Source organism: Vibrio sp. 1751, from assembly GCF_033339895.1.
Lineage (GTDB): Bacteria > Pseudomonadota > Gammaproteobacteria > Enterobacterales > Vibrionaceae > Vibrio > Vibrio alginolyticus.
In genome coordinates this window covers 1-57,671 of record NZ_JAWOVM010000005.1, presented here as the reverse complement: position 1 = coordinate 57,671, position 57,671 = coordinate 1, and the positions used below count along the sequence as shown (strand labels likewise).

Annotated in this window: 51 protein-coding genes and 1 pseudogene (1 of these 52 running past the window's edge); 28 read left to right on the top strand and 24 right to left on the bottom strand. The window is 44.7% G+C overall.

All coding sequences use genetic code 11. From position 1 onward, the window contains the following. From R7041_RS03490 to R7041_RS03425, 14 genes are all read left to right on the top strand, one after another. Positions 1-100 carry the 3' end of a polysaccharide biosynthesis/export family protein gene (locus R7041_RS03490; RefSeq protein WP_005375265.1) on the top strand. 434 nt of this gene lie to the left of the window's left edge, so 100 of the gene's 534 nt are visible here — the last part of the coding sequence; its start codon lies beyond the left edge, outside the window; the stop codon is at positions 98-100. 15 nt (positions 101-115) lie between these two features. Continuing rightward, positions 116-2,296 carry a GumC family protein gene (locus R7041_RS03485; protein ID WP_171342490.1) on the top strand — a complete coding sequence of 727 codons (2,181 nt, stop codon included), beginning with the start codon at positions 116-118 and terminating at the stop codon, positions 2,294-2,296. After that, positions 2,274-3,083 carry a putative capsular polysaccharide synthesis family protein gene (locus R7041_RS03480; protein WP_005375261.1) on the top strand — a complete coding sequence of 270 codons (810 nt, stop codon included), beginning with the start codon at positions 2,274-2,276 and terminating at the stop codon, positions 3,081-3,083. The genes R7041_RS03485 and R7041_RS03480 overlap by 23 nt, the downstream gene beginning before the upstream one ends. A gap of 2 nt (positions 3,084-3,085) precedes the next feature. Further along, positions 3,086-4,138, top strand: a complete 1,053-nt coding sequence (locus R7041_RS03475) for a glycosyltransferase (RefSeq protein WP_206949078.1) — start codon at positions 3,086-3,088, stop codon at positions 4,136-4,138. Further along, positions 4,104-5,351 carry an O-antigen ligase family protein gene (locus tag R7041_RS03470; RefSeq protein WP_206949079.1) on the top strand — a complete coding sequence of 416 codons (1,248 nt, stop codon included), beginning with the start codon at positions 4,104-4,106 and terminating at the stop codon, positions 5,349-5,351. Before R7041_RS03475 ends, R7041_RS03470 begins: the two co-directional genes overlap by 35 nt. Positions 5,352-5,366: 15 nt before the next feature. Beyond that, complete coding sequence (locus tag R7041_RS03465; RefSeq protein WP_005375258.1) at positions 5,367-6,200, top strand: putative capsular polysaccharide synthesis family protein; 834 nt, start codon at positions 5,367-5,369, stop codon at positions 6,198-6,200. Then, complete coding sequence (locus tag R7041_RS03460) at positions 6,197-7,228, top strand: glycosyltransferase family 4 protein (protein WP_206949080.1); 1,032 nt, start codon at positions 6,197-6,199, stop codon at positions 7,226-7,228. Before R7041_RS03465 ends, R7041_RS03460 begins: the two co-directional genes overlap by 4 nt. Before the next feature lie 8 nt (positions 7,229-7,236). Further along, positions 7,237-8,544, top strand: coding sequence for an oligosaccharide flippase family protein (locus tag R7041_RS03455; RefSeq protein WP_206949081.1), 1,308 nt, complete (start codon positions 7,237-7,239; stop codon positions 8,542-8,544). Between the two features lie 2 nt (positions 8,545-8,546). Next, a complete protein-coding gene (locus tag R7041_RS03450) occupies positions 8,547-8,942 on the top strand; it encodes a VanZ family protein (protein WP_206949082.1) in 396 nt (131 codons plus the stop codon). A gap of 67 nt (positions 8,943-9,009) precedes the next feature. Next, complete coding sequence (gene yqfB / locus R7041_RS03445) at positions 9,010-9,330, top strand: N(4)-acetylcytidine aminohydrolase (protein WP_005385855.1); 321 nt, start codon at positions 9,010-9,012, stop codon at positions 9,328-9,330. Between the two features lie 50 nt (positions 9,331-9,380). Beyond that, a complete protein-coding gene (locus tag R7041_RS03440; RefSeq protein ID WP_005385858.1) occupies positions 9,381-9,980 on the top strand; it encodes a TetR/AcrR family transcriptional regulator in 600 nt (199 codons plus the stop codon). A 151-nt stretch (positions 9,981-10,131) separates the two neighbouring features. Next, positions 10,132-11,166 (top strand): NADP-dependent oxidoreductase, encoded by a 1,035-nt coding sequence (locus R7041_RS03435; RefSeq protein ID WP_206949083.1) that lies wholly within the window; start codon positions 10,132-10,134, stop codon positions 11,164-11,166. Positions 11,167-11,180: 14 nt separating this feature from the next. Further along, positions 11,181-11,798 (top strand): glutathione S-transferase family protein, encoded by a 618-nt coding sequence (locus tag R7041_RS03430; protein WP_005375238.1) that lies wholly within the window; start codon positions 11,181-11,183, stop codon positions 11,796-11,798. Positions 11,799-12,079: 281 nt separating this feature from the next. Beyond that, entirely contained in the window at positions 12,080-13,519 is a 1,440-nt protein-coding gene (locus R7041_RS03425) for a catalase (RefSeq protein WP_017821260.1), read from the top strand. Between the two features lie 194 nt (positions 13,520-13,713). On the opposite strand, the gene R7041_RS03420 is transcribed toward R7041_RS03425, so the two are convergent. From R7041_RS03420 to norV, 4 genes are all read right to left on the bottom strand, one after another. After that, positions 13,714-14,592: an NAD(P)-dependent oxidoreductase gene (locus tag R7041_RS03420; RefSeq protein ID WP_005375233.1), complete on the bottom strand. Its 879-nt coding sequence runs from the start codon at positions 14,590-14,592 to the stop codon at positions 13,714-13,716. Positions 14,593-14,776: 184 nt separating this feature from the next. After that, positions 14,777-15,115 (bottom strand): DUF1971 domain-containing protein, encoded by a 339-nt coding sequence (locus R7041_RS03415; RefSeq protein WP_054701793.1) that lies wholly within the window; start codon positions 15,113-15,115, stop codon positions 14,777-14,779. Positions 15,116-15,157: 42 nt separating this feature from the next. Beyond that, positions 15,158-16,306: an NADH:flavorubredoxin reductase NorW gene (gene norW / locus R7041_RS03410; RefSeq protein WP_169628850.1), complete on the bottom strand. Its 1,149-nt coding sequence runs from the start codon at positions 16,304-16,306 to the stop codon at positions 15,158-15,160. Positions 16,307-16,316: 10 nt separating this feature from the next. Continuing rightward, positions 16,317-17,819 carry an anaerobic nitric oxide reductase flavorubredoxin gene (gene norV, locus R7041_RS03405; protein WP_169628849.1) on the bottom strand — a complete coding sequence of 501 codons (1,503 nt, stop codon included), beginning with the start codon at positions 17,817-17,819 and terminating at the stop codon, positions 16,317-16,319. A 190-nt stretch (positions 17,820-18,009) separates the two neighbouring features. On the opposite strand from norV, the gene norR reads away from it, so the two are divergent. The 4 genes from norR to azu all read left to right on the top strand — a co-directional run bounded on the left by norR (position 18,010) and on the right by azu (position 22,166). Next, positions 18,010-19,542, top strand: coding sequence for a nitric oxide reductase transcriptional regulator NorR (gene norR / locus R7041_RS03400; protein ID WP_206949084.1), 1,533 nt, complete (start codon positions 18,010-18,012; stop codon positions 19,540-19,542). A 397-nt stretch (positions 19,543-19,939) separates the two neighbouring features. After that, positions 19,940-20,458 (top strand): transcriptional regulator, encoded by a 519-nt coding sequence (locus tag R7041_RS03395; protein ID WP_206949085.1) that lies wholly within the window; start codon positions 19,940-19,942, stop codon positions 20,456-20,458. 269 nt (positions 20,459-20,727) lie between these two features. Then, positions 20,728-21,378: an HAD family hydrolase gene (locus R7041_RS03390; RefSeq protein ID WP_053307895.1), complete on the top strand. Its 651-nt coding sequence runs from the start codon at positions 20,728-20,730 to the stop codon at positions 21,376-21,378. Between the two features lie 335 nt (positions 21,379-21,713). Next, positions 21,714-22,166 (top strand): azurin, encoded by a 453-nt coding sequence (azu, locus tag R7041_RS03385; RefSeq protein WP_005375211.1) that lies wholly within the window; start codon positions 21,714-21,716, stop codon positions 22,164-22,166. A gap of 226 nt (positions 22,167-22,392) precedes the next feature. On the opposite strand, the gene R7041_RS03380 is transcribed toward azu, so the two are convergent. The 6 genes and pseudogenes from R7041_RS03380 to R7041_RS03355 all read right to left on the bottom strand — a co-directional run bounded on the left by R7041_RS03380 (position 22,393) and on the right by R7041_RS03355 (position 28,270). After that, positions 22,393-22,743, bottom strand: a complete 351-nt coding sequence (locus R7041_RS03380) for an ethanolamine utilization protein EutQ (RefSeq protein WP_025768531.1) — start codon at positions 22,741-22,743, stop codon at positions 22,393-22,395. After that, positions 22,740-24,056: an NAD(P)/FAD-dependent oxidoreductase gene (locus R7041_RS03375; RefSeq protein WP_005385877.1), complete on the bottom strand. Its 1,317-nt coding sequence runs from the start codon at positions 24,054-24,056 to the stop codon at positions 22,740-22,742. Before R7041_RS03375 ends, R7041_RS03380 begins: the two co-directional genes overlap by 4 nt. A 12-nt stretch (positions 24,057-24,068) precedes the next feature. Continuing rightward, positions 24,069-25,352, bottom strand: coding sequence for an NAD(P)/FAD-dependent oxidoreductase (locus R7041_RS03370; RefSeq protein WP_231972289.1), 1,284 nt, complete (start codon positions 25,350-25,352; stop codon positions 24,069-24,071). Next, positions 25,341-25,502: pseudogene (locus tag R7041_RS03365) on the bottom strand (rubredoxin); the annotation flags it as partial. The pseudogene R7041_RS03365 and the gene R7041_RS03370, both read right to left, overlap by 12 nt. A gap of 142 nt (positions 25,503-25,644) precedes the next feature. Next, positions 25,645-27,081: an aldehyde dehydrogenase family protein gene (locus R7041_RS03360; protein ID WP_206949086.1), complete on the bottom strand. Its 1,437-nt coding sequence runs from the start codon at positions 27,079-27,081 to the stop codon at positions 25,645-25,647. A gap of 1 nt (position 27,082) precedes the next feature. Next, positions 27,083-28,270, bottom strand: a complete 1,188-nt coding sequence (locus R7041_RS03355) for an aromatic ring-hydroxylating oxygenase subunit alpha (RefSeq protein WP_054574469.1) — start codon at positions 28,268-28,270, stop codon at positions 27,083-27,085. 319 nt (positions 28,271-28,589) lie between these two features. On the opposite strand from R7041_RS03355, the gene R7041_RS03350 reads away from it, so the two are divergent. Continuing rightward, positions 28,590-30,326: a BCCT family transporter gene (locus tag R7041_RS03350; protein ID WP_054574470.1), complete on the top strand. Its 1,737-nt coding sequence runs from the start codon at positions 28,590-28,592 to the stop codon at positions 30,324-30,326. Between the two features lie 94 nt (positions 30,327-30,420). Here R7041_RS03350 and gcvA read toward each other — a convergent pair whose 3' ends face one another. The 6 genes from gcvA to R7041_RS03320 form a co-directional block, all read right to left on the bottom strand. Then, entirely contained in the window at positions 30,421-31,347 is a 927-nt protein-coding gene (gene gcvA, locus R7041_RS03345; RefSeq protein WP_005375182.1) for a transcriptional regulator GcvA, read from the bottom strand. 247 nt (positions 31,348-31,594) lie between these two features. Beyond that, on the bottom strand, positions 31,595-32,959 hold the full coding sequence (locus R7041_RS03340) for a TrkH family potassium uptake protein (RefSeq protein WP_005375181.1): 1,365 nt from the start codon (positions 32,957-32,959) through the stop codon (positions 31,595-31,597). A gap of 1 nt (position 32,960) precedes the next feature. After that, entirely contained in the window at positions 32,961-33,614 is a 654-nt protein-coding gene (locus tag R7041_RS03335) for a potassium channel family protein (protein ID WP_005375180.1), read from the bottom strand. A gap of 151 nt (positions 33,615-33,765) precedes the next feature. Then, positions 33,766-34,464: a response regulator transcription factor gene (locus R7041_RS03330; RefSeq protein WP_054576620.1), complete on the bottom strand. Its 699-nt coding sequence runs from the start codon at positions 34,462-34,464 to the stop codon at positions 33,766-33,768. After that, a complete protein-coding gene (locus R7041_RS03325; protein WP_054576626.1) occupies positions 34,461-35,495 on the bottom strand; it encodes a DUF4118 domain-containing protein in 1,035 nt (344 codons plus the stop codon). Before R7041_RS03325 ends, R7041_RS03330 begins: the two co-directional genes overlap by 4 nt. A 237-nt stretch (positions 35,496-35,732) precedes the next feature. Continuing rightward, positions 35,733-37,586: an ABC transporter ATP-binding protein gene (locus R7041_RS03320; protein WP_042521744.1), complete on the bottom strand. Its 1,854-nt coding sequence runs from the start codon at positions 37,584-37,586 to the stop codon at positions 35,733-35,735. 145 nt (positions 37,587-37,731) lie between these two features. Between R7041_RS03320 and R7041_RS03315 the strand changes: the two genes are divergently transcribed. The 4 genes from R7041_RS03315 to fhuB are packed head-to-tail and all read left to right on the top strand — an operon-like array spanning position 37,732 to position 43,555. Next, positions 37,732-39,834 carry a TonB-dependent siderophore receptor gene (locus R7041_RS03315; RefSeq protein ID WP_132936302.1) on the top strand — a complete coding sequence of 701 codons (2,103 nt, stop codon included), beginning with the start codon at positions 37,732-37,734 and terminating at the stop codon, positions 39,832-39,834. A 51-nt stretch (positions 39,835-39,885) separates the two neighbouring features. Further along, positions 39,886-40,671 carry an ABC transporter ATP-binding protein gene (locus R7041_RS03310; RefSeq protein WP_005375174.1) on the top strand — a complete coding sequence of 262 codons (786 nt, stop codon included), beginning with the start codon at positions 39,886-39,888 and terminating at the stop codon, positions 40,669-40,671. Continuing rightward, on the top strand, positions 40,662-41,591 hold the full coding sequence (locus R7041_RS03305) for an iron-siderophore ABC transporter substrate-binding protein (RefSeq protein ID WP_206949087.1): 930 nt from the start codon (positions 40,662-40,664) through the stop codon (positions 41,589-41,591). The genes R7041_RS03310 and R7041_RS03305 overlap by 10 nt, the downstream gene beginning before the upstream one ends. Next, positions 41,588-43,555, top strand: a complete 1,968-nt coding sequence (gene fhuB, locus R7041_RS03300; RefSeq protein WP_065275454.1) for a Fe(3+)-hydroxamate ABC transporter permease FhuB — start codon at positions 41,588-41,590, stop codon at positions 43,553-43,555. The genes R7041_RS03305 and fhuB overlap by 4 nt, the downstream gene beginning before the upstream one ends. A 95-nt stretch (positions 43,556-43,650) precedes the next feature. On the opposite strand, the gene R7041_RS03295 is transcribed toward fhuB, so the two are convergent. The 8 genes from R7041_RS03295 to R7041_RS03260 all read right to left on the bottom strand — a co-directional run bounded on the left by R7041_RS03295 (position 43,651) and on the right by R7041_RS03260 (position 52,551). Next, positions 43,651-44,499, bottom strand: a complete 849-nt coding sequence (locus tag R7041_RS03295; protein ID WP_005375171.1) for a mechanosensitive ion channel family protein — start codon at positions 44,497-44,499, stop codon at positions 43,651-43,653. Positions 44,500-44,594: 95 nt separating this feature from the next. Beyond that, positions 44,595-45,935: an HlyD family type I secretion periplasmic adaptor subunit gene (locus tag R7041_RS03290; protein ID WP_065275455.1), complete on the bottom strand. Its 1,341-nt coding sequence runs from the start codon at positions 45,933-45,935 to the stop codon at positions 44,595-44,597. Beyond that, a complete protein-coding gene (locus R7041_RS03285; RefSeq protein WP_206949088.1) occupies positions 45,910-47,628 on the bottom strand; it encodes a type I secretion system permease/ATPase in 1,719 nt (572 codons plus the stop codon). The genes R7041_RS03290 and R7041_RS03285 overlap by 26 nt, the downstream gene beginning before the upstream one ends. A gap of 152 nt (positions 47,629-47,780) precedes the next feature. Next, on the bottom strand, positions 47,781-48,371 hold the full coding sequence (locus R7041_RS03280; protein WP_005375168.1) for a calcium-binding protein: 591 nt from the start codon (positions 48,369-48,371) through the stop codon (positions 47,781-47,783). Positions 48,372-48,577: 206 nt separating this feature from the next. Then, positions 48,578-49,234, bottom strand: coding sequence for a LuxR C-terminal-related transcriptional regulator (locus R7041_RS03275; RefSeq protein ID WP_031777174.1), 657 nt, complete (start codon positions 49,232-49,234; stop codon positions 48,578-48,580). A 228-nt stretch (positions 49,235-49,462) separates the two neighbouring features. Further along, positions 49,463-50,131 carry a LuxR C-terminal-related transcriptional regulator gene (locus tag R7041_RS03270; RefSeq protein ID WP_021707603.1) on the bottom strand — a complete coding sequence of 223 codons (669 nt, stop codon included), beginning with the start codon at positions 50,129-50,131 and terminating at the stop codon, positions 49,463-49,465. Between the two features lie 246 nt (positions 50,132-50,377). Beyond that, positions 50,378-50,578 carry a restriction endonuclease subunit S gene (locus tag R7041_RS03265; protein WP_005375165.1) on the bottom strand — a complete coding sequence of 67 codons (201 nt, stop codon included), beginning with the start codon at positions 50,576-50,578 and terminating at the stop codon, positions 50,378-50,380. A 56-nt stretch (positions 50,579-50,634) separates the two neighbouring features. Then, positions 50,635-52,551, bottom strand: coding sequence for a methyl-accepting chemotaxis protein (locus R7041_RS03260; protein WP_017821859.1), 1,917 nt, complete (start codon positions 52,549-52,551; stop codon positions 50,635-50,637). 310 nt (positions 52,552-52,861) lie between these two features. Here R7041_RS03260 and R7041_RS03255 point away from each other — a divergent pair, with 310 nt between their 5' ends. The 5 genes from R7041_RS03255 to R7041_RS03235 all read left to right on the top strand — a co-directional run. Beyond that, a complete protein-coding gene (locus R7041_RS03255; RefSeq protein WP_005383914.1) occupies positions 52,862-53,818 on the top strand; it encodes an AAA family ATPase in 957 nt (318 codons plus the stop codon). A gap of 13 nt (positions 53,819-53,831) precedes the next feature. After that, positions 53,832-54,758, top strand: coding sequence for a DUF58 domain-containing protein (locus tag R7041_RS03250; RefSeq protein WP_033906737.1), 927 nt, complete (start codon positions 53,832-53,834; stop codon positions 54,756-54,758). Between the two features lie 37 nt (positions 54,759-54,795). Beyond that, complete coding sequence (locus R7041_RS03245) at positions 54,796-55,272, top strand: DUF4381 domain-containing protein (protein WP_017821862.1); 477 nt, start codon at positions 54,796-54,798, stop codon at positions 55,270-55,272. Next, positions 55,265-56,269 (top strand): vWA domain-containing protein, encoded by a 1,005-nt coding sequence (locus R7041_RS03240; RefSeq protein ID WP_042521616.1) that lies wholly within the window; start codon positions 55,265-55,267, stop codon positions 56,267-56,269. Before R7041_RS03245 ends, R7041_RS03240 begins: the two co-directional genes overlap by 8 nt. Further along, positions 56,262-57,671, top strand: a 1,410-nt coding sequence (locus tag R7041_RS03235; protein ID WP_206949089.1) for a VWA domain-containing protein, incomplete at its 3' end; no start/stop codon positions are given. The genes R7041_RS03240 and R7041_RS03235, both read left to right, overlap by 8 nt.

Below are 57,671 nucleotides of genomic sequence, written 5' to 3'. Positions count from 1 at the left end.
CCTCACCAAGCATAAAACAGGTCAAACGATGGAGGGGGTCAGTATGCACCGCAACGTTGAACCTGGTGACATTGTATTTATTGACCAGAGCTTCTTTTAAGTGACAGGGAATCAAATGAACGGGACTCATCCAAATAATCTCCAGATGAACAAAGTAGAACTGATTCGTTTTGGCCATCACTTCAAAGCGATTAAAAAGAATTGGCTAAGCATCGCAGCATTCACGCTTCTGTTCTCATTAACTTGTACTTGGTATATCTACTCCAAAGCATCGATATACCAAGCTACAGCTACGCTACTCATCCAAGAGGAGCAAAAAAGCGCCCTTTCAATCGAGGAAGTATATGGCGTCGACACGACAAAAAAAGAGTACTTTCAAACGCAAATCGCCATTTTAAAATCGAATCATATTGCAGATAAGGTCATTAGGGAGCTGAACCTCACCCAATTACCTGAATTCACAAGCTCAGGGGGGTTAAATAAAAAAATCGACCAAATAAAGTCGATTCCTTTTGTTCAAGACCTACTGAATGTGGCACCAAGCCCAAAAGAAACCGCGCAGTTTTCAGAGTCCTATTATCAGGCACTTCAAGCTTTCAGAAGTAAACTCGATATTGAGCCAGTACGTAACACCCAATTAGTCAGAATTCGCTTTCGTTCTACCGATCCTAAGCTTGCTACGACAATCGCCAACGCGGTCGGCCAAGCCTATATTGACGCAAATTTTGAAGCCAAATTGGTCGTTACACAAAATGCGGCTACTTGGTTGACAAATAACTCTCAAAAATTGGAGGAGCGATTACGTAACTCGGAGCAAGCGCTGCAAGAATTCTTGTTAAAAGAAGGGTTGATCGATATAAACGGTATTGATGAAATTTACGCAAATGAGCTAGAAGAACTCACTCGTAAGCTGAATATCGCTGTTAATAAGCGTATTGAAGCGCAGACGTTAATCCAACTGTTACGACGTAAATCTTCGCAAAGTTTAGACAGCTTGTTGTCAATTGATGAATTCGCTAATCAAGCGCAAATCCGCGATCTAAAATTGTCGGAAGCACAGGCAGCCAAAAATCTCTCTGAACTGGCACAGCGCTACGGACCTAAGCATGATCGAATGATTCAGGCGAAAGCACAGCTTGCTGAAATTCAATCAAGAACCCAGCAACTCATCCGGGACATTTCCTTCAGTAAGCAACAAGACCTTCTTGCTGCAAAAGCGCAAGAGGACATGCTTCGAGCAGAACTCGATAACAAAAAGTCAGACTTCCAATCGTTAGGGTCACAAAAAGCGCGTTACGAACAGTTAAAACGCGAGGTTGAATCCAATAAGGCACTCTATGAAGCGTTCTTAAATCGTGAGAAAGAGACCAACGCCACCAGCGACTACAAGAATGTCACTGCTCGCTTTACTGATAAAGCCATCATTCCTCTATTCCCGGTGGCACCACAACGAATCAAACTAGTACTGATTGCCACCTTTTTTGGCTTTGCCATTGCTTGCGCTCTGGTCATCATCTTAGAAACGATGCGAGAAGTTATCCGAAGCACAGCCGATGTGCAGGAGAAACTTGGTGTTACGTGTTTAGGTGTGATTCCTATGGTCAAAAAACGCAATTTGCGTAAAAACGGCGTCAGTTATACCGCGTATTTAGATGATGAAGAAAAGCTATTTAGTGAAGCTTGCCGCTCCGTCAGAACCTCGCTTCTGCTCAGATTAACCAACACGAAGCAAAAGATATTGCCCTTTACCTCTGCTATTCCAGAAGAAGGAAAAACATCGACCAGTATCAATATGGCGGTGTCGTTTTCAAAAATGGAAAAGGTGTTGATCATCGACTGCGATTTACGTCGACCTTCCATCGCAAAACGATTCGGTATTGCTGAATCAAGCCCTGGCTTAACGCATATCCTGACGATGGATACGCCAATCAAAGATTGTGTTACACATATAAAAGAAGCCAACTTAGATGTATTACCGGCCGGCCTAATTCCGCCAAACCCACAGGAATTACTGGCTTCTGATCGCTTTAAAAAGTTGCTCGAACATTTTCAAAATAAGTATGACCGGATCATTATCGATACACCACCCCTACTGTCAGTGAGTGACGCACTTATTCTTGGTCAGTATGCCAATGGTCTGATCACCGTCATTCGCTCAGAATCAACAAAATCATCACTGGTTAACCTTGCGTTATCTAAACAAATACAACACTCAGTTCCATCTCTTGGCGTCTTAATCACACAAGCCAAGGCCAAGGAAGGAGAGACGCTTTATGTCCAGAAATACGCCTACTAACGTAAACCTATCTTGGTACCAAACGTTGAAAAGCCAAGAACAGCCGGTATTGATCTATCAAATGGGCAAAGTAGGTTCGAGTGCATTAGAGCATTCCATTCCTAACTCGATTCACTTGCACGACCTTATGACCGTCGATGCGCAAAAACAAATATCCCCCGTTAGAGCGCAATTGCATAAGCCTCAGATCAATGCGTTAAAGCGACGACTAAAGCGTATAACGATGAGCCATATGTTAAAGCGCAAGAAAAAAGTTCGAATTATCTCGCTGGTGCGTGAACCGATCGGACGAAATGTCTCAATGTTCTTTCAAGCACTTCCTTTTTGGATGGCGGACAAATATCTAAAGGATGACAGCGCAATACGTACCGAACGACCGCAATTACTCCAAGAAGCATTTGATAAGCACATGAATCATCAATATGCGCTGCAGTGGTTTGACAACGAGATCAAACAACTAACAGGGATTGATGTGTTTAACGAGTCTTTTAATCACGAAGTAGGCTATCAAACATACCATAACAATAACTTCTCACTGTTGGTCATTCGAAGTGACAAGCTAACGAAGGCTAACTCCGCAGTTGAAGACTTTTTAGGTTACCCCGTGGATGTTGTTTATGAAAATCAATCAGACAACAAATGGTACTCGCCACTAATGAAAGAATTCAAAACGCAATTTCAACCTACACCCGAGTACGTTGAAGAAATGCTGAATTCTAAATTGACGAAGCACTTTTTCTCAAATGCAGAAATCACCGACCTTAAACAGCAATATCTGACCAATTAATCATGAAAACCAAGATTCTACATATTATTAATGATCTTTCTCAGAACGGCGGTGCTCAGAAGTTCTTAGTCGACCTTGTTTTAGAACATAAGCCTGAATACGAAATCAAAATTTTGGTCTTGTGTGATGAAAATGATTACTTACCAATGCTATCCGCCCAAGGGGTAGAGTGTTTTAACTGGCGCACTTTGTCATTGAGTGAGAAATTCTCTTTGCTGCGTTGGCCGGATGTCGTTCACGGGCACCTCTATCCTTCCATTTACCTAGCGCTATTGGCGGTAGGTAAAAAACGAATCCAGACTGAGCACTGTTCTTATAACCGTCGACGTGACTATCCGCTGTTTAAGTTCATGGAATACGTCTTATATTGGGGCCACGACTTGACGGTCAGTATTAGTGAAAAAGTACAAGATGAACTGGTGAAGTTCATGCCTCGCTACCAACACAAATATCACGTGGTGCACAATGGCGTTGATTTAAAAAGGTTTTCTATGACGCCAAGATGCGCCAGCCACCTAATCGACAAACCAGTTATCAAGATTGGAATGGTGGGCCGACTTCACCAACATAAAGATCATGAAACGCTTATCCAAGCACTTATCCATTTACCAAGACGATACGAACTCCACCTTGCGGGAGATGGAGAAAAAAAATCGTCACTGCAAGCATTGGCAACAAAAATCAACGTCGCGCAACGTGTTCACTTTCATGGCGTAGTTTCTGACATTCCAGCCTTTTTGAACGACATGGATATTTACGTGCAATCGTCGCACGTCGAAGGCTTTGGTTTGGCGGCGGTTGAGGCGATGGCAGCAGGCTTACCCGTACTATCGTCGGACGTACCTGGTTTGGATGAAGTCACCGGACGTGCCGAATATTTATTTCAAATTGGTAACGCCACTGAACTGAGCCAAAAAGTTCTCCAGCTGTGTGAAAGTGTTGAGCGGTACGACGCTGCAAGTCAATACTCCGTCAATAGGGCCTCTCTCTACACCATCGATAAATTTCGTGAAGGTTACTATGGAATCTACCAGCAGCTTTGCGCCAACAAATAGTTCCGCGCCATCGAGCCATCGCGCCTCATTGCTTGCAGCATGCCTATTAGCATTGTTCTTTATTCCTATGAAGTTTCGTGCTGGAGGAATAGCGCTAGCCCCATCTGACATCGCAAGCCTTTTGTCTATTGGTTTTACTGCATTAGTGGTATTGGAAGGAAAAGCTGAAAAACTCATGCATCCCTGTATAGGGTTCCTCGTATTGTTCACTGGGTATGTGTTCATAAATGGTCTGCTAAATCGCGTCCCTTTAATGCCGCTAGTTATAGAAACTGTGCAATGGTTAGCGATTTTGTGCCTACTGAGCCTAATGTACGCCTATGGCGTGTTTGATGACGAACGGGTAATGGTTTATTTCACGTATCTGTTGTTTTTCATCTGTACGCTCGTTGCCTTATGGCACTTTGCTCAGGGTTATCAAAGCGGGTTTAAGTTACTCGGGGTAAGTAAATACGGGTTCGGTGTACTGTGCTCACTACTGTACCTTTATCGAGATAAAATTCGCGCTTTTCACCTTTTGATGCTCGTAGCTTTAGTATTACTGGTGTTGTCACAAGAAAGAAAAGCGCTACTTGGTTTTTGTCTGCTTTTCTTCTTTGACCAACTGCTCGTAAAAAACTTAATGAGAAAATCGCTCAGCGAAACGTACACGTGGGCGATTTTATTAGCCTTGAGCTTCATTGTGTTTACTGCCGTCACAACCACACTCTACGTTGGGTTTGAAACGCTAGCAGACACATTGGAAATAACCCAAGAAGACGTCTTATTTGCCAACCAAAGTGAAGCCCGCTGGGTATCGAATCTTCATAGAAAACTTTTACTTGCCAATGGGCTAGATATTTTACTTCAACACCCAGTGCTAGGTGTCGGCGCGAAAATGTTACCCAACTTTATGATCAGTTACTTTAACTATGATGAGCTGGCGATCTACACCCACAACTTTGTGTTAGATACCGCAATTGAATACGGATTGCTTGGTATCGGTCTGCTGTTTGGTGGTTATTTTCTTTTTATTCGCTTTTGCTTCCGTAGTCTTAATGAAAACAGAAAAAGCCTATTACTTGCGATATACGCCCTCATCATGGTGTTTTTCGTTGCGGTAAACACCACCATAATTTTAATACTCTTATTACCCGTCATGATCAGCATGAGCAACGACTCAAGGGCCATTGCTCATACTTTTCCGGTAAACCATCACCACGAATATGAATAATCAAGGATAGGATAGATGAAGTATTCAATCTCTCGACAATTTGAAAAGAACCGAGAACTCCAAGCTGATAATTTTGTTTTAGTTTACCAAATGGGCAAAGTTGGCTCCTCATCAATTGAGCACACGCTAGGGGAGAAAAATATCCCGAGCTATCACATCCACACCTTTGATGATCACGAAGAATTTCACATGTATCACAATAAAAAAGACGTGAGTAAATTCTTCGACTTCCGAAACCGCGCACTCTATCGCTTAGTGCTCAAGCAGCGAAAACGTATCTTACAAAAACGCGAGCAGATTAAAATCGTTACGCTGGTCCGCGATCCAATCGCAACTGTCTTTTCTCGTTTCTTTCAAGACCTCCATTTGCAATTTATCGAAGGCAAAAAGAATGATGCAATTCACCGAGATATGGAAGTCACGTATCAGCACCTCGAGCATTGCTTTGATAACTATATCAATCTCAACTATTTTGCGGACTGGTTCGACAACGAGTTAAAGCGTAATTTCAATATCGATGTGATGCGCCAAGAGCTGGACAACACTCAACCTTTCTTCACATTCCAGAACGATCAGGCCAACGTCATGCTAATCAAGTGCGAACAGCTCAGTTCTCTTGATAAAGAAATCGGTGAGTTTCTTGAGTTGCAAGACTTCGTGCTGAAAAACAGCAACGAAGCGAAAAACAAGTGGTACTCCAATATCCACCAACACTTTAAGAATCACTACGACTTCTCAAAACTGTTCTATATGTACGATCTTCCCTTGTATCGCCACGTTTATTCAGAGCAAGAGCGTGATGCTTTTAAACACAAATGGATGCAAACACCAGGGACAAAATCATCATGAAGAAAGTACTCCATGTTACAGAAGCGTTTGGAGGTGGCGTTCAAACCGCCCTCTATAGTTATGTTCACTCATCCAGAGACGAGCCTTACCAGCATTTCTTGCTAGCCAGAGCCCGAGAAAACGACTTGACCAATGAGAACAGCCACCACATTTTCGTACAGACAAAGTGGGTAGAAGGCGGCTTGCTTCAATTTATTCGCGATGCAAACCACATGATTGCATCACTTGGTCCCGACGTCGTGCATTTGCACTCGAGTAAAGCAGGATTTCTCGGCCGATTTCTAAAGCTTGGCAAGGCACGCTTGGTTTACACACCGCACTGTTATGCCTTCGAACGTGAAGATATCTCAGAGCTTGCACGCCAGATCTATAAAGCACTAGAGAAAGTAAAACTGAGCAAAATTGATGTGGTTGCAGGCTGTAGCCAACGAGAGTGTGACCTAGCCATTAGCATTGGCGTGAAACGTGCCGAACTGCTCAACAACTACGTGTCTTATCAAAGTGAAGATCGTATAGAGCGAAACAAGCAAGAAACGCTGAAGCTCGTTGTACTTGGTCGTGTCACGCCCCAAAAAGATCCTCAGTTTCTTATCAGCACATTGCAGTTCCTTAATCGGTATGCGCTTAACCGCCCGATAGAGATCACATGGATAGGTGGCGGTGACCACGTACTCGAACAGAAATTACGCACTGAAAATGTGGATGTAACGGGCATGCTGCCTCGCGATGAGGTAGTTGAAAAGCTCAAGGGTTCAGACCTTTATCTACATACTGCAGCATGGGAAGGGATGCCGTTAACCATTCTAGAAGCATCCAAGTTACATCTTCCTATGGTTATTCGGACCATCGGCGCAACCAAAGATCTCAACTACCCGTTTTTAGCGCTCACACCTGAAGAAATGGCCAAGCAGATCGCGCATTGTGTCAATCATTATGAAGAGATCGATTTTCGCCAATATACAGCAGAATTAAACGATGCCTTCAGTGAAGAAAAACAGCGCCTCGCACTCAATAAACTTTACGGTTAAATGCCCCTATGTTTCACACTGTTCAACAAAAATTACTGTTGATGCCCAGCGGTACAAAAAGCTTGTTATCTACTGGATTAAAAACCGCAATCACGCGTGTGTTGAGTGCGCTATTTGCTTTTTTACTGACTCTGATTGTATCGAAGACCAGTGACGCTTCGACGGCCGGTCAATTTTTCTTTTTATTCAACCTAGTCTCGCTACTCGCTATCGTTTCTCAGCTAGGTTTTGATGTCTCGTTAGTTCGTTACAATGCGATCGCTTTTAATAACAAAGAGAAGCTTGAACAAAGCCAAAACTATAAAACCGCACTTTATCGAAGTATGGCATTTTGCTTGCTCGCCATAGGCGTTTTGTTGGCAGGGTTTAATCTGTTTCCAGAACAGCTAAACCAGACTCAATCACCAATGTATGCGATTACTTTATGCTTGCTTTGCATACCTTTCTTGGTGCTTGCGCAAACCAACAGTCGGGTGCTTCAAGCATGTAGAAAAGTCGTATCATCTCTGTTTGCGTTGCAGCTTGGGGTAAGCATGTTGATGGTCATTTTTGTCTTTGCCCTAGACTATATCGGTCAGCAAAATATCAACAATCTAATGACCGCACTGCTTTTAGCGAGCATAGGTGTCGCGGTCATATCTAGTGCCAATTGGCTGGGCTCAGATCAATATCAAACATCGGCTTTCGTACCAAACAAAAAAATGGTCTCTTCTGCCAAGCAAGTCTGGGTTGGCAGTATCTTCACGAATGTTCTTCAATGGGGAAGCCTTGTTATTACGGGCTTTTTTATCTCAACAGCGGAACTCGGTTTGTTAGCCGCAGCCCAACGTACATCACTACTGATTGGCTTCGTGCTGATTACCATTAACTTTGTGGTCGCCCCGATGTTTGCCTCTCTCTACAAAGAGCGTCAAATGCGCAAACTGCAGAACCTGAGCCGCTTGGCGTGCCGAGCCAATGTTGGTTTAGCGATTGTACCCGTAATTATTTGCACCCTCTTCCCCGAGTTTGTAATGCAGTTTTTTGGTGAGGAGTTTCTCGCCGCGGCGCCACTATTAGTCGTCCTTTCTCTGGGGCAGTTAGTCAATGTTGCGACTGGTTCAGTAGGTTTTTTATTATTAATGAGTGGTCATGAGAGAACCATGAAATACATTACAATTTCCTCCGGTACGGTGTCCATCTGCCTACTTGTTACGCTTTGCCAAATGTTTGGGGTGATTGGTGCAGCGTGGGCAATGGCAATTGGCATGGCTATCCAGAATTTAGCTGCACTGTACTTTGTAAAACGTTACTTAGGCTTCTTTCCAATAGGTTAATTATGGCTTTAATACTGGCACGCACGAGTTTTGTTTTAGTCCTGACGCTAACCGCTTCACTCTCTCTGTGGAAAAGCTCTGACTTACACCATACTGCTTACCTGCAAATGGAAACCTACTTAGGCGGATCGAGTACGCTTCACTTTACTTTCAGTTTATTGATCGGCTTTTTATCGGTTTTCACGTTCCCTTCTCTGGTGAGCTCGAATAAAACCGACATTTTTGGGATTCGTCTTTTGCTACTGCTGTTGGCTATCGTTTCAATGGAAGAAATAAGCCAACTTTTTATTCCAAATCGATCATTTAGTTTTGATGATCTCAGCACCAACTGGATAGGTGTTATCTCAGGTTACTTTAGTGCCAAGTTAATTCGCTTCATCCGCGCTCGATCGTTCTAGTAATACAGGAATCTCTGAGGGATTTGGGTATATAATTACGCCAAACAACCAGACTAACGAGTACATCATGCCATCTCATCCAACCAAGATTACTTTTTTTGAATTCTTAACTCCGTTGATCACGTCAGGCAAAAAGACGATAACGATTCGAGATGAATCAGAAAGCCATTACGTTCCCAATACAGAAGTCGAAGTTTTTACCTTAGAAACGGATCGTAAAGTCTGCGATATCAAGATACGTTCTGTAGAACCACTTCACTTTGAAGATATTAATGAGTTTCATGCAGAACAAGAAGCCATCGAACTACCAAAACTTAAGCAGTTAATTCGAGAAATCTACCCAAATACCGACACGCTATTTGTTATTGAGTATGAGCTGATTAAATAACCCACAACAAAGGCTAGACGACTGGTCTAATTCATTCTATAGTACACTTCATGAACGCAAAGACGAATGACACACGCCAACATATTCTCGACGTCGGATACGAGTTAATCGTAAACCGAGGGTTCACGAGTGTTGGTCTTTCAGAGCTATTAAAAAAGGCCGCAGTGCCAAAAGGCTCGTTTTATCATTACTTCAAATCCAAAGAACAATTTGGTGAAGCGATGATTCAAGACTACTTTACTAAGTATTTTGAGCGTTTAAACGCACGCTTTACCAATACTGAACTGAGTGGCTACCAACGCCTAATGAGCTATTTCGAAGAAATGGTCAAAGTAGAAGACGACGTGTGTAATGCGAACAAATGTTTATTGGTTAAGTTAAGTGCAGAAGTCTCCGATCTCTCTGAGTCAATGCGCTTGGCATTACGCCAAGGAGCAGACAAAACCATTCAAGCGATAGCGGATTGCATTGACATCGGCATTCAAGATGGCTCAATCCCCAATGGTGACAGTGCGTTATTAGCAAGGCAGATATACTACCTTTGGAATGGCGCTAGCTTGCTGAACAAACTTTATCAAGATCAGGCAGCATTGACGCAAAGTCTGACCTATACTCAACACTTACTGCAGAATACGCGCACTTGCCCATAACGGGCGGCGTGGAAGCAGAATGAACACCCTACACACGTTTCACTGTCAGAAAAAGCGTCAGTGTTAACACAGTAAACCTTCCCGCTTTACATAAGCGGGATATTTTGAAACAAATGCTAGACGACCGGTCTAATCAACAAGTGAGATAGATATGACTAACGCAACAAATCGCAGAATAGTACTCGCGTCACGTCCCCATGGTGCACCGACACAAGAAAACTTTCGTTTAGAAGAGGTAACGAAACCGACTCCGAAAGAGGGTGAAATGCTATTGAGAACGGTTTATTTATCTCTAGATCCATACATGCGTGGTCGCATGAGTGATGCCGAATCATACGCTGACCCTGTTGCAATTGATGACGTAATGGTCGGTGGTACAGTTTGTCAGGTAGAAACATCAAACCACCCAGATTACGAAGCAGGTGAATGGGTTCTTGCCTACACTGTTGGCTGGCAAGACTACGCTATCTCAACTGGTGAGATGGTCATTAAACTTGGTAAAGAACCGCAAAATCCTTCTTACGCGCTAGGCGTTGCAGGTATGCCAGGATTTACCGCGTACATGGGTTTACTCGACATTGGTCAGCCAAAACCAGGGGAAACCATCGTGGTAGCAGCTGCTACGGGGCCTGTAGGCGCAACAGTTGGTCAAATTGGTAAAATCAAAGGTTGCCGAGTTGTTGGTATAGCAGGCGGAGACGAAAAATGCCGTTACGCTAAAGAGGTGCTTGGTTTCGATGAGTGTATTGATCACAAAGCTGAAGATTTTGCAGAACAACTGAAAAATGCCTGTGACAAAGGTATTGATGTTTACTTCGAAAACGTAGGTGGCAAAGTATTCGAGGCTGTAATGCCACTTCTGAATACAAATGCGCGTATCCCACTTTGTGGTTTGGTTTCTCAGTACAACGCGACAGAGCTGCCTGAAGGTACCGACCACCTTCCATTACTAATGGGTAAGCTCCTGACCAAACGAATCAAGGTGCAAGGCTTCATCATTTTTGATGATTACGGACATCGTTACGGTGAATTTGCGCAAGATATTAATCAATGGTTGGCAGAAGGAAAGATCCAATACCGCGAACATCTAGTACAAGGACTGGATAATGCGCCAGAAGCATTCATCGGTCTGTTGGAAGGTAAGAATTTCGGCAAACTTGTAGTACAGATTAACGACCCATTATAAAAAGGGATATGTAAATGATTAAACTTCACCACCTCAATCAGTCTCGTTCAAAGCGCATCATTTGGTTACTTGAAGAGCTAGATGTAAATTACGAGATTGTACCCTATGTCCGTGATTCCGTGACCTTCATGGCACCGCCAGAACTAAAAAGTGTTCACCCATTAGGGAAGTCACCTGTTCTTGAAGATAACGGCGAGATTATCATTGAGTCAGGTGCAATGACCGAATATTTGATTGAGAAATACAGTGACGGAGCCTTTGCTCCTGAGCGTGGTACAAAAGCACACACAGAATATTTGCAATGGATGCACTTTGCAGAAAGCTCTGCAATTTTACCTATGCTGCTAAAAATCTTCGTAAGCAAAGAGCCAAATGAAACTCAGTTTTTATCAGGCTATGCCGACAAGGAAGCAATGAATGTACTAGGCTACTTCGAGCAATCTTTAGAAGGCAAAACTTACCTAGTAGAAGAGCGTCTGACTGGCGCAGACATCATGATGTCTTTCATTGTCGAATTGGTTCAAAAGTTTGGTTTAGTTAATCACTTCCCTAATATTGAACGTTATGGGAAACAGCTCGCGACACACCCAGCATTTGCAAAAGCTGAACAACTTGAAGTGAAGTACTCTTAATTACTTCGCCCCTTTGATGACGCGTAAAACTTCATTTAAGGGGCGATATTACTAACATCGTAGACACGCTAACTGGATAGCGCTCCCCCCAGTCAATCGCTTTCGAGAACGTCGATTGTTATGTCAATCAAGCTAATGTAGTAAATTTCTGATTCTAATATAGTTTCGACCATAGTCACCATCTATTGAATTGATAAGCAATATCAGTTTTCTCCCCCAGCTTTTCCGTAATAACCTCCTCTACAGTTTCTAAGGTATTGAACCCTGGAGGGGGAAGAAAAATGACAAACAAGAAATTGACTACAGCAGCAGGTTGCCCTGTCGCACATAACCAAAACGTTATGACTGCAGGTCCTCGTGGCCCTCAACTATTACAAGACGTTTGGTTCCTTGAAAAATTGGCACACTTTGACCGCGAAGTGATCCCAGAGCGTCGTATGCACGCAAAAGGTTCTGGTGCTTACGGTACGTTCACAGTAACGCACGACATCACAAAATACACTCGCGCTAAGATCTTCTCTGACATCGGCAAAAAAACAGAACTATTCGCTCGCTTCACTACCGTAGCTGGTGAGCGCGGTGCAGCAGACGCAGAACGTGACATCCGTGGTTTCGCACTAAAATTCTATACTGAAGAAGGTAACTGGGACTTGGTTGGTAACAACACACCAGTATTCTTCCTACGTGACCCACTAAAATTCCCAGACCTAAACCACGCAGTAAAACGCGACCCTCGCACTAACATGCGTAGCTCTACCAACAACTGGGATTTCTGGACATCACTACCAGAAGCATTCCACCAAGTGACTATCGTAATGAGTGACCGTGGTATCCCAGCTTCTTACCGTCATATGCATGGTTTTGGTAGCCACACATTCAGCTTCATCAACGCAGAAAACGAACGTTACTGGGTGAAATTCCACTTCAAAACTCAACAAGGCATCAAGAACCTGACTGACCAAGAAGCAGAAGCCATCGTAGGTAAAGACCGCGAAAGCCATCACCGTGACCTTTACGAAGCGATTGAGCGTCAAGACTTCCCTAAATGGAAGATGTACGTACAGATCATGCCTGAGTTAGAAGCGGATGAAGTCAACTTCAACCCATTCGACCTAACACGTGTATGGTCTCAAAAAGACTACCCACTGATCCCAGTTGGTGAGTTCGAACTGAACCGTAACCCAGAAAACTTCTACGCAGAAGTTGAGCAATCAGCGTTTAACCCAGCAGCAGTTGTACCTGGTATCGGCTTCTCTCCAGATAAGATGCTACAAGGTCGTCTGTTCGCTTACGGCGATGCTCAGCGTTACCGTCTAGGTGTGAACCATCATCAAATCCCAGTGAACGCACCTCGTTGCCCTGTTCACAGCTACCACCGTGATGGCGCAATGCGCGTTGATGGCAACTTTGGTTCAACACTGGGTTACGAGCCAAACTACAAACAAGAATGGGCAGAGCAACCAGATTACTCTGAGCCACCTCTACGCATCAATGGCAACGCTGATCACTACGATCATCGTGTAGACGAAGACTACTTCAGCCAAGCGGGTGACCTATTCCGTCTGATGAGCGAAGAGCAACGTCAAACTCTGTTCGATAACACAGCTCGCGCAATGGACGGTGTGCCAGAGTTCATCCAACAGCGCCACGTTCAACACGCATACCAAGCGGACGAAGCGTACGGCAAAGGTCTTGAAATTGCACTAGGCTTAAACAAGTAAGCGAACGCTGCAATCATTACACTGCGTGATTTAAAGACGAAAAAAGGAGGTGCTCTACAGCACCTCCTGATTTCAAATCACTAATCCTTAATCACAAGTCACAAACCATGCTCAAGGAGATTCATTATGATTAACTTAGATTTCTTTAAGCTCTTTGATACCAAAGAACTGTTTATCTATTACTGATTCATCAACTACTGATTTTTAGCTACCGCTTTGATCAGTACTGATGTATCCATGCGACCTAAACCATCACGTTGAAGGTCTGCGTATTGCTCATCCACTTTCTTAGTCAGTGGAAGTTCTAGACCCACTCGCTCAGCTTCTTGCAGACAGAAACCTAAGTCTTTGCGCATCCAATCAATAGCGAAGCCAAAATCGAACTTGTCTTCAGCCATCGTATTTGCGCGGTTTTCCATCTGCCAAGAACCTGCAGCGCCATGCTTAAGCGTTTCTACAACTTGAGCGATGTCCAAGCCTGATTTTTGTGCCAGCAACAAAGCTTCACTCAGACCTTGTAAAACGCCTCCAATACAGATTTGGTTTACCATCTTACAGCGTTGACCCTGACCGTTTTCACCCAGTAGCGTCATCTGCTTCGCGTACACATCCATCGCCGGAGACACACGGTCAAAAATGCTTTGTTCACCACCACACATGATGGTTAGAACACCATTTTCTGCGCCTGCTTGACCACCAGAAACTGGCGCATCAATGAAGTGATTACCATACTTAGCACACGCTTCAGCCAGCTCAACCGCTAGGTCTGCAGAAGTGGTCGTGTGATCGACTAGCACTGCGTCCGCTTTCAAGCCGACCAGAATGCCCTCTTCACCGTAAACAACGCTACGAACGTCATCATCATTACCCACACAGGTAAAAACGATGTCACAGCCTTCTGCCGCTTCACGTGGTGTTTCACAAGCTACGCCTTGGTATTCTTCAGCCCATTTGTCGGCTTTCGCTTTTGTGCGGTTGTATACTTTGGTTTCAAAGCCCGCTTTACTTAGGTAACCAGCCATTGGGTATCCCATCACACCCAGACCAATAAATGCTACTCGTTGTTTTTCCATTGCACGCTTCCCTTAGTTCACCTGACTGAAATGTTTCGTAACATGCTACTAAAGAATTGATATCATTACTCGTGATTTCTCTTTCCACGGTCTCGATGATCCTGCATTGCAGTCCGTTTATTGCGCCTTCTACACCCCTTTACTTGACGATTAGCGTAACAGTCAAAGCACTTACAAAGGTTCACTACTGCTTAGCGTGGAACATCGCTTGCCCACTCTTGTCTTTATTCGACCAGAAATTGATGTTGAACTGAGCATCATCGCTCATCTCAATACGGTGCCAGTACTGCGGTGGGCTGGTAGCAAACTGGCCTGCATTAATCACCACCACTACTTCTGCTTCTGTTGCGTGTTCATCAGCAAAGCCGTAGTAGGTCACTTGCCCTTCCATGACGCACAGCTGTCCAAACACTCCCTCAGCGGTATTGTGATGAGTCAGCAGCGCTGCTGGCACATTGTCTTTAGTGAAGAAAGGCGTTGAACGTTGAACAGTCCAGTCTTTGGGAATTCGTAGATGCGACATAATGATACCCTCTCTAATTACAATTCTTTTCGTTTAAATCGGTTAAGCCTGCGCGGCTTGAGACAACTCTCGAAGTAATGGAAATGCTTGCGTAACTTGCTCTCCCGTCACGACGAAGCCCATAAGTCGGCTATTTTCATCTTCTGCCTTAGCGGCAATGCCTGTTTGAGAAATCTGCACGATCCAGTTCGTCACCGAACTAAAATCGCCTGCCAATTGAATTGGGTAGCTCGGCGTTTTCACCTTTACCATCATAGGCGGTAGTTTCAGCTCTGCCTCTTGCCCTAGTAGCTGTTTGCCCAAAGCATTGGCACTTAGCACGATCGGTTGGAGGTACGGCATCATTCGACCTTGGATCTCAGCACAATCGCCTAATGCAAATACATTAGCTACTGATGTCTGTAATCGAGCATCCACCTCGATGCCTTTGTTCACGCTCACCCCACAAGCCTTCGCTAACCAAGTGTTAGCACGTAAACCCGCCGCTGAAATCACTACATCGGCTTCGATTGCTTTACCTTTGCTCAAGCTTGCCACCAGCGAATCATCTGAGTGATTGATCGCAACTACCCCAGTCTCCAAGGCAAGTTGAATACCTTGCTGCTTAAGTTGGTTTTCGAGCGGCAATGCGATGAATTCAGGAATCAAGTTAGCGAGCAAACGGGAATTTGGCTCAACCACCGTAACCGCTTTACCACTGGTTGCGAGATCCATGGCGATCTCGACGCCGATCAAACCACCACCCATTACTAGAATTCGTTCCGCACGGCTGATTTGCTCTTCCGCTAATTGATATTCTTGTAGCGAGTTCAGCGTTATCACCTCAGGTGCTGCATCGCCAGATATTGGCGGCACAAAAGCTTTCGCGCCTGTCGCAAACACCAGTTTGGAGTAAGGATAGGTTTGGCCGTTGGCGACCACTTGCTGAGCTTGCACGTCGACATGCTCAATCATGGTATGGGCGAGCAGTTCGATGTTGTGTTCCTGTGCGAACGCCTCACCACTTTTAACTACCAAGTCTTGGGCGGTTTGCTTGTTGCTGAATACATGACTCAAATCAGGCTTGTTGTATTCCGCGCCATCATCAGCAGTAAACACTTGCAGCGGAATATGTGCGTCCATTCGACGCACTGTTTTCACCAATTGGTAAGCCGCAAAGCCGCTACCAATAATCACAATAGGTGCTTGCATATTCGCCCCCTTACCCGTTGTATTCGACAAAGACGTCTTTACCCAAGTGACATTCTGGGCACAAGAAGTAATCTGGCACTTCAGACCATGCCGTACCCGGTTCAACGCCTTGATTAGGCTCGCCTTTAGCTGGGTCGTATACCCAATTACAAACGGTGCAAACCATGCATTGGCAATCTGCAGGATGCGCCTCGGCACTAGGGTTGCTAGGAGCAGCATCTACTACCGCTTGTGTTGCTACTTGTGCAGCGGGTTGTGATTGAACTTGTGGTGCAGACGCAGCAATCGCCGGAGCAAGAACAGGACTAGTCAGGTCATGCTTTGCCCACAATTTCGCGATGTTCTGACCATGTTCGCGACATTCACGCATCGCTTTACCATCTGGTCGCCATTTTGTTTTCAAGCTCACTGCGGTTTCAAAGCCTGCGTCAGTCAATCGAGCATGGATACGATCCACCGCACCACCGTTCCAACCGTAGCTACCGAACGCAGCGGCTTTCTTCGCCTTAAAGCGCAGACCGGTAATTTCTTCTAGCATGCCTGCGATCTTCGGCATCATGACGTTATTCATGGTAGAAGAACCAACCAAGATGCCTTTTGAGCGGAATACGTTGGCGAGAATTTCATTCTTATCATGCTTAGAGACATTAAAGACTTTGACCGCCACGCCAGGGTCGACATCGTGAATGCCTTGCGCAATGGCATCGGCCATCATTCGAGTGTTGTTTGACATTGAATCGTAGAAAATCGTAATGCGATCTTCTTGATAATTGTCTGCCCATGCTAAGTATTGCTCGATGATTTGAACCGGATTATCGCGCCATACAATACCGTGTGACGTGGCGATCATGTCGACAGGCAAATTGAAGCTCAGCACTTCTTTGATTTTAGCGGTTACCAAGCTGCTGAATGGCGTTAAGATGTTTGAGTAGTAACGCAAACACTGTTCCATCAACTCATTTTGATCCACTTCATCATTGAATAAGCGTTCATCGCAGTAGTGCTGACCAAATGCGTCGTTACTGAATAACACTGCATCGCCCGTTAGGTAAGTCATCATACTGTCCGGCCAATGCAGCATCGGCGCTTCCACGAAGACCAATTGCTTACCGTTACCAATATCAATGCTATCGCCCGTTTTTACGGTTTTGAAGTTCCACTCAGGATGGTGATGATGACCCACAATCGAATCAATCGCCGCTTCTGTACAGTAAATTGGCGTGTTCGGAATCTTCTCCATCAATGCCGACAATGCGCCTGAGTGATCTTCTTCAGCATGGTTTACTACGATAAAGTCGATAGACTTAAGGTCGATTTCCATTTCTAAATTTTGGATGAATTGTTGACTGAATCGATGATCGACCGTATCAACCAATACGGTTTTCTCTTCACGAATTAGATAACTGTTGTAGCTGGTACCTTTTGTCATTTTGTATTCTGTACCGTGGAAGTCTTGAACTTCCCAATCGCGTTGACCTACCCAGTGAATGTTGTTTTTTACGTGAATTGTCATAATTACTACCTTGAATGACGGGATAAACAAAAATAATTTCTTCTTGTATTGCACTGGGCGTGCCAACTTTTAATTACTATATATTTCAAAACCTTAATTAAAAATCAACTTTAACAAGTGTCATTTAGACACAGTTGAAAATTGTCATTAAGACACTACAATAGTCATATTGACACAACTGGTATTGGCTATGACTTCTTTAATCGCACAATGGCTACACATCACGCAAGACCTTAACTCGGCGCTCACTCAACAGGCTCGCTTCGATACGTTATTAACCACGATTCGAGATGTATTGAAGTGTGACTCTTCTGCCCTTCTTTTGTATGAAGACCAGCACTTTAAACCTTTAGCGATCAATGGATTGGCGAAAGAAGTGCTTGGACGCCGTTTTTCCATTGAGCAGCACCCAAGATTAGAAGCCATTGCCCGAGCAGGCGATATCGTGCGCTTTCCCTCCGACAGCGACTTACCTGATCCATACGATGGCTTGATTCCAAACCACGATGACAAACTGCATGTCCATTCCTGCATTGGTTTACCTCTGCTGATCGACGATCAACTGATTGGTGCCATTACGATTGACGCCTTCGACCCCAATCAATTTGATGGGCTACGCAACCAAGAGTTACGTTTTGTCAGCGCGTTGGCAGCAGGTGGCCTACACACTGCACTCCTACTAGAACAACTAGAGACACAAGCGAGCCTGCCACGTGACTCTTACGCTGAGAAACGCACCTTGAGCAACGAAATCATTGGCAACTCTCAGGGAATGAAGAATCTTCAAGAGCAGATTGATGCAGTCGCCGATACGGAATTGTCCGTGCTGGTCATGGGCGAAACGGGCGTAGGTAAAGAGTTGGTTGCCAGCGCTATTCACCATCGTTCTAGCCGCTCGAACAATACCTTGGTTTACCTCAACTGTGCAGCGCTGCCCGAATCGGTCGCGGAAAGCGAGTTGTTCGGACATATCAAAGGCGCATTTACGGGCGCAATCAGCAATCGTAAAGGTAAGTTCGAACAAGCCGATGGCGGCACACTATTTTTGGATGAAGTCGGCGAACTGTCGTTAGAGCTGCAAGCCAAGTTACTTCGAGCTCTACAATATGGAGACATTCAACGTGTGGGTGATGACCGCCATATTCGAGTCAACACACGCATCGTCGCCGCCACAAACCGTATATTGCATGAAGAAGTGACTGCTGGTCGCTTCCGAGCCGACTTGTATCATCGTTTAAGTGTCTTCCCGCTTCATGTTCCACCTCTTCGTGAACGTGAAGACGATGTGGTATTACTCGCAGGCTTTTTTGCCGAACGCTTAAGAAGCAAATTGGGATTGAACAGCATTCGTTTGTCCCCCACTTTAGTGCAAGCACTCAAAGACTATTCATGGCCAGGCAACGTGCGAGAGCTTGAGCATGTAATTAAACGTGCCGGTGTTTTGGCAAAAGCACGTACTCACGCCATGGACATTGAGTTGGTTGAGCAAGATTTTGATATTCGAACGCCGAATCAGAACATCAAGAACGTTGAAGAAACGGAGCAAAACTCTCGGCTTGAGCTACCAGAAGGTGGATTAAAGCCTGCCACAGACGCCTTCCAAAAAGCGATGATTGTTCGAGTTCTGGAAGAGAACCAAGGTAACTGGGCAGCAACGGCACGTCAGCTTGAATTAGATAACGGCAATTTGCACCGATTAGCAAAACGGCTAGGGATAAAATAGACACTAACGAATATCACCTAATATGGCATATTCATCGCCAAATAAAGAGCCGATGCCCAACCGCTCACTCAGCCCACTATAAGTAGTGAGCTGAGTGCTCAGATAGAATAGCCACCTAAGTTTGACGGTATTTTCTTCTAAATTTTATTGTCTTGAACCACCTCACAGATTTAATAACCCTTAACAATAAACACAATAATAGTTAAGGTATTTTTATGAGCCAGATCTAATAAAATTAAATATATAGTATTTATTTTAAGAATCTAAACTTTCAAAGTTCATCATAATAAATACAACCTCTATGTATACACTTTACCTTCAAAAAACATCAAAATATAATCCCTTCGATAAAAACACTTAAATGAATTTAACTGTATAAAAGTGAGGAGAATAAAATATGGGATATGGGGCGACAGTATATTCATTAGATACTGAAAAGGTTTTTAACGTACTAAAGAATGAGCGTAATCCAGAGCTAGAAAAAGCCATCATGGAAAGGTGTCAAGACTCCTTTAAAGTGATTAATGAAATGCTGGAAAGTAGTGGCGAAAGCATCCGAGCTGAAGAGCTTCTTATGCAGATGCTGTCTGAAGAGATAAAATACAGTCACTTGGGTTACGCCTATGCTTACTTGCTTGAAGCTATATGTAAGATCACTGGTTATTACTTATCCAATAACTCTTGGTATCCTTGCGATGTAAACGATTTCTGCGATATTCCATTCACTAATACCGATTATCCCATAAAATTCCCACTCCCTGACGATTTCCCTGTTTTTTTTATGATAAAAAATCAAGATATTCACCAAGATAACGTTGACTTCGGAGGCTTATCAGAGCAACAAATATCTGAAGTCAAGAGCTGGTACACTCATGCAGTCGTAAACAATCGTGACTTGGTATTATTTTATTATTAATTTTAACTATTAATAAATTATCCAATAGTTAAAATAACAATAGAATATTAATAAAACTCTAGCTTATATTAAGATAGAGTTTTATCTATTTAACTGAAATTTTTATAATTTTAAAAATATTATATTTCACACCTAATTTATAGACTCTGTGTATAGTGTGTTCAGAGGCAATGTGAACTCATAGGATCAAAATCAAGTTCTAATTTTTAGAAGAAAAAACGATCTGCTTGTGTCAAAATGCGCCATCCCAACCAAAAAGTCTTAATGTAATGAACTACCAAGCTGCTATTTTTGATATGGATGGTTTGCTCCTTGATACTGAGCGCGTCTGTATGCATATTTTCCAAGAAGCATGTGAAGCCCAGAACCTACCCTTCTATAAAGATGTTTACCTTTCAATCATTGGTCGCAATGCAGCGGGCATTGAAGTGATTTTTCGTAAAGCTTATGGGGATGATCTTGACCGCTTACACCAAGAGTGGCGCGACCGTTACGACGCTGTGGTTAAGCACCAAGCGATACCGGTAAAAGAAGGGGTGATTGAGCTGCTTGAGTGGTTGAAAGGCCAAGGGTTGCCAATTGCAGTCGCCACTTCTACAGCAAAAGAAGTGGCACAGAAGAAGTTGGAGTTAGCGGGCCTAAGCAAGTATTTCGACAACTTAACGACAGGCTGTGAAGTGTCACACGGCAAACCTGATCCAGAGATCTACCTGCTTGCAGCAAGTCGTCTAAGCGTAGATCCAACCAAATGTCTCGCCTTTGAAGATTCAAATAATGGCGTGCGTGCTGCTGTAGCAGCGAACATGATCACTTATCAAATCCCTGATTTGGTTGAGCCTTGTGACGAAATAAAGCAATTAGGCCATACTGTCGCACCTTCACTGCATGATGTGTTGCATGCGTTAAAACAAACTCGCTAGGTTTACTTGTCGTCTGTTCTATAGAAGCTCAGCAATTTAGCTGAGCTTCTTTCTCGAAACCTCTCCAATACCTTAAAACCAAACGATTCTTCCACCCGTTTAGCGAGATTAATTTCACCTTAACTCTGGCTAATCACGACTTTTGATTTAACTCACGCAATCGCATGAAATAAGGCATTTGAGTGATCAAATAGCGGAACTGACCAGTACAAGCTTGCAACAAAACGTCAATATACCGATTGAAGCACGTTTTTGGAGTGAAAATTGGCTGATAATGAGAACTATTGGATAAGATCAATCCAAGTCAGCCTAAAATACAAAATGGAGAGTGTTATATGTCTTTACGTTTATTAGCAACAACCTTCGCATTAGTCGGAATGAGCTTTGGTGCCCAAGCCAGTGCCGAGTGTGAAGTGTCATTAGATGCTAACGATATGATGCAGTTTTCTACTAAAACATTGAGCGTACCAGCCACTTGTAAAGAGGTAAAACTGACACTGAATCACACAGGTAAGATGCCAGCGCAATCGATGGGTCACAACGTGGTCATCTCTGACACAGCCAACCTACAAGCAGTCGGTACTGATGGCATGGCAGCTGGAGCAGAAAATAACTACGTAAAACCAAATGATGATCGCGTCTACGCTCACACAAAAGTAATTGGTGGCGGTGAAAGCACCAGCATTACGTTCAGTACTGAGAAAATGAAAGCCGGCGGTGACTATTCATTCTTCTGTTCGTTCCCGGGTCACTGGGCAATCATGCAGGGTAAATTTGAGCTAAAATAAAAGATTTAGCCAAGCCAAAAGAAGACTCATTATAGGGAAGCCAAGGCTTCCCTTTTTGATAGATAAAATAGCAATTGAGAAAGGTCTAACACGTCTGGAAACGTGACCAAGAAACATAGCAAGTAAGAAACCCTTGCTCCATTGAGATTAAGTTCTTTTACGAAAACTCATGGGTAAAAATCGGTTTTTTGTTTTGCCTTTCCGAGACACTACTAAATGATAAAAGTCATTCAATACCATGTAACTCTTTCCAGTTTCCTGGATGAACCACATAGCCGAACAGAGCATGCCCACCATAAACCAATTCAGTTCCTTCCGGTATCCACAGCATCTGACCTGGGTGCACAAAATGTGTTTCACCATTTGCGGTCAGCTCGAAACAGCCTTCAATCACGAAAATAACTTCATCATAAAGCACCGTCCAAGCCACTTGAGCGCCTTCCCATTTAGCAAAGCCTACGCCAATGTTTGGTGAAATTTCCGGGCTTAACGCTCGGGCTACGTACGCCATTCCCGGCGTATCACCACGAACATTGAAATCTAGGTTTTTACTATCAACGAGTTTGACTTGCTTCATAATTCACTCCGGCTTTGCCATTTTGCTAATTGGATACGCGTTTTTACTCCCAAACCTAAAAAAGGCTCTGGCGGATTCAAACAAGGCATTCCTGTCACTTGCTGTATGTCATCCAATGATTTAGATGTCGCACCAACGACATAGTCAGCTAACAGTGTTCCAGAAATGGTTCCCCACGCAGCACCAACACCATTGTCACAAGCGCTGGCATAAACACCTTCATCTAATTGGCCGAAAAAGTTAGTAAAGTTACGAGAGATGGCATACACCCCACCCCATGTGTGAGTAAATGGTACGTCGGCCAGCTCGGGATAACGCGCCAGAAAGACCTGACGATGATCGTCGCGAATTTGTTCTCTGACTTTATCGTTCATGCTTGAGCCATATTTCGGCACGTGTTTGTAAGTATTGCGGATCAAAATACGTCGATCGGCGGTCATACGTAACGTCGTTCCCGCATGATCAGCTGGAGTTAACCCCCAATTCAGCTCACCTCCGTATCGCTGCATTTCTGCGTCGGTTAATGGACGCGTCCAGCTTGCAAACGTCATCACTGGAAGTAATCTGTTTTTAAGATAACCAAACTCCCGAGTAAAAATGCTGGTCCCAAGCAGCAGTTCAGGGGTTTCAACAGAGCCACTATCTCCATGTAATACCCAGCAACCGTTTTCTTTACTGAGCTTGCGGATTGGCGAGTTTTCTAACACCTCGACGTTCTCTGGAAGGCTTTCCCCTAGCCCACGCACCAAAGCAGCAGGTTGCATTAAATAACCACCTGGCGTGTAAATTGCTCGGCTGTAGTAGTTGGTTCCCAAGACTTTCGCCAGCTCACTGCCATTAACATGGAAGTATGGTTCGCCAAGGTCTTTCATTAGGTGCTCAAAGTGATCGAGATATGCTTCACCGCGCGCCCCTACGGCTCCTTGATATTTGCCCTTTGCTGACCACTGACAAGAAATACTGTGCTTCGACACTAAAGTGTTTAGCTGAGCAATCGCAGAACGGTTGAGTGATAATAACTTTTGCTTGTGCTCAGGGTCGGGATGCTCAAGTGAAAACTTATGAGGCAAATCGATAACAAAGCCCGAATTTCTTCCTGAAGCCCCTTGGCCGATACGTTGCGCATCAATCAGTATAATTCGTGCATTAGGCATAAGTTCAGCTAAACGTCTTGCCATAGCTAGGCCTGCGAAACCGGCACCTAACACGGCATAGTCAGCACTTTGTTTACCTTTTAACGCCGATTTTTCTGGAATACTTGGCAACGCATGGTACCAACCACACGTCACGTCATCATTGGGTAAATGAATCATCTTTTTTCTCCGCTACGCTGCTGACAGTTTCAGTGACAATTGATCTAGCCAAGGGCCGCGTAATGACTGTACTTTTCTTCCTAGCAACGCAAAACCGAGCATTGCTCCTTCTGGTGAATAAAACGCAGCGGTCAATTCATCTGCTTGGGTCTCGATGTACCATTGTCCCTGTTCTTCAGCGGCTACCGGGAAAATCGTGAGTGGAAGAATCGGCGTTTTTACAATCACTGGAGTTGGTGTTAACGAGATAGGGGCGACATCGCCTAGCAAGCTTTTCGCTACAGAAGGGATCATTTGATTAATCGGTGCAATATAGGGCTGCCAACCTTGCTCAGTTTCAACACAGTCACCTAGCGAGTAAATATTCTCATCACTCGTCTGGCCGAATTGATTCACTTTAATGCCCCGGCCAACTTCAAGCCCCGCGCGCTCAGCCAGAGAAACATTTGGCTTGAGTCCAACCGCGCTCAGCACTAGATCTGCTTCAATCTGCTTGCCACTGTTTAGATGTAAAACCGCACTGGATGCGGACCTTGGCTCGATTCTGGTGATACTGTCTTGTAGAGCCCATTGCACGCCTCGATCGGCAAGTGCGCTTTGTAATGATTCACCCAACTGTTGCGGGATCAAACGCTCCATTGGCCATTGACCCAACCCGATAACTGTTACTTCATAACCGCTTTCGATCAGATCATTTGCGAACTCACAGCCAATTAAGCCATCACCTAGGATCGCGATGCGCTTTTTGTCTTGCAGCTCCGCTCTGAAACGGCGGTAATCAACTAAGTCGTTCACACTCATAACCCAAGAGCGATCGCCCTCAATTGGGATTTCAATCGGTGATGCACCTGTTGCCAGTACCAAGCGGCTGTAGGCGTATTTACCGATGGAGGTATGTAACGTTGAATTGGCACGATCGATCTGTTCAACACGGGTATGCGGGTAAACTCGGATGTTGAGACGGCTTTCCCACTCCAACGCGCTCTCACTTTGTAGCGCGTCGCCGTCTTTATTCATGACCAGTGCATTAGACAAGGCAGGCTTGCTGTACAGTGCGCCATCATCAGCGGTAAAGACAGTGATCGGAACCGTCTCAGATTGCGCTCTAAGTGCCGCCGCCAACTGGTAACCACTGTGGCCACTACCGATGATAACGATAGGGTCATTTGAGAATACAGGTTGAGTAACTTCAGATGGAAGAGGCTGAGCAGTATTTGGCTGAACAGACGATCCTACCGATACCGAAGACACTGCCGCGACCTCTTCTACTGGCGCATCGTCGGTAATTTCGATCATTTCAAAATCGGCCTTACCCACTAAACAGTCAGGACATAACCAGTCATCCGGTACATCTTCCCATGCTGTTCCTGGTGCAATGCCATCGGATGGCCAACCTTGTGCTTCATCATAGATTAAGCCGCAAATAATACAGAGCCACTTTCTCATCACTTATACTCCAACTACCTTGTTCAGAATTTCCGTGTTTACAAACCGCTGTCAGATTTGTTGTGATTCCATCAACCTCGCCCTAGCTTGTGGTCTGAAATCCAAGCCGGTACGAGGTGATGAAAATACAGTTACACGGTAGCTATACGTTGCTGTCTTGCTGCAAACGAATGGCAATATTGCGTGTCTGGACGTAGCTATAAATCGCTTCTTGTCCTTTTTCTCGCCCAAACCCGGACAAGCCCACGCCACCAAATGGTGTTTCGATGCCACCAGCAAACCATTCATTGATGAACACTTGTCCACCACGCAGTTGCTGTGCCACACGCAATGTTTGGTTTAGGCTTTCACCAAAGACACCAGCGACCAGGCCAAAATCGGTGCCATTCGCGATTTCAACGGCCTCTTGCTCGGTTTCAAACGGTGTAATTACCAGTACAGGACCAAACACTTCTTCTTGAGCAATACGCATATCTGGTGAGGCTTCAATCACCGTCGGTGCCACAAAGTAACCCGACAAATCAGGGGCGTATCCACCCGTTAGGATGTTCGCGCCGTCGGCTTTTGCTTGTTCTATCATTTCAAGCACGCGCGCTTGTTGATCAGCCGATACCAACGGTGTTATATCCGGCTGGCTTTCACCTTGACCAATGGTTAGGTCTTGCGCCATTTTCACTACCGCCGCTTTTACTTCTTCATAACGCTCTTTTTGAATTAGCAAACGAGACATTGCCGAACAAACTTGACCAGCGTTAAAGAAAATACCGACTTGAACGCTTTGTAAAAGCGTTTCGAGACTCACATCTTTCAGTGCGATAGCGGCCGATTTACCACCCAGCTCCATCACAGATGGTGTGGCGCGTTGCGCTGAATCTTTCAGTATGCGTTGGCCGGTCGGCACAGAACCTGTAAAGACAATTTGATCAACGTCTTGATGCTGCACCAAGTGGCTGCCAACTACGGAGCCTTTGCCACATAGCAAGTTAATCGCGCCTTTTGGGAAACCCGCTTTTTCAATCGCTTTAATCAACAACGTCATAGCGAGTGGGGAAATCTCTGGCGATTTGATCACCACTGCGTTACCAGCAGCTAATGCAGGTGCTAATGAGCGTGCACAAATAGAAACTGGGAAATTCCACGGCACAATCTGCACTGACACACCAAACGGCACATATTGGGTGAAATCGACATAATCTTTACCCAACGGAATTGACGTGCCTTCCAGCTTGTCGGCCATGCCAGCGTAGTATTCGAAGTAACGTGCCGATTCTAAAAACTCATCTTTGGCATCTTGCAAAGATTTCCCATTTTCACGGCAGGCAACTAACCCACCTTCATCAACCATTTCACGAATAGCCGCGGCGGCTTTTAACATCCACTCGGTTCTGACGGCTGGACGAACGTCCGAAAGAACGCCTTGATTGACTACTCGACGTGCCGCTGCCATTGCGCGGTCGGCATCGGTGATAGTGGCTTCTGCAACCGTCGCATACGCTTCGGCTGTGCCAGGGTTCATGATGGTCAGCGCTTGCTCTGAATCGCACCACTCACCATCAATATAATTAAGGTAATGCATCATATTACTGCTCCAGTGCCGCTTTCACTTGCTTTGCCAACCAGGTTTGAAAGAAATGCGTCGGAACATCCATTTCTGGTGAGAACACACCACCACCAAAGCCAGGTGAGTAACGACCTTCCTGCATGCCCTCGACCGCTCCAATATCTTCGCCGAATACGACTCGCCATGACTCAACGGTAGCAGTACGGCACGCAGCGAACTCATCTTTCGTTGCTTCATCACCCACATAGAAAACACGTAGGTGCTCAACACTCTTATTCGCAGTGATTGGTTCAATCATCATCGCAAAGGCATGATCGGCTTGAATACCAAGCAACACGTTTGGAAAGAGTGCAACGTATTCTGCATGACGCAGTTTATCTTCTGGCCAGCTTGGAAATTTAGGTAAGTGTGTTCCTGCAGTATCAGAGAGGTTGTATGCGAGACTACCTTGGCCAGCAAAACGCTCTGCAAACATGATGTTGTAGTGATCCTCTAGGCGAGAATAACTATTCAAACTCGGATGCACCCAAGGTAAGTGGTAAGCTTCACAGTAGTTTTCTACGGCAAGCTTCCAGTTACTTTTCACTTCTATCTCTAAGTTGCCACCCATGTTCACGCGGCGAAGAAGCCCTAATCCTTCTTCACCTAAGAATTGCTGCCAACGTTGCTCTAGCGGCGCGATATGCTCTTCAAAGCTTTCTGCTTTGCCCGATAAGTTGACGAATACCATGTCCATCCAAATGGCTGAACGAAGTGGCTTAAGGCCGTGCTTTTCACACTTAAATCGATCATCTTTATGTTTTGCGATACCACCAATGTGTGGTGTGCCTTTTAGATTGCCGTCAAGATCGTACGTCCATGAATGGTAAGGACAGCGAATCATGCCTTGAACTTCGCCTGCCTCATGAACCAGCTTCATACCACGATGACTACATACGTTGTGGAAAACTTGGACTTCACCTTGGCGATTTCTCATCATGAGTAGTGGAAGATTCATGAAATCAAGTGGCATCACATAACCATTTTTAAGCAGGTCTGATGCAAAACCAATACATACCCAAGTGTTACCAAACACCTGATCACGCTCAAAAGTAAAATACTCTTCGCTGGTGTAGGCCTGATTCGGCATTCCTGTTGCTTCACTGATTGGGTTCAGTACATTATCAACAAGTTCAACAGGAATAATGGTTTGGTTGACATTGCTCATATTCTTATCTCCGAGAGTCGAGTTGCATCCAGTGCGTACAACGTCGTGTTGTGTTAGTGGAGATGATTTTGATTAACAATCCGGCAACAAACAAACGACTTTTTCGCCGGGCTTGGATGAGTTTTTGTCATTCATGCATTGATCTCGAACAAAAAAATAACCTTTTAATTAACAATGATCTTCTTGTCATGATTAATACTCATTAACCGATGAGTATTAATCAGTTGAAACACAAAAGCCCTCTCTCTACTCTCTTTCAAAAATTAACAATAACGCAACAAACAATAACGCTAAAACAAACGCACTGTGAGGGATGCCTATGAGAGCAACATCTGGGATATTGAAAGGACTCAATCCGACTGTGACAATCGCATCAAAGATCGTCGTTATCGGTTTTGTACTTTTCTGCGCCATTCTCGCCAACCAAGCGGGCCAATACTTCGAAACGATTTCCGGCATTTTGCTACAGAATATGAAGTGGTTTTACATCGGACTTGTTTCACTCGTTGTCGGTTTTCTTCTTTACCTTATGGTTAGTCGATATGGGCATATTCGTTTGAGTAAAGATGACGAAAAACCAGAGTTTAGTTATTTGTCTTGGGTATCCATGCTTTTTTCCGGAGGCATGGGGATAGGCTTAATTTTCTGGTCGGTCGCCGAACCGATGTGGCATTACGCTGACAACCCATTTACTCAAGGCCTGACCAATGAAGCCGCAACAACATCAATGAAACTGACATTCTTTCACTGGGGTCTACATCCTTGGTCTGTCTTTATCATTGTTGCACTCGCATTAGCTTACTTTTCCTACCGTAAAGATCTGCCTTTTACCCTACGCTCTATCTTGTACCCTTTGATTGGTGATCGTATTTATGGGCCTATCGGACACACGGTTGATATCCTAACAGTCGCGGTGACTGCTTTCGGTATCTCTCAAACCTTGGGGATGGGAGTTATCCAAATAAACTCTGGTTTGAATCAAGCCTTTGGTCTAGACATTAGTTTGGGGATTCAACTCTTTATTATCGTTTCCCTTTGTACTTGTGCGGTTGCGTCGGTGCTATCTGGTGTAGGAAAAGGTATTCGCCGTTTATCAGAATGGAACATGCTGCTTTCACTCGCACTCGTGCTAGTCGTACTTTACATTGGTCCAACTCGCTATATCTTAAATACGCTACTCGAAAGTACGGGGCTTTATGCACAAAACATTGTCGGTATGAGCTTATGGAGCGATGCACAGAATGACTCTGGCTGGCAAAACTGGTGGACGGCTTATTACTGGCCTTGGTGGATGACTTGGGCACCTTTCGTTGGCATGTTTGTGGCTCGTATCTCTAAAGGACGCACAATACGTGAACTTATCGGTGGCGCATTAATCGTACCTACGCTAATCACGTTTTTATGGATTTCAGTATTTGGTGGTGCAGCGTTGAAGGTAGAGCAAGACGCTCGTTTTGCTCATCAAGAGCAAGTCACTGCGGCACAAGAAGCCAAACAAACACCACCTGCGGATTTTTCTGGCGGCCCGATTCTTGAAGCGACTAAAGCCGATACGACGCGCGCTTTGTTTACGCTATTCGACAATCTAGATACAGGTATGTTTGGTAAACTCCTTAGCGTGCTTGCGTGTCTATTGCTCGGTACTTATTTCATTACCTCCGCAGACTCGGGTACCTTGGTTCTATGTACCCTCGATGCCGCTGGGCACAGTGAGCCTCCCACCTCTATACGCGTATTGTGGGGGATCATGATCGCAGCCATTGCGGGAGTACTTCTATACGCAGGAGGGTTAAAAGCAATGCAAACGGCCTCCATTATTGCCGGTTTCCCTATCGCCATTTTTATCGCGGTGATGAGCTTAACGCTGTTTCATAGTATTCGACGCGAACCTAAGCCATGGGCAATGCTTCCAGAGCATGTTCACCCAGAGCAAGAGAAACTTGATGGTCCTGTTGAACCGCTTGTTGAAAGCAAAACAGTGGTTTCCGAGCCTATTGCTTCAACATCCTCACTAAAAGATGATTCCACACTCAATCAGGGACCAGTACTAAGTTAGTGAGTCGTTTCATCAATCAATTAAAACAAAGCGGGAACTGGTACTCCCGCTTTTTTAACATGACCAAACTCTGTTATTTTCTCTGCTTATTGATTTAGGCTAAACCTCGATCACCCACCTCATCTGGCAACTGTTGCAAAAGCCACTCTCTAAAACGCTTGACGCTTGCTGGGATTAAACCTCTATTTTTAGGTTCAAGCATAGAGAAATTGGAAGGTGTTGAAAGCACGTGTTCGACTGGCCTAACTAAAGCACCGCTTTGTAAATAGTCGTCCACTAATGACCCCCAGGCTAACGCGATTCCCTGACCATTAATTGCCGCTTGTAACAGCATTGGATAGTTATTGATGTTCATGCGATTACGAGGCGAAATATTTGGCAATCCTACACTCGCAAACCACTGCTCCCAGTTCACCCAATCTCTTTGAGACTCTTCCAGATAGAGTAACGTTTTATTGAAGATTTCTTCTGGCTCATTAGGCTGGCCGATTTTCTCTAAATAAAGCGGACTACACACAGGGAATACTTCTTCAGAAAATAGCGTTGTCACGTCCATTTCTGCAGGTGGAGTGCGACAATAAAACAAGGCGATATCGCAATCTAATCGGCGTAAGTCCAACACATTATCTGAGGCCAATATCCTTATATCGATGTCATCATGTTCATTTTGAAATTGAGCAACCTTAGGCAACAACCACAAGGCTGCCATTGCATTTGTCGTCGCAACCGTGATCTTTTGTTCGCCCTGCCACTTCTTCACTTCACCCGTGATTTGAGCAATATCGAGCAAAGATTGGCTGACAGCTTGATAATATTGAAGACCTGTAGGCGTTAAATTAATGCTTCGATTGGCTCGCGTGAACATAGCCTTGCCTAAGTATTCTTCTAATTGTCTAATTTGGCGACTGATAGCACCTTGGGTCACGTTTAGTTCGTCAGCGGCTAATGTAAAACTCAAGTGCCGCGCCGACGCTTCAAACGCAACGAGGCTATTTAAAGGTGGGAGGGGTTTGATTTTCATGTATCTTCCAGTAAGGCAGTATTGTAATTATTTTTATTCCCGGCAATCTTATGTTGCACGTGGATAATGCCATTCTGGACAACACCCCAAAAACGACAATTTATAAATGATAAAAAATAGAGATGAATCATAAATTGTTGTGAGAGAGACTGCCGTATACAGTTTCGTGGCTACAACGAGCACAAAAAGAGGAGCAGTTACTCCTCTTTTGCCTAGCCTTTTGCTCACTTTCTTCGAGTTAGCCCATTTACCCTATTGCCAATTTAGTGCTCGCGTAACGCGCTTTTTTCTTTCTTGGACTGGCTAAGAAGTACGCCAAAGTAAGGGGGCCTAATCGTCCCATAAACATCATGAAGATGATCACTAACTCACCCGGTTCGGACAAACTGCCCGTTAAGCCTCGCGACAAACCAACCGTACCCAGTGCCGAGACCGCTTCGAACATAATATCTAACATAGACGCTTTCTCTGTCAGTAACAGCGTGAATATGGCAAACCAAGTCACGCCCACCGAGATCAGAGTCAGCGCCAATGCCTTGCTGATGGTCTCTTTGGGAATCTTGCGTTGAAAGGCATAGGTTGCTTCATCGCGACGCAAATAGCTGTAAGTCGCCAAGACTAACACTATAAATGTCACAACTTTAATGCCACTTGCCGTACTCAATGATCCACCGCCGATAAACATCAACACCAGAATGATCGCCGTTGTGGCATCTTCCAACTGATCGATAGCTAAAGTGTTGAACCCTGCCGTTCTTGGCGTCACCGCTTGAAACCACGATGCCCACCATTTCCCTGCTTCGCTCAAAGGGCCAAGCGTGTTGGGGTTATCATATTCAATCAGGTAAATGGCGATAAGTGCCACCACGTTAATGATCACCGTGCCTAAGATCATCATTCGACTGTAAACGGTGAGTCGGTGCCAACGGCGATTGCGTTTTAAGTCAATCCAAACCGAGAAGCCTAAACCACCAATAATGAACAAACTGGTAATGGTGAAGTTAACGACCGGGTCGTCCACGTAAGGCATTAAGCTATCGGCACTCAACGCAAAACCTGCATTGTTAAACGCACTGATGGTGTAGAAGAAACCATGGAACAAACTGGTTTTCCAACCCAGCTCTTCACTCCAATAAACGCTCAAAATAGTGAAACCAATAAGTTCAACGAGCAGAGCGAACATCAATACAGATTTAGCAGTGGCAATGAGTGTCGATGAGTCAGTTTGGTTGAACGCCTCTCTCGCGACGGCTCGCTCCAAAAAGCCAATTTTTCCGCCCAGAGCCAGCAAGGTCACGATGGCAAACGTCATTAAACCTAGGCCACCACATTGAATCAGGAAAGCAATAACCACTTGCCCAAAAGGCGTAAACGCCGTGCCCGTGTCCACCACAACTAATCCCGTCACCGTAATGGCCGATGTCGCAGTAAACAGGCTTTGAATCCAAGTGATGGGCTCTGTGGTGGCAATCGGCAGTTTGAGTAAGACCGTGCCGAGCATGATCAAGCACGCAAAGCTGAGGCTAAGTATTAATGGCGGTGCGCCCAACAATTTTTTGCCCGCTTTGGGTTTTCGCTCGATTGGGATAATAGAGGGATGCCACAAAACCATGTTACACCAACCTTGGAGCGACGTATTTCAGCTCAGCGCGACTACCGCAAAGCAACAGCGTGTCGAACTCATTAAGCACAAACTCATCATTGATATTGGTGTAGACGGCTTCTTCGCGCTTCACCAATATCGGCTGAATGTTGTAACTACCTCGGCTGATCAACTTAGAAAGCGGTGTATCGTGCAGATTGGATTTAACGTGGATTTCCACCACATACAAACCATGCCCCATTTCCAAATAGTTATTCACCATCGGATAGTTGAGTGCCTGCGCGACTCTTACGCCCATCTCCTCTTCCGGATGAATAATGCGTTGTACACCAAGCTTAGACACGATGGTATGGTGCGCTTTGGTGCTAGCTTTGACCCAAATAGATTTCACACCCAGATTTTTCAGCGCCAGCGTACACAACAAACTGGCTTGCATGTCTTCGCCAATCGCTACCAACACCACATCACTGTTCGCTAACGCTAACTCTCTGAGTGCACCTTCGTCTGTTGCGTCACATATGACCGCTTGCGTTAACTCTTCGACGTATTTTTCGACGATTTTAGGGTCGCTATCCACCCCCGTTACGGTGTGTCCAAGATGAATAAGTTCTAAGCTGGCGGCAACGCCAAATCGCCCTAGACCAATTACTGTAAAGTGAGCCATATCAATACCTAACTGTGTTTTATGTATAGAAAATGCTAATGCGTTAAGGGTTAGACTGGTTTTCCGTCACGGAAAATAGGCAACACGAATCCTGTTCGAGTGCCGATAACCAACACTAAACCTTGGCATTAACGTTGATTAAATTTGGAATTTAGTAGTGCTTGGACGTCTCAAGCACTAAACGATAACCCAGCCCTGGCTCGGTTTTTAATAGCCGCTGTTCGTCAGCACTATCGTTCAGTTTTTTGCGTAGTTGACTCACTAACACGCGTAAGTAGTGAGTGTCTTCGACATGACTTTTTCCCCAAATCACCGCTAGCAAATGAGTTTGCTCAATGAGTTTTCCCGGCTTGAGAATCAACTGTTCAATGAAAGAAAACTCTTTCTTGGTGAGTGGAATTTCCCTCTGATCCAACCAAAATTGGTGAGTACTTTTGATGATTTTGACTCGGCCAGCCACCAGCTCATCAGCGACGGTTTGCTCATCCACCAAATCTCGAACCAGCACTTTGATGCGCGCGATGAGCTCTTTTACGCCAAAAGGCTTGCTCAAGTAATCATTCGCGCCCGCTTCTAAAAGGCGGATTTTTTCCTCTTCTTGATCGCGAGCTGTCAGCACTAGCACTGGCGTTTTATACGTCTGACGAAGCGTAGTGAGAAACTCCGCCCCATCGCCGTCGGGCAAGCCTAAATCTAGCAGAATTACGTGCGGCGAATACGCTTCGAAACACGCTTTGGCTTCTGCAATGGTACTCGCGCCAATGTAATCAAACCCTTCAGCAGACAGCGAAATTCGAATAAAGGTATGAATGCGAGGCTCATCGTCCACAACTAAAACTTTGTAACTCACGCCTGCTCTGCTCCTTGATTGAGTGGAAGTCGAATGCGGATCAGCGTCCCTTCTGATACTGGCATAGATTGAATATATCCATGGTGTGCGGTGATGATACCTTTGGCAACCGCGAGTCCCATTCCGGTGCCTGAATCGGCCGATTTGTTGTTCACACCGGAATAGAAAAGGTTGAATATTTTTTCCGCATCTTCAGCTTTGATGCCAATCCCCATGTCCCGAACATCAATCACGCACGACGAACCCTGCTTAGAAAGTGAAACCTCGACAGATTCATTCTCTGGTGAAAATCGCATGGCATTATCCAGCACATTAAAAATCGCTTGTTCGATGAGCGAACGACTTACTGACAAATAGCCAACGGCATCATCCATATTCATGGATACTTTCTCGGTGTAATTCGGCAAACGAGAAACCGCATCCCGCACAATATTCGCAATAGGCTCATCTTTTTTGGTAATTTTTAATGTGCCGTGTTGGAGCTTAGTCGCCTGTAAGAGGTTCTCTATATATTGATGCAAGCGGTGGCTTTCTGAAGTCGCACTGTCGAGCAATTCTTTGCGCTCTAAGTCATTGAGCTTGGGCATGTACTCGTTGAGTGTGGTCAGTGTTCCAATAATGGTTGCCAACGGCGTGCGTAGGTCATGGGACACCGATAGCAGGATGCTGTTTTGCAGCTTGGTTTGTTTTAATTCTCCCTGCTGGCGACGATAAAGATCCGCAAAGGTGCTGGTGATAAATGCCACCACCATAAACACGACTAAATTAAAAATGTCTTCCGGACGAAACATCTGCAAAGAGTAACGAGGCGTCGTGAAAAAGAAGTTGAAGCTCAACGCTTCGATCACCGCCGCCGCATAAGCGAATCGCGAGTTGCATTGAAACGCCACTACCACGACTGCTAACTGTAAAATCAGCAGGACTGCGGCTGTAGAGCCAAACAGTTGGTCTAACAGCCATGAGACCACAACCGCGCCAACAATCACGGTAGTAGAAAAGAGAAAGGTGTTATCTCGCCATTGAACAAACATAAAATACATCAACCAAAATTCGATGTAGAAAACTTTAGCAAAAGCCCATTCGGAGTTCGCGTAAAAAAAGCGTAAAAAATTCAATAACGACAGTGAGTTATAAACATAATCACCATTAAGTTGGCCTAACTCAATGAATAATCACAAGTTAACGTTGCCCATTAACGCCTACTTACTCGGTATAAACGACAGACACAAAAAAGAGGAGCATTTGCTCCTCTTTCGTGTAGCGTCATATTAGATGACTTGCAGTTGAGCATCACCTTGCTCAGACAAAAAACCGCCGGTTTGATGCTTCCACAACTGAGCGTAAACACCACCCAATTGCAGCAGCTCGTAATGCGAGCCTTGCTCAATGATTTTGCCGTCATCCATTACAATCAAACGATCCATCGCGGCAATCGTTGATAAACGGTGAGCAATCGCAATCACTGTTTTTCCTTCCATCAGAACTTCAAGGTTTTCTTGAATTGCCGATTCTACTTCTGAATCAAGTGCAGACGTTGCTTCATCCATGATCAAAATTGGCGCGTTTTTCAGCAGAACGCGAGCAATCGCCACACGTTGACGCTGACCACCAGACAGCTTCACACCGCGTTCACCCACTTCAACGTCATAACCAACGTTACCTTGCTCGTCTCGTAGAGATTGAATGAAATCATGAGCATGTGCTTTCTCAGCAGCTGCGATAACGGCATCCATTGAAGCATCTGGATCACCGTAAAGAATGTTCTCTTTAATTGAGCGATGTAGCAAAGAGGTGTCTTGCGTGATCATACCGATGTGTTGGCGAAGCGACTCTTGTTCAACTTGAGAAATGTCCTGTCCATCAATACAAATCTTACCGCTATTTACGTCGTAAAAGCGCAGCAACAAGTTGACCAACGTGGATTTACCTGCCCCAGAGCGACCGACAATGCCGACTTTTTCGCCCGGTTTGATAGTCAGATTCAAGTTCTCAAATACTGCCTTCTCATCACTGTAGTTAAAACCTACGTGATCAAAGCAGATCTCACCTTGAGAGATTTGCAAAGGCTTAGCATTTGGTACGTCTTTCACTTCAACATCGTTTGAAATCGTATTAATACCGTCTACTACTGTACCGATGTTTTCAAACAGTGCGCTAACTTCCCACATGATCCACTTCGACATACCTTGTACGCGCAACGCAATACTGATGGCAATCGCAATAGCACCAATTGTTACAGCGTGATCTAGCCATAGATAAACCGAAATGGCACTAATAGACATCAGCAGCAAATAGTTGATGGCATCCACACTAAACAGTAAACAAGTCACCATGCGCATTTGGCGGTAAACCGTCACCAAAAATTGCTTCATGCTGCTTTCTGCGTATTCCAACTCTCGTTGCGAGTGCGCGAATAGCTTTACGGTAGATATGTTGGTGTAAGAATCGACAATGCGCCCAGTCATTACAGAACGAGCATCCGCTTGCTCCGTCGCTACTTGTTTCATTTTAGGGATAAAGTAGAACTGGATAACCGCGTACATTCCTATCCAAATCACAATAGGCAACATTAGCAAACCATCAGCTTCGCCCATCATCCAGAGCATCGAAAGAAAATAAACGCTGATATAAACCAGTACATCCACCAGCTTCATGACCGTTTCTCGTACCGCTAACGCACTTTGCATCACTTTGGTCGCAACTCGGCCTGCAAAGTCACGCTGGAAAAATCCAACCGCTTGTTTTAGCAAGTAACGGTGAATCAACCAACGGATAGACATCGGGTAGTTACCCAATAACGTTTGGTGCATCACCATTGAGTGGACAAAACCGAGAGCTGGCATCACAACCGCCACTAAGAACAGCATCATTAGCATGCGATCACCCTGGTCTTGCCAGAATGTTGCGCGATCTTGATTAGAGAGAATATCGACGAGCTCGCCCATATAACGCAACAGCGTCACCTCTGTGATGGCAATAAGCGCACTGAACACTGCCATAACGAGTAAAGGGGCTTCAAAGCCACGAGTGTAAAAACGACAAAAGCCAAATAGCGTCTTCGGTGGCTTTTCGGTTTCCATCTGGGGAAAGGGTTGGGTCAGTTTTTCAAACCAATTGAACATAACAATGACTTTAGGTACCGCGAATGAATTTGCGAACGTTTTACTATCTTTTGATACAAAAGTCAGTAAAATACCGAAACAAAAGCTCAAATGATAATAATTACAATTAAGCTTAGCGTTAATCATAATTATCGGGAATAGATTTATGCAAAAGAATAACTCACTGACCATCGCTATCCGCAACGCGTTGGTTTGTGCTTTAGCACCTACAGCAGTGGTTGCATTCACAGCACAAGCTCAAGAAGACGTCGTACAAGATGACGTGATTGCCATGGAGACCATAACGGTCACCGCGCAAGCACTTAAAGTAGAAACCCCGGCAGCAGAAACGCCGCGCAGCGTATCTATCATTTCTGAAGATGAACTTCGTGTTCGTGCACCGAAAAAGCTAGATGAAGCATTACGCTACACGTCTGGTGTAACCGCTCAGCCTTATGGCGCAGACAACGACACTGATTGGTTCAAAGTTCGTGGATTTGATGCAGCGACTTACCTAAACGGCAACCGCCTATTCCGCGATGGTTACTACACATGGTTGGTCGAACCTTACGGCCTAGAAAGTGTAGAAGTCGTTAAAGGTCCATCGGCTATTCTGTTTGGTGAATCGGCACCAGGCGGTATCGTGAATGCTGTTCAGAAAAAACCAACGTTTACGCCTCAAGGCGAAGTAAAAGTCGAAGTTGGCAACAACCAACACCAATCCGTAGGTTTTGACATTGCTGACGAAGCAAACGACGCAGGCACTGTGCGCTATCGTTTGGTTGGCTTGATGACAAGCCAAGATGGTGAACTGGACGGCACAAATAACGAGCGTTTCTACCTAGCGCCAAGTGTCGAGTTCGACATTTCTGACCGTACAATGCTGACCGTTTTGGCAACTTACCTTCATGATGACGGTGTACCAACTAACCCATTCTTCCCGGCAGCAGGTACTCTGATTGGTTCTAACTTTGGCAAAATCGATCCTTCGACTAACCTTGGTCAGCCAAACTACGATAAATACGAACGCACGCAGTTTTCTCTAGGTTACTTACTAGAGCACGACATCAATGACACGTGGTCACTCTCGCAAAACCTCAACTACGGTTCGAATGAGTTGTACTTGCGCAGCTCTTACGCGTTCTCAAACAACGATCCAGCGAAAGAAGAGTTAACGCAAGGCATCGTATTCCGTGACGGAAAAAACCAGAGCATCACGTTCGATAACAATGCTGTCGGTAACTGGATGACAGACAACGCAGAGCACACAGTGCTTATCGGTATGGATCTGCAATTCCACAAAACCGATGGCGACGAGCAGGACAACTACGCATTTGGCACCATCAATCCGTGGAACCCAGTTTACGGTAACTTCACCCCTCTTGATCCTGCCAACAACGTGAAACGTGAGATTGAGAAATCTCAAGCAAGTCTCTATTCACAATACCAATTGAAACTGCATGAACAGTGGATTGGTAACATCGGTGCTCGTTACGACTGGGTGAAAACAGAAAACTCTGGCAAAGGCGCTACCGTTGATCAAAGTGAATCTCGTGATGATGGTCAGCTCTCTCTAAGTGCGGGTGTGATGTACCTTGCAAACAATGGCCTGTCACCTTACGCAAACTACTCTCAGTCGTTTGAAGTGATCAGCACTATTGATGCGGCAACCAATGAACTTTACAAACCGCTGGAAGGCGAGCAAGTAGAAGTGGGTGTGAAGTATGAGCCAAGCTTTATGGATGGCTTTATCAACCTTGCATGGTTCGACATCACGCAAAAGAATGCATTGGTCACAAACCCATCAACATGGATTGCGACACAAACAGGTGAAGTGACATCTCAAGGTGTTGAGCTAGAAAGCACGGCGCAGCTAACCGACGATCTAAAACTGATGGCAAGCTACACCTACACTAAAGCGAAAACAGATGAGAGCTTTGGCCAAGGTAAAAAACAAGCCGCACTTATTCCTGAGCACCAAGCTTCTGCATGGGTAGACTACAGCGCCTACAGCCTGATTCCAGGCCTCAATATCGGTACTGGTGTGCGCTACGTAGGTGAGTCAAAAGATAACCCTAAGAGCTCGAACCTAACGGTTCCTTCAGTCACTCTTTGGGATGCGTCAGTCACTTACGACATCACTTCACAGTGGCAAGCACAGCTAAACGTGAACAACATCCTAGATAAAGAGTTTGTTTCAGGTTGCGATTACTGGTGTTACTACGGCCAGTCTCGCTCTGTTATGCTAAACGCAAACTACCGCTGGTAATTGTACTTCTACTCCCCTCTATTGAGGGGAGTTTTCTCCTAAGAGCCATCCATGTTTCAACTGTCTAATATTGAGATCGTGCGAGGTGGACGTCAGATCCTCGGCATCGAACAACTTAACATCCCAACAAATGAGCTAACGGTCGTTTTAGGCCATAACGGTTCAGGTAAGTCGACACTGGTGAACCTGCTTTCTGGTCAAATGTCGCCAGATAAAGGTACGGTAACACTAAACGATACTTCCCTTTCATCACTTAAAACCAAAGAGTTGGCAAAACAGATCGCCTATTTGCCACAAAAGCTGCCCTCTTCAGCTGGTTTAACGGTCGAAGAGCTAGTGCGCTTAGGTCGCTTTCCGTGGCGTGGGGCACTTGGTCGTTGGAAAACCGAAGACAAACAGATCATCACGCAGGCTATGGAACGAACAGGGGTTACACCTTTTGCTCAAGCTTTGGCGGATGACTTATCGGGCGGTGAGCGCCAACGTGCTTGGGTGTCTATGCTACTGGCTCAACAATCGCCAATTTTAATTCTCGATGAGCCAACCTCGGCGCTCGATGTTCACCATCAGTTTCAACTAATGGCGCTGCTGGCAGAACTGAATCGAACCGAGAATGTAGGCATTATCGTGATCCTGCACGATCTGAACTTAGCACTGCGCTACGCCACCCACATTGTTGCGCTCAAAAAAGGTAAAATTGCCTTCGAAGGCAACGCCGACATGTTGTTAGACGAGGCACGCCTTTCTAAACTATATGAGTCACCAATTAAGCTGATTGAGCACCCAAGCCCGGCTAACACATTAGCGAGCCAAAAGGTGGCTGTTGTATGCGCATAATGGCTCGTTTACTTACCGTGGTTACACAATCTGCTTTTCTCCTCGCATTTTTTATGACCAATGCACATGCAGTCATCACCGTTACCGATGAATATGGTGAGCATAGTTTTGAGCACGCGCCACAACGCGTTGTAGCCTTAAACTGGGACATCTTAGAACAAGTCTTGGCGCTAAACGTAGAACCAATCGCAGCCCCAAATTTACCAGGCTACCGCCAATGGGTCGTCAATCCAACTGCACCAGAGTCAATTGAAGATATTGGAACCCGAGCAGAGCCCAACTTAGAAAAAATAGCCAGTTTGAAACCAGATGTCATCCTTGCTGCGTCTCCACAGCAAGACTTGATTCCGTTACTCAAACAAATTGCTCCGGTAATCTATTTACCTAATTTTTCTGAAAATGAGGCCGCAGCTGAAACGGCCATTCGTCACTTTCGTACGCTCGGCAAGCTATTCAATAAAGAGGCACTTGCTGAACAGAAATTGGCAGAATTAGATGCTTCATTTGCGCAGATGCGCCAGCGAATTCGCCACTATTACTCTGCTCCACTCAGCGTTCTTGTGATGCGATTTTCAACCCCGAATACTGTATTACTTGCAACCGAAAACTCTACCACTGACTACGTGGTTAGAAAACTGGGATTACAGGCTCCAATTAAAGAGGACCCACGTGCGTGGGGAGTAAAGCAAGATCGAATCAATCGGCTTCAGGGCCTTCAAAACAGCTACGTTCTCTACGTACAACCTTTCCCAGAAGAACGAAAACTGAAAGAGTCGCCACTTTGGCAAGCGATGCCGTTTGTGAAAAAGCAGCGGGTAAATTCAGTCAGAGCAGTGTGGGCGTATGGCGGTGCCATGTCTTTGCAATACACCGCTGAAGCGATTACCGACAGTCTAATAGAGTTGGCACCAGAACAATGAGAACGAAACATTATATTGGTTATCTGGCGCTGATTACGTTACTTAGCGTCTTTAGCCTACAAATTGATACTAATTTATCACTTTTCGAACAATGGCAATTATTAACAAAACTAGAGGTAGCAACCGAGTTTCGTGATGTATTCTTTACGCAAGCGCAACTTCCTAGGTTAAGTATGACCCTGCTTGTTGGTGCCATGCTTGGTCTCACCGGCAGCTTAATGCAGCAATTAACGCAGAATAACCTCACCTCGCCGTTGACTCTTGGCACCTCTTCTGGTGCTTGGCTTGCATTAGTCGTGGTAAACATTTGGTTCGTCGATTGGGTCGCCGATTACTCTGCATTAGCCGCAATGTTTGGGGCTTTAGTGGCGTTTGGCCTGATCGTATCAATTGCCGGTGTGCGTAATATGACAGGTTTGCCGTTGGTCGTTTCGGGGATGGTGATCAATATCTTGCTCGGTTCTATCGCCACAGCCATTATTATTTTAAACGCCCAGTTCGCACAGAATATTTTTATGTGGGGAGCAGGAGACCTCTCTCAATACAGCTGGGATTGGTTTGAGTGGTTATTGCCTCGCTGCGCTATCGCAATCGTAATTTTGATCGTCGCACCACGTATTCTGACCTTAATGAAACTAGGACAAGAAGGCGCAGCAGCCCGAGGCTTAGCGGTATTACCCGCGTTTGGTGCGTTAATGGTGATGGGTATTTGGCTGGTATCTGCCTCCATCACCGCAGTTGGTATTATCAGCTTCATCGGATTACTGACACCCAATATTGCCAGAGCGATGGGGGCAAGAACACCGCGCGACGAATTGATCAGCAGCATGCTTTTGGGCGCAATGCTACTAATCATCACAGACTCTGCCGCTATTTCGCTGAGCTTATGGTTAGAGGAAACCATTCCTAGCGGTGTAGCGGCTGCAGCTATTGGCGCTCCCGCTTTAATTTGGTTTACTCGTAAAAAGCTGACGGCAACCGATCAACTTAACCTTTCAATGAGCCAAGGAAAAACGGCGCTTTCTAAACGCGCGGTATGCAGCATTGCGCTATTCAGTCTGGTTGGGATTCTAGCTTACTCATTCGTTACCCATGGTATAAACGGAATTCAATGGTCTGTGCCAGGTGAGTTCCAATGGCAATTGCGTTGGCCGCGAATGTTAACCGCACTTTCTGTCGGTATTGCGCTATCCGTTGCCGGAATCATTTTGCAACGCATTGTTTATAACCCTCTGGCAAGTCCCGATATTCTCGGTGTGTCTTCCGGAGCCACGTTTGCCATTATAACGACAGGAGTCATCGCTGGGTCGCTTCTCTCCGCATTTAGCTGGGGTATCGCTTTTTTCGGAAGTATGTCCGTATTGATGTTATTGCTGATTATCGGTAAACGAAGCCATTTTAATCCATCTAACTTCGTGTTGTCCGGCATCGCACTAACGGCACTATTAGAAGCCCTCGTTCAATTTTCGCTAGCTCAAGGCTCAGGTGACAGTTACAAAATTTTATTGTGGCTAACTGGTTCTATTTATCGAGTCACAGCCGACACCGCACTGATGCTATGTTTGGCCATAATAGTTCTGCTTGCCGCTGTATTCTCGATTTCTCGTTGGCTAACACTAATTTCCATCGGGCGACAATTCTCAAATGCACGAGGGCTTAACCCTACCGTAGCCAATACGCTTATGCTCACCATCGTTGCTTTGTTATGCGCCTTTTCTACCGCTACAGTTGGTCCAATATCTTTTGTTGGCTTGGTCGCTCCCCATATGGCGATGATGTTAGGAGCAAGAAAAGTGAAAGAGCAACTGTGTGTCAGTGCCTTAATTGGTGCAACCCTAATGTTGTGGGCAGATTGGCTAGGACAAATCGCTATTTATCCAAGTCAGGTCGCAGCTGGCACGTTGGTCGCTATTATAGGCAGCACTTACTTCCTATTTTTAATGCTGAAGAGTAAATTCAGCTAAGTTGGGAATATTGTTACAGCCTAAAAATACGCTAAGAAAAACAAACCCCGCTATTTTGATAGCGGGGTTTGAAATTAAAGGCGAAGTACGATGCTCTATTCTTCTCGCACTACAGGAAAACGTTGCTCATAAAGTTCCATAAAGTCCTTACGAATTAAGTGCTCTAAGTGGTTCGCTTTATCGGTTGGGCAGAAAATCATCACGTGCAGAATTTGTTCACCATTAATGTTACTAGAAATATGCATATGTGGCTCAGAACCAGGAAGGTCAACACCGGCATGTTTTTCAATCATCGCATTGTAACGATGTGCAACATCAGCAAAGTAACTGCAATGTTCTTCAATTTTATCAGTTAAAATCGGTAGCAGTGGATACAAATTGACGAAGTCTTTCACCACTACAGAAAAGTTGTGGTAAACGTACCGCTTCATGAAGTTGAGGTTCTTTACTGGATAGGTAAAGAACATACTATTAGGCAATGTCGCTGTTTTGCCGGTGTAATGATATTGCCCATGATGCAGGTCGATCTCTTGAATCACCGTCGCCATCATATTGTGCTCAATCACTTCACCGCATAACTTCCCGACCTCAATCCAGTCCCCAACGCGAAAAGAACGTGAACTTGCTCTTTGAATCGAACCCGTAAAACACAAAATGATTTCTTTGGATGCCACTACAATGGCAACGGCAATCGCCGTTACACTCAGAGCAAACTCGTTAATTTCTGATTGCCATAAAATAAATAAAATCAGTAATGTAACAGCAAAGGTGCCATTTTTAGTTCTGGACATCCAACTACGCTGATCTTCTGAGAGAAAAGCGTGATCACCACGAATCATCGATAAAATTGCACGACGAATTAACCACATAATCGCAAAGATCAGTGCGGTAAAAATCAATTTATGAGTGAGAAGAAAATCGACAACTAACTGCACTTTCTCCATTCCACGGCTCCCTCGAATAAAAATACGGCCCAGTAACAGCTAACGATAACAAATTATTTTGTCTGTTGTCCGTGCTCACTCAAGTCTTTTTGAAATTACTCCTCTCTGAAGGCGCGATTCATGCTTTCTGTAATTGGCTTTATTAGGTAGCTCAATGGCGTTCGTGGCTCAGATAAAATAAGCACTTCGGCATTCATGCCTGAGGTTAAACGATGTTTTGTCACATCTTCCGGTGAAATTGCAATTCTAGCGAGATAAAAATCTTCTTGGTTTTCTTGCGAGAGCTTATCGGCAGAAATCGTCAGCACAGTACCGTCTAAAGGTGCCAACATCCGTGCATTCAGAGCGGTCAGACGAACGTGTGCTTGCTGGCCTGGATTCACTAAATCAATATCCTGAGGATTAACACGAGCCTCGACTAACAACTTATCGTCTTGCGGGACCAGTTCTAGTAACGTTTCACCCGAGCCAATCACACCTTTTTCGGTAAACACTTGCATGTTGACTACGCGACCAGAAATAGGTGCGTTGATCGTTGTTCTTGCGACAATATCTTGAGCGGAGCGATATTCTTCCCGAATTGCGACAATTTCCGTTTTGGTATTTCGTAGTTCCTCTACAATCTCATTCAGCCTTTCAAGCTTCAACTCTTCAATTTGCGCCAAGTTCTCATCTAACCTTTTTCTAACGGTGAGCGACTGCCTGTCTAACTGGCTTAAGGTACTTCTCACCTCCGCTGCTAGGCGCTTTAGTTGAAGTAAGGTAGATTTTCCCGAGAAACCTTTTTGCACCAAGGCTTGGTTGCTGTCTATTTCTTCAGCAATAAAGTTGAGCCGTTCCGTCTCAATCACTTTGGTTTGCTGAAGGTTTTCAAGTTCTAAATTTGCTCCAGAAATACTCTGCTCAATGATACTCAGTTTACTGTCAAAGAATCGCTTTCTCGCTTCAAAGATCTTGTTTTGAACCAGTTGTGCTTCTTGGACGATATCGACACGGGGAATGCTCTCAAGATCATCAGACCATACAATCGTTGGAAGCTCATCAAGCTCCGCACTTAAACGGTTTTCCTTTGCTAGAGTATGGATAAAACGACCACTTAACGAATCCAACTTAGCCATAGCTTGACGCTTAGAAAGTTGAATTAATAACTGACCTTTTTCGACTAAATCCCCTTCCTGTACATATAGCTTTTCAATAATACCGCCTTCTAAATGCTGAATTTCTTGTCGCTTAGTGAGAACTGACAAATCACCATAAGCAATCGCTGCACTTTCTAATTTGGCTGTTGCAGCCCAGTAGCCAAGGCCTCCAAGAAAAACACTTAAGGTCACCACACCGAGTAAAATTGGTTTTCGAAAGTTTAGTCTCGCTTTGGGGCTAAAACGATATACGATCTCGGTAGAACTCTGATTAACGGTTGGCAGTTGATTGCTCATTTCTTACCCTTGGGATATCTGTTCTTTCTTCGCCCATCAAACGTTTTAATACTTCATCTTTAGCGCCGTATAACTTGACTCGGCCGTCAGCCAAATACAAGAGCCTATCCATTTGTCGTAACGTGCTCGGATTGTGAGCAATGACGATAATCGTTGTACTCTGTGCTTTTAAATGGGCAATCAAACGTTGATACGCAGCCTCTCCCTCACCGTCGAGGTTGGCATTCGCTTCATCGAAAATCACAATAGATGGGTCGCCATAAACGGCTCTTGCAAGAGCGATTCTCTGCCTTTCCCCCCCAGATAAACCGCGGCCATTTTCACCAATAATGCAATCATAGCCTTTGTTTTTCTTGAGTATTAATTCATGACATCCTGCTAGTTGCGCCGCCTTGATAACTTTAACCGGGTCTTCTTCTTTAAAGCGCGCGATGTTCTCTCGAATTGTGCCAGGAAATAACTCCACCTCTTGAGCGAGATACCCAAAATGCACGCCGCGATCTTCAGATGCCCATACGGAGACTTCCATTCCATCAAGAGTCACTTTACCCGCTAATGGCTTAACCGTACCTAATAACAGCCGAGCAAACGTCGATTTACCCGTACCAGAAGGGCCAATTACCCCAACAGCAACACCCGGAGGAATCGATAAGCTGATCGATGAGAGCACTGGTTCGGTTGCTCCAGAATGGCGATAGGCTAGTCCGGTAAGCTCATAGTGTCCTTTTGGTTTAGGCAGTGGCATATCTGATTCATCTTGGCGCACGATCGCATCGATTTCTTTCAACCTTTTATAGGCGCCTTTAGCAGACATCGCACTTCGCCACGTGCCTATCGCCTGCTCCATCGGCGATAATGCCCGACTCATTAATATGGAGCTCGCGATCATCGCCCCTGCCGTTATCTCATGTTGGATAACTAACCATGCACCACCTCCCAGTAAAAATATCTGTAATGAGCCACGCACAAACTTAGAAAAGTTAGCCATGTAGATGGACTTACCTGCAACTCGCTCTTCAAGCACATTCACTTCACTCACGCGCGACTGCCACTTCTCTAAAAATGCATTCATCATCCCCATTGCGAGAATTGAATTGGAGTTTTGCGTGGCTAATTCAGCGTTGTTGATATGAGAAATCGCTCTGACTTCGCTCTCTTGCATTGTTTTACGCGTCATTAGCTCATTAAGTAGACCTAGGCTAAACAATACGATAGATCCAAGTAACGCGATGTGACCTAATATCGGGTGCAATAAATACACAAATAAAATAAACAGCGGTGTCCAGGGCGCATCCAACAGTGGATAAGGTGCTTGACTGCTCAAAAAGCTTTTGATGTTCTGAATGTCTCTCAGAGTTTGCGAGGTATAACTCTTCCCGGTATGTGATTGATATTGAATCGTGCGCTTGAGCATGAAAGCGGAGAGTTTTGTGTCCATCCAATAACCAAAAGATTTACTCATTTGTGCTCGTGCAATGTCGATGATGGACATGGTTAACAGCGCGACAATTACGATGACAGTGAGCAAGAATAAAGTATCGGTTGAGTAGGAAGATATCACTCGGTTGTACACTTGAAGCATGTACAGCGGAATCGAGAGAACCAATAAGTTGATAAAAAGGCTAAAAACGATCAGCAAGCCCGCAAGCGTGCATAGTTTTTGTTTCACTTCTTTGAAAACCGTTTTTTGCACGACTACTTCCGTTTAATGTGAAAATTGTAGGCGCCAGAAATACTAGCGCCTAGCTTAAGGTAACCTCAAATCGCTCTAGAGTGTCCGATTAGTTCACCTCAGCATGGCAGAGCCACGCAAACTAATTCCCATCCAGAGTTATTTTCAGTCGTTTAGATTACGAACAGATCAGCACCATAGGTGTTGATGTCAGTTTCAGTCACGCCAATAAGTTTCACTGTTAGATCAGCCCCATCGGTAAACACTGCATTCCCAACCGCATCGTAGCTAAAGCTTAAATCACCAAAATCAGTGACAGAGTCGCTAATGATGTGCAAAGAGTCTTCACCAATGGTGAAGTCAACAACTTTGGCTTCGCCATGACCACCAAACTTATCCGTGAACACAAACTTATCGCCATTGCTGCCGCCAACTAAAACGTTGTCACCAGAACCAGCAACAAGAATATCTTCACCGACACCACCATTTAATTTATTGTCGCCCAGCAAACCCAACAGCAAGTCATTACCGGTACCACCGCCGAGGTAGTCGTTTCCTGTACCAGCCCTAAGGATGTCATCTCCAGCACCACCAGTTAGGCGATCGTCGCCGTCGCCGCCGATCACATAATCATTACCGCCACCGCCAACAAACGAGTCATTACCACCAAAACCGATAAACAAATCATCGCCGCCATCGAAATCAGCAAATTGGTTATTTACACCTGCATCGCCTAAATACGTGTCATTGTCACTTGCGCTCATTTTTATTCCCTCTTAGCTTATTAATTGAATAGACCTTCTGTTCCACGTCTGACTAGATTCGTCACGACATGAGAAGTCTAATAGTCAACTGAATAGGAATAAGTTTGAATATGGGATGATATTTCAGACTGACATTTTAATAATAAATATAAAATTTAGTACTTTATAGAGTATTTTCTTTTTATTACAGCAAGTTAATACTAGTACTACAGGTTTCTCTTAGCCCAACTTGTAGCTTGCGTACGGTTCTTTACTTCTAACTTTCTAAAAATATTGTATAGATGTGATTTAATAGTATGCTCGCTGATAAATAAAGAATCAGCGATTTCCATATTTGAACCACCTTCTTTCAACATTTTTAAAACCTGAACTTCACGCCGAGTAAGCTCAACCTCAATAGCAGGTTCGATAATGCTATTTACTTCTCTGCCTCGATAATAATTTACTAGCTGATCAAGTAATCTTCGAGACAGCCAATTATCCCCTTTTATTATTGCTTTTAATCCCTGACAAACCTTGTCCATTGAATCTCCTGGACCAAATATACCTTTTACATGAGGCCAAGAAGCGAGTTCTTCTGTGTCTAAGTCATAACCTAGATTAAGCATTATGGTTCCTAGCACTTTATTACTATCTTTTAAATAAACTAAAGTTTCGGAAGGAATCTCAACTGAAAAATCAACAAGCAAAAAGTAGCGTTCCGGAATGAGTTCATGATAACTAGGGTTTTTAGTATCAATGATCGTTATTTTAGTTTCTGTATTTTTAGAAAGCATTTCCTTAAAGTTTTCACTCTGTAAACTTTGTTGAGTGAGCATTAGGATTTCAGGCTTTTCCATATACTGTTCCATAATGTTTCTCATACTTTCAGTGACTTAACATTCTTAAATTAGTAGTTAATCGTCAGCACTTAGTTTGATATGTAAGTGCTAGTCCACAGAGTAAAGTTATTTGCTACTTTTTTAAATTCTAAAGTTATTAAAAAGAGAACCAAAAAAAGTGTTTCTCATAAAAGAAACACTTTTAACACATTCAGGTCACAGAAATTATTAAGAGTTTACTAAATTAGGCAACCTAATATTGCAATAGCATTACACCGTTAACGAGTTGTCTGAAATATTTTCCTTTGCCCAAATAAGTGCTTGAACTCTATTTTTCACATCAATCTTCTTGAAAATATTATGTAAATGCGTTTTTACCGTATTCTCGCTGACAAATAATTGTTCGGCGATTTGTTGATTGGACGCCCCCATGGAAAGAAAGGTAATTATTTGTTGCTCTCGTTTGGTCAGAATAGCGGAAACATTCTTATTTATAGGTTTGCAATGTCGACGAAGGTAAGTAATGTACTGCTGAGAAAACTTACGGCTGAACCACATATCTCCTTGAAGCACCTTACCAATACCAACTTGCAACGTTTTTATATCATCAGAGGTATAGAAAATACCGGCCAAAGTACGCCAAGCAAAGAGGTCTTCTGTCGATATGGATTGCTCACAATTAATTAAGATTTCAAGCGTGTCTTTCTGCTTGGCCGCTTTAAACTCCGCATAACGGCGAAAAATTTCATCCGTGATCACGCTGCAATCAACAATAATGGCTGATGCAAGAGATTCATGTAACACTCCGTGAATCAGATTATCTGGCGTGATTAGAGCAACACTAATACCGAGTTTGGTCTCCAATACATCTTTCAACAGAGATGACTGTAGACTTCCCTCCGTGATTAAAATAACGTTTCTTTTTTTTTGCTGCTCCATCCTGATCGCATTCCCTTGGTCGTTTTTATTGAAATACGCAATAGATTTAGATAGAGCGGTAGTATTGTCAAGTATGAAAATCACTAGTACTAATTAATAACTCATTGAAGTGTCAATAATTTTTAAGTGGCAAGTATGTGAGAGGTATTAGCATTTTTCAGACATTAAAAAAGGGAGTATAAACTCCCTTTTTGTGTTTGAGCAGGTGATTTAATCACGCACGTTAGAGGCAAAACACCACCTAACTTAGTGGATTGGAACTGCGTTTTTTTGGTTAAACTTACCAAAGTGTTGTTCTAACACTTCTGGCGTCAGCTTACCTTCCGCTTCCAGCTTTTTCAGCTCAGCGACGATCGCTTTTTGCTCTTCTAGCGACGGCAGTTTTACTTCTGGCTCCTGAGCGGTTTCTTGAGAAATTTGCTCTAGTTCTTTTTCGAAGTCATTCATAGTACTTACCTAAAATTAATGATTGAACTTTTAAACTTCGCCTATTCTATCCAACTCTATAACTTGAAGCTACCAACCATCTTGTCTAAACGAGAAGAGAGCGCTTGAAGATCGCGACTTGCATCCGCCAACTCTTCTGCTGTCGCGGTTGTCATTTCATTTATCGCGTTGATTTCTTCGATATTTTGATTAATGGTATGCACCACCGTGGATTGCTCTTCCGTCGCCGTTGCAACCTGTGTATTACGATCAGAGATGTCGGTGATTCGTTCAGAAATACTGATTAATACCTCGACTGCTTCATCGGTAGAAGTAACCCCTTCTATGGTGACCGCTTTGCCCGCTTCCATAGCACTTACCGCGTCTTGTGCATCACTTTGAAGCTGATTGATCATGCGCTGAATCTCTTCTGTAGAATCGGCCGTGCGTGAAGCTAGGTTTCTTACCTCATCAGCAACAACCGCAAAACCACGTCCCTGCTCACCAGCACGAGCAGCCTCAATTGCAGCGTTTAGCGCAAGTAAATTCGTTTGCTCAGATATGTCACGAATTACACCCAGAATCGAGCCAATATCTTTGGTTGTCGATGCCAACTGCGTCACAACAATATTGGTTGTTTCAACATCATCGGCTAGGCGGCTGATCACCTCTTTTGCTTTCATCACAACTTCTCGACCAGTTTGAGTGTTATCTGAAGCCTGATTTGCCGTATCAGCAGCGGTAGCAGCGTTCGATGCAATTTCACTGATGGTCGCACCCATTTGGTTGATAGCTGCAACTACTTGAATGGTTTGATCACGCTGCTCTTGGCTGTTGTCGTGTGTGGATGTTGCTTTCGTTGACACACTTTCTGCCGCTTGACTTAATGAGCCACTGGTTAAAGCAACCTCTTTCATCGTGGCATGAATCTTCTCAATAAATCCATTAAAGCCTTTTGAAAGCTGAGCAATTTCATCATTACCCTTAATTTCAATACGCTGCGCCAAATCGCCTTCACCTTGCCCAAGGTCGGTAAAACGATCGGCAATCAGTCGGATTGGTTTCGTAATGCTGTTTGCCAACCATACGCCCATGAGGATGAATACAACGGCAACAATGATGGTCGTAAACAGCATTTTTTTAGCTGTCGCATTCAGGTCTGCGAATACTTCATCAACGGGAACCACGCCAATAACAAACCAGTTCATTGAAGGAACATACAAACTAGAAACAAAAGTATCCTGCCCTTCAAACTCCACATTAATTAGGTTGAAGCTATTTTTGTTCAACAGCGCACTTGCGTCACTACCAAATAGTTTAGTGATAGAAGTTTGGTTCTTACCTTGTTGGCGGTGTATTTGAATCTGGCCTTGTTCATTAGTGAGGAACACGTAACCCGTATCTTCAATTTTAAACCCATTGAGCAAAGCAACCATGTCTCCCATAGATTTAGAGAGACCTGACATTGATGTACCATTAAGATCTTGGAAATTGGCAAACATTTTCACTTCGCCATTTGCCTCTTGGAACACACTCACGGACGTTTCTTGACCAGACGACGTAAATCCAAAGAACCAAGCATCTTGCGTTCGGTTAAGTTGACGTAAGAATCCGTTTTGATTCCAGTAATATGCCGTTTGACGATTCGCTACCGACGCATCATTAAGACCATACTGTGATTTAACGTTATTGAGCTGCTGAACCAACTGAACTTCTACTGACGGATCACGGTCTGTATTAGATAGGGCTTCAACAATAAATTCGTTTGTAGCCAGCTGTTTTGCCGCTTGTTGCATTTCGACAACTTCGCGGTCAATTTCGGTATTGATTTGCTGCAACATCGCAGGTAGCTCGATGTCAATAAGACGATGGCTCAATACATCTCTCGCATGACGCTGAGCCATAACACCAACAATGATTGTTGATGCTAGAACAGCAAACGTAATGCCAAGTACAACCTTCTGTTTGATGCTCAAGGAATGAAGTTTCAACATATTCGGACCTTTTAAAAGAATCACTTGTTATTGGCCCCACAAGGGGAATCAGGTGCATATCTCATGACACGCACACCACGGAATCTTTATCGGCTCATATGTACAAAACTAGAGGCATTTCTCATTATATTATGAAAAATAAATGTAACACACTGTCAAATAAGCACTTTCAGAGATAGCACGTACTTGCAATTCTCTGTAGCGTCCCAATATTGAAAAGATAAATTGCAATAGAGCGTTGGAACTTTTTTCACATGGAAAATGACCAATACTCAACACGAAAATCACATGGATACCGAGAGTCCAAAGCATGCATAAATCTAACTTCGAAACTCTTCAGCAATACTTAGAGTCGCAGATCATCGGACAGCAAGATCTGGTAAAGCAACTGCTTGTTGCGCTTCTTGCGGATGGGCATATTTTAGTTGAAGGCCCTCCTGGGTTAGCAAAAACCCGTGCAGTAAAATCACTCTCAGACTGTGTTGAAGGTGACTTCCACCGAATTCAGTTCACCCCTGACTTGCTGCCAGCCGATTTAACCGGCACCGATATCTTCCGTCCCGAAACCGGAGAATTCACTTTCCAGTCAGGTCCTATCTTCAACTCGCTTATTCTTGCGGATGAGATAAACCGTGCACCAGCCAAAGTACAAGCGGCAATGCTTGAAGCAATGGCAGAGAAACAAGTCACAGCAGGTCGTCATACCTACCCGCTGCCAGAGTTGTTTTTGGTTATGGCAACTCAAAACCCGATAGAGCAAGAAGGGACCTACCCCCTTCCTGAAGCGCAGCTAGACCGCTTTTTATTGCATTTAGAAGTGGAATACCCAGATGCAGAGCATGAGCTATCTATCTTGCGTATTAACCGCGGAGAAGCAAAGGGCGAAGTAAAGGTTGAACGCCCAATGTTAAGCCAACAAGATATATTCACTGCACGTAAAGAGGTGTTGGATATTCATATGGCAGAAACGATAGAGCAGTACATCGTCCGTTTAGTTATGGCGACACGTCAAGCCAACGAATATGACACTGAGTTGGACAAGTGGTTGTCAATGGGTGTAAGTCCGCGTGCCACCATCGCTCTTGATCGCTGTGCACGTGCGCACGCTTGGCTTGCTGGTCGTGATTTTGTCTCTCCGGAAGATGTTCAAACCATGGCTTATCCGGTACTGCGCCACCGTTTATTATTGAGTTACCACGCTCAAGCGGAAGGCATTACGGCAAACCAGGTCATCGATAAACTGCTAAACCTTGTTGGCAGTGCATAAACGAGTGAGTGATATGTCCGCTACACATTCATTACCACCTCATGCGAATGGGGTGACATTAACCCTTGAAGAGCTGCTCCAATATCGCACTCAATCTGTACGTTGGTTACCACCAGCACAGAGTCTCTGGTCGCAGATGAGTGGTAACCATACCAGTCGCCAAAAAGGGCGAGGTATGGATTTTATGGAGGTGCGCCAATATCAACCTGGCGACGATATTCGCAGCATTGATTGGCGAGTCACCGCTAGGACCGGTAAAGCACATACGAAGTTGTTTGCAGAAGATAAAGAGCAAGCGGTCATTCTTTATCTTGATCTAAGTTCTAGTCTACATTTTGGATCTAAGTATGTACTCAAATCCGTTCAATTGGCCCACTTTGCCAGTGTTCTAATTTGGCTAACTCTAGCTAAAAAAGATCGCATCGGCGCAGTGATTGATGACGGACATCAATGTCTTGAATTTCGCCCCTCTTCTTTACAAAGACAAGGGCTGCGGATTCTTAACGCCATAGTCGACATACATAATGCGCAAGTAACTCGTACTGCAAGCAACGACACTCGTACACTGCCGTATGCACAAGTATTGGAGACACTTCATACGCTCACCCCAAAAGGCAGCGAATTGATTATGCTCAGTGATTTTGCCCACGTAACACCAACGGAACTGGCACAACTACGTCGACTCAAACAACACAATAGCGTAAGGGCTGTTCAGTTTTATGATCCGTTAGAAAGAGGCGAAACAGACTTTAGAGGTCAAGTGAAAGCTTCGGATGGGCTGCATAGTCAATGGTTTAACTTTGGCTCTAAAGGACAACGAAGAGAACTCGAAAACCACTTTACCCAACATCAAGAAACCATTAAGCAGCAATGCCATTCAATAGCAATTCCATTTAACACGCTATCAAGTGGCCGGCCCTTAATTTCACAATTAAGCTAACAAACTGACAAGCAGTATTTATTAAGCAGTAATAATAATGACAACAAACAACCAAAGCCTAGACCTTGAACCTTTGATTTTGCCAAACGCACCGGATTGGTTTCCGCTCGCTTGGGGATGGTGGGTGGTGCTTGCAGCAACCTTGCTGTTCGTTTTCGGCATTTGTCTTTATGTGAGATGGCGTAAAAAACACTTACGCGCAAAAAAGACAGCATTAACACTTTTAACTCAACCTACCGCGCCTCATACCCCTTCCTCTGCTCTGGAAATATTGCGCCAGGCAGCATTGAGTTACTTTCCGCGTGAAGAGATCGCACCATTAACTGGAATCGCTTGGTATGAATTTCTCGATAGCCATACCAAAGAAAGTCGATTCGTAGACAAACAACATCAATGGCAAGAAGCGTTGTATCAGAATTCTTCCCAAGGGCAGCATCAAAGCTTGGTAGACGATTGTGTCTTTTGGATAACCTACGCTTTGCCACCAAAGAAAAAGGCAAATAACCGTGACTGAGCAAACACTCATAACCGATCTTGCCCAATGGCTAAACATCGAATTTGTCTGGTGGTGGGCACTGTTTTTGTTGCCCATCCCCTGGCTGGTATACAAGTTCCTGCCACAAGAATCTCAACAAGCCGAGATCAAATTGGCGTACTTACCAACTAATGAGAATAGCAGCAAACCTAAGCAAGCGCTGCAAAAAGCGCTTTCAATCGCGATCTGGGGCCTTCTTGTCGTCGCTTGTGCACGTCCAGTTTGGTTTGGCGATCCCGTTGAATTCCAACCCAAATATCGGGACTTGATGTTAGTCGTCGATCTGTCCGGTTCGATGCAGCAGGAAGACATGGAACTCAACGGCGAATATATCGATCGCCTCACAGCAGTCAAAAAAGTTCTGTCTGATTTCGTAGCAAAGAGAAAAGGTGACCGTCTCGGAGTTGTTTTGTTTGGCGACCATGCTTATTTGCAAACACCACTCACTGCAGACCGCAAAAGCGTCATGCAACAGATTAATCAAACCGTCATCGGCTTGGTTGGTCAACGAACCGCCATTGGTGATGGTATTGGGTTAGGCACAAAAACCTTTGTAGACAGTGATGCTCCCCAACGAGTCATGATTTTGCTCAGTGACGGCAGCAATACTGCAGGGGTGCTCGAGCCGCTAGAAGCAGCGGAAATTGCGAAAAAATACAACGCCACTGTTTACACCGTGGGCGTGGGCGCTGGTGAAATGATGGTAAAAGAGTTTTTCATGACTCGCAAAGTCAACACCGCAGCCGACTTAGATGAACAAACACTGACTAAAGTGGCAGAGGTGACAGGTGGACAATATTTTCGAGCGCGAGATACGGAAGAGCTCGAAAAGATTTATGACACCATCAACCAGCTAGAACCCGTATCTAGCGACACACAAACTTGGCGCCCACAGTCTGAATGGTTTCCATATCCATTAAGCGCTGCATTTGTATTATCGGTATTGTTATTCCTATTAAGGAGAAAACATGGCTGAGTTTATTTTCCTCAATCCTTATTGGCTTTTGGGGCTCATCGTGATCCCTATTGCACTCTTGCTTAATTACAAATTTAGAGCCCAAAAGTCCACACTGATTGCCCCTCACCTATCGCGGATGCTCGGACAAAACACGCAGTCTAAGCATTACTTCACTCTATGGGGTTTAGCTTGGGCAATAACTTGCATTTCATTAGCGGGGCCAAGCTGGCGGTCCAATGCTCGACCAAGCTTTGAGTTAAACCAAAACCGTATCTTAGTGCTTGATATGTCTCGCTCTATGTTTGCTACAGACATCAAACCCAATCGGCTAGCACAAACACGTTATAAGGCGCTCGATTTGCTGCCTAAATGGGAAGAGGGAGCCACTGGACTTATTGCTTACGCTGGCGATGCCTATAACTTAAGTCCACTGACAACTGATTCCAGCACGCTTGCGGGGATTATCGAAAATTTGTCACCAGAGCTGATGCCTTTTCAAGGAGCAAACCTGCCTGCCGCGATTGAACTGGCGATCAACCAGTTTTCTCAAGCCGGCACGCAACAAGGCGATATCATCGTGTTAGCGGATGATCTTGATACGTCAGAGCTGTCTCGCGCGTTAGATTTAGTCCAAGGTACAAAGTTTCGCATTTCTGTTCTTGCCGTCGGGACTCCTAACGGTGCGCCTATCGCGCTGCCCGATGGCTCTCTGCTAAAAACGGCACAAGGCACAACCGTCGTAGCGAAAACAAACCTGAAAAACCTACAGACGCTAGCGAATAAAACTGGCGGTCTATTTGTTCCTATTCAGCACACCAACCGTGATGTTGAAAATATCGCGGCCTTTACTAATAACATTGGTAGCCAGCTTTCTGCGACCCAAAGCGAAGAAGTTAAAACTGATTCTCGTCTCAACAGTGGCTTTTGGTTACTGCCGTTGTTACTTCTTCCTGCGGCTTTACTGTTTCGACGCGGCCTGATTTGGGTGGTAGTTGCGACTGCAGTCCCAGTAACGTGGACACCGCATGCAGAAGCTAATCCGTTCTTAAATGCCGACCAACAAGGAGCGGAACTATACAAGCAAGGTGAGTATGAACAGGCGCAAAACCTATTTACAAACCCAAGCTGGAAAGGAGCCGCCAGTTATCAAAAAGGTGACTACGAAGCCGCTATCGAAGCATTTTCTCATGATGCCTCCCTTAACGGCCGCTATAACCTCGCCAACTCGCTCGCTCAAAATGGTCAATTAGAAGATGCGGCTGATTTGTATAAAAAACTGCTAGAGGAAAAGCCTAACTTTGAAGCCGCGAAGAAAAACCTATCGGTTGTAGAAGAAAAGCTAAAACAGCAACAGCAACAGCAACAGCAACAGCAACAGCAACAGCAACAGCAACAGCAACAGCAACAGCAACAGCAACAG

Coding starts and splice junctions, on each gene's coding strand:
- R7041_RS03455 (WP_206949081.1), top strand. CDS start 7,237: ATGTTTCACACTGTTCAACAAAAATTACTGTTGATGCCCAGCGGTACA.
- R7041_RS03265 (WP_005375165.1), bottom strand. CDS start 50,578: ATGAATGACTTCGAAAAAGAACTAGAGCAAATTTCTCAAGAAACCGCT.
- R7041_RS03250 (WP_033906737.1), top strand. CDS start 53,832: ATGTCCGCTACACATTCATTACCACCTCATGCGAATGGGGTGACATTA.
- fhuB (WP_065275454.1), top strand. CDS start 41,588: ATGAGAACGAAACATTATATTGGTTATCTGGCGCTGATTACGTTACTT.
- R7041_RS03470 (WP_206949079.1), top strand. CDS start 4,104: ATGGAATCTACCAGCAGCTTTGCGCCAACAAATAGTTCCGCGCCATCG.
- R7041_RS03435 (WP_206949083.1), top strand. CDS start 10,132: ATGACTAACGCAACAAATCGCAGAATAGTACTCGCGTCACGTCCCCAT.
- R7041_RS03340 (WP_005375181.1), bottom strand. CDS start 32,959: ATGGTTTTGTGGCATCCCTCTATTATCCCAATCGAGCGAAAACCCAAA.
- R7041_RS03260 (WP_017821859.1), bottom strand. CDS start 52,551: ATGTTGAAACTTCATTCCTTGAGCATCAAACAGAAGGTTGTACTTGGC.
- R7041_RS03275 (WP_031777174.1), bottom strand. CDS start 49,234: ATGAGAAACATTATGGAACAGTATATGGAAAAGCCTGAAATCCTAATG.
- R7041_RS03415 (WP_054701793.1), bottom strand. CDS start 15,115: ATGTCGCATCTACGAATTCCCAAAGACTGGACTGTTCAACGTTCAACG.
- R7041_RS03360 (WP_206949086.1), bottom strand. CDS start 27,081: ATGATGCATTACCTTAATTATATTGATGGTGAGTGGTGCGATTCAGAG.
- R7041_RS03440 (WP_005385858.1), top strand. CDS start 9,381: ATGAACGCAAAGACGAATGACACACGCCAACATATTCTCGACGTCGGA.
- R7041_RS03280 (WP_005375168.1), bottom strand. CDS start 48,371: ATGAGCGCAAGTGACAATGACACGTATTTAGGCGATGCAGGTGTAAAT.
- R7041_RS03270 (WP_021707603.1), bottom strand. CDS start 50,131: ATGGAGCAGCAAAAAAAAAGAAACGTTATTTTAATCACGGAGGGAAGT.
- R7041_RS03335 (WP_005375180.1), bottom strand. CDS start 33,614: ATGGCTCACTTTACAGTAATTGGTCTAGGGCGATTTGGCGTTGCCGCC.
- R7041_RS03370 (WP_231972289.1), bottom strand. CDS start 25,352: ATGATCGAAATTACCGACGATGCGCCAGTAGAAGAGGTCGCGGCAGTG.
- R7041_RS03425 (WP_017821260.1), top strand. CDS start 12,080: ATGACAAACAAGAAATTGACTACAGCAGCAGGTTGCCCTGTCGCACAT.
- R7041_RS03395 (WP_206949085.1), top strand. CDS start 19,940: ATGGGATATGGGGCGACAGTATATTCATTAGATACTGAAAAGGTTTTT.
- gcvA (WP_005375182.1), bottom strand. CDS start 31,347: ATGAAAATCAAACCCCTCCCACCTTTAAATAGCCTCGTTGCGTTTGAA.
- R7041_RS03465 (WP_005375258.1), top strand. CDS start 5,367: ATGAAGTATTCAATCTCTCGACAATTTGAAAAGAACCGAGAACTCCAA.
- R7041_RS03320 (WP_042521744.1), bottom strand. CDS start 37,586: ATGTTCAATTGGTTTGAAAAACTGACCCAACCCTTTCCCCAGATGGAA.
- R7041_RS03355 (WP_054574469.1), bottom strand. CDS start 28,270: ATGAGCAATGTCAACCAAACCATTATTCCTGTTGAACTTGTTGATAAT.
- R7041_RS03380 (WP_025768531.1), bottom strand. CDS start 22,743: ATGAAGCAAGTCAAACTCGTTGATAGTAAAAACCTAGATTTCAATGTT.
- R7041_RS03310 (WP_005375174.1), top strand. CDS start 39,886: ATGTTTCAACTGTCTAATATTGAGATCGTGCGAGGTGGACGTCAGATC.
- R7041_RS03460 (WP_206949080.1), top strand. CDS start 6,197: ATGAAGAAAGTACTCCATGTTACAGAAGCGTTTGGAGGTGGCGTTCAA.
- norW (WP_169628850.1), bottom strand. CDS start 16,306: ATGCAAGCACCTATTGTGATTATTGGTAGCGGCTTTGCGGCTTACCAA.
- azu (WP_005375211.1), top strand. CDS start 21,714: ATGTCTTTACGTTTATTAGCAACAACCTTCGCATTAGTCGGAATGAGC.
- R7041_RS03420 (WP_005375233.1), bottom strand. CDS start 14,592: ATGGAAAAACAACGAGTAGCATTTATTGGTCTGGGTGTGATGGGATAC.
- yqfB (WP_005385855.1), top strand. CDS start 9,010: ATGCCATCTCATCCAACCAAGATTACTTTTTTTGAATTCTTAACTCCG.
- R7041_RS03350 (WP_054574470.1), top strand. CDS start 28,590: ATGAGAGCAACATCTGGGATATTGAAAGGACTCAATCCGACTGTGACA.
- norV (WP_169628849.1), bottom strand. CDS start 17,819: ATGACAATTCACGTAAAAAACAACATTCACTGGGTAGGTCAACGCGAT.
- R7041_RS03255 (WP_005383914.1), top strand. CDS start 52,862: ATGCATAAATCTAACTTCGAAACTCTTCAGCAATACTTAGAGTCGCAG.
- R7041_RS03245 (WP_017821862.1), top strand. CDS start 54,796: ATGACAACAAACAACCAAAGCCTAGACCTTGAACCTTTGATTTTGCCA.
- R7041_RS03325 (WP_054576626.1), bottom strand. CDS start 35,495: ATGTTTGTTCAATGGCGAGATAACACCTTTCTCTTTTCTACTACCGTG.
- R7041_RS03315 (WP_132936302.1), top strand. CDS start 37,732: ATGCAAAAGAATAACTCACTGACCATCGCTATCCGCAACGCGTTGGTT.
- R7041_RS03450 (WP_206949082.1), top strand. CDS start 8,547: ATGGCTTTAATACTGGCACGCACGAGTTTTGTTTTAGTCCTGACGCTA.
- R7041_RS03480 (WP_005375261.1), top strand. CDS start 2,274: ATGTCCAGAAATACGCCTACTAACGTAAACCTATCTTGGTACCAAACG.
- R7041_RS03390 (WP_053307895.1), top strand. CDS start 20,728: ATGAACTACCAAGCTGCTATTTTTGATATGGATGGTTTGCTCCTTGAT.
- R7041_RS03430 (WP_005375238.1), top strand. CDS start 11,181: ATGATTAAACTTCACCACCTCAATCAGTCTCGTTCAAAGCGCATCATT.
- R7041_RS03475 (WP_206949078.1), top strand. CDS start 3,086: ATGAAAACCAAGATTCTACATATTATTAATGATCTTTCTCAGAACGGC.
- R7041_RS03295 (WP_005375171.1), bottom strand. CDS start 44,499: ATGGAGAAAGTGCAGTTAGTTGTCGATTTTCTTCTCACTCATAAATTG.
- R7041_RS03290 (WP_065275455.1), bottom strand. CDS start 45,935: ATGAGCAATCAACTGCCAACCGTTAATCAGAGTTCTACCGAGATCGTA.
- R7041_RS03305 (WP_206949087.1), top strand. CDS start 40,662: ATGCGCATAATGGCTCGTTTACTTACCGTGGTTACACAATCTGCTTTT.
- norR (WP_206949084.1), top strand. CDS start 18,010: ATGACTTCTTTAATCGCACAATGGCTACACATCACGCAAGACCTTAAC.
- R7041_RS03375 (WP_005385877.1), bottom strand. CDS start 24,056: ATGATTCATTTACCCAATGATGACGTGACGTGTGGTTGGTACCATGCG.
- R7041_RS03485 (WP_171342490.1), top strand. CDS start 116: ATGAACGGGACTCATCCAAATAATCTCCAGATGAACAAAGTAGAACTG.